At 57.4% G+C, this 44,254-nt stretch carries 52 protein-coding genes; 51 read left to right on the top strand and 1 reads right to left on the bottom strand.

From position 1 onward, the window contains the following. Window positions 1-331: 331 nt before the first annotated feature. The 48 genes from M4I36_RS07575 to M4I36_RS07340 all read left to right on the top strand — a co-directional run bounded on the left by M4I36_RS07575 (window position 332) and on the right by M4I36_RS07340 (window position 42,210). Window positions 332-589: an HU family DNA-binding protein gene (locus M4I36_RS07575; protein ID WP_258111131.1), complete on the top strand. Its 258-nt coding sequence runs from the start codon at window positions 332-334 to the stop codon at window positions 587-589. A gap of 56 nt (window positions 590-645) precedes the next feature. Then, window positions 646-1,317, top strand: coding sequence for a hypothetical protein (locus M4I36_RS07570; RefSeq protein ID WP_258111130.1), 672 nt, complete (start codon window positions 646-648; stop codon window positions 1,315-1,317). 73 nt (window positions 1,318-1,390) lie between these two features. Then, window positions 1,391-3,178, top strand: a complete 1,788-nt coding sequence (locus M4I36_RS07565) for an ATP-dependent helicase (RefSeq protein WP_258111129.1) — start codon at window positions 1,391-1,393, stop codon at window positions 3,176-3,178. Continuing rightward, window positions 3,175-3,627: a hypothetical protein gene (locus M4I36_RS07560; protein WP_258111128.1), complete on the top strand. Its 453-nt coding sequence runs from the start codon at window positions 3,175-3,177 to the stop codon at window positions 3,625-3,627. The genes M4I36_RS07565 and M4I36_RS07560 overlap by 4 nt, the downstream gene beginning before the upstream one ends. Then, window positions 3,624-6,182, top strand: a complete 2,559-nt coding sequence (locus M4I36_RS07555; RefSeq protein ID WP_258111127.1) for a type IV secretory system conjugative DNA transfer family protein — start codon at window positions 3,624-3,626, stop codon at window positions 6,180-6,182. The genes M4I36_RS07560 and M4I36_RS07555 overlap by 4 nt, the downstream gene beginning before the upstream one ends. A 76-nt stretch (window positions 6,183-6,258) precedes the next feature. Further along, entirely contained in the window at window positions 6,259-6,930 is a 672-nt protein-coding gene (locus tag M4I36_RS07550; RefSeq protein WP_258111126.1) for a hypothetical protein, read from the top strand. After that, window positions 6,927-8,012, top strand: a complete 1,086-nt coding sequence (locus M4I36_RS07545) for a hypothetical protein (protein WP_258111125.1) — start codon at window positions 6,927-6,929, stop codon at window positions 8,010-8,012. The genes M4I36_RS07550 and M4I36_RS07545 overlap by 4 nt, the downstream gene beginning before the upstream one ends. Continuing rightward, window positions 7,981-9,222 carry a MinD/ParA family ATP-binding protein gene (locus tag M4I36_RS07540; protein ID WP_258111124.1) on the top strand — a complete coding sequence of 414 codons (1,242 nt, stop codon included), beginning with the start codon at window positions 7,981-7,983 and terminating at the stop codon, window positions 9,220-9,222. The genes M4I36_RS07545 and M4I36_RS07540 overlap by 32 nt, the downstream gene beginning before the upstream one ends. Then, complete coding sequence (locus M4I36_RS07535) at window positions 9,219-10,034, top strand: SAF domain-containing protein (protein WP_258111123.1); 816 nt, start codon at window positions 9,219-9,221, stop codon at window positions 10,032-10,034. Before M4I36_RS07540 ends, M4I36_RS07535 begins: the two co-directional genes overlap by 4 nt. Further along, the gene (locus M4I36_RS07530) at window positions 9,994-11,385 is read left to right on the top strand and encodes an ATPase, T2SS/T4P/T4SS family (RefSeq protein WP_258111122.1); all 1,392 of its coding nucleotides are present in this window, start codon (window positions 9,994-9,996) and stop codon (window positions 11,383-11,385) included. Before M4I36_RS07535 ends, M4I36_RS07530 begins: the two co-directional genes overlap by 41 nt. After that, window positions 11,382-12,275, top strand: coding sequence for a hypothetical protein (locus M4I36_RS07525; protein WP_258111121.1), 894 nt, complete (start codon window positions 11,382-11,384; stop codon window positions 12,273-12,275). Before M4I36_RS07530 ends, M4I36_RS07525 begins: the two co-directional genes overlap by 4 nt. A 62-nt stretch (window positions 12,276-12,337) precedes the next feature. Next, window positions 12,338-13,153 (top strand): hypothetical protein, encoded by an 816-nt coding sequence (locus tag M4I36_RS07520; protein ID WP_258111120.1) that lies wholly within the window; start codon window positions 12,338-12,340, stop codon window positions 13,151-13,153. A gap of 14 nt (window positions 13,154-13,167) precedes the next feature. Beyond that, complete coding sequence (locus M4I36_RS07515) at window positions 13,168-13,419, top strand: hypothetical protein (protein WP_258111119.1); 252 nt, start codon at window positions 13,168-13,170, stop codon at window positions 13,417-13,419. 153 nt (window positions 13,420-13,572) lie between these two features. Beyond that, on the top strand, window positions 13,573-13,998 hold the full coding sequence (locus M4I36_RS07510; protein WP_258111118.1) for a hypothetical protein: 426 nt from the start codon (window positions 13,573-13,575) through the stop codon (window positions 13,996-13,998). Further along, complete coding sequence (locus tag M4I36_RS07505) at window positions 13,995-15,257, top strand: hypothetical protein (protein WP_258111117.1); 1,263 nt, start codon at window positions 13,995-13,997, stop codon at window positions 15,255-15,257. Before M4I36_RS07510 ends, M4I36_RS07505 begins: the two co-directional genes overlap by 4 nt. Then, complete coding sequence (locus tag M4I36_RS07500; RefSeq protein WP_258111116.1) at window positions 15,220-15,759, top strand: hypothetical protein; 540 nt, start codon at window positions 15,220-15,222, stop codon at window positions 15,757-15,759. The genes M4I36_RS07505 and M4I36_RS07500 overlap by 38 nt, the downstream gene beginning before the upstream one ends. A gap of 2 nt (window positions 15,760-15,761) precedes the next feature. Further along, window positions 15,762-16,397 carry a hypothetical protein gene (locus tag M4I36_RS07495; protein ID WP_258111115.1) on the top strand — a complete coding sequence of 212 codons (636 nt, stop codon included), beginning with the start codon at window positions 15,762-15,764 and terminating at the stop codon, window positions 16,395-16,397. 73 nt (window positions 16,398-16,470) lie between these two features. After that, on the top strand, window positions 16,471-17,034 hold the full coding sequence (locus M4I36_RS07490) for a hypothetical protein (RefSeq protein ID WP_258111114.1): 564 nt from the start codon (window positions 16,471-16,473) through the stop codon (window positions 17,032-17,034). Further along, a complete protein-coding gene (locus M4I36_RS07485) occupies window positions 17,034-18,332 on the top strand; it encodes a ParM/StbA family protein (RefSeq protein WP_258111113.1) in 1,299 nt (432 codons plus the stop codon). The genes M4I36_RS07490 and M4I36_RS07485 overlap by 1 nt, the downstream gene beginning before the upstream one ends. Beyond that, the gene (locus M4I36_RS07480) at window positions 18,326-19,762 is read left to right on the top strand and encodes a hypothetical protein (RefSeq protein ID WP_258111112.1); all 1,437 of its coding nucleotides are present in this window, start codon (window positions 18,326-18,328) and stop codon (window positions 19,760-19,762) included. The genes M4I36_RS07485 and M4I36_RS07480 overlap by 7 nt, the downstream gene beginning before the upstream one ends. Continuing rightward, window positions 19,759-20,175, top strand: coding sequence for a hypothetical protein (locus M4I36_RS07475; protein ID WP_258111111.1), 417 nt, complete (start codon window positions 19,759-19,761; stop codon window positions 20,173-20,175). The genes M4I36_RS07480 and M4I36_RS07475 overlap by 4 nt, the downstream gene beginning before the upstream one ends. 79 nt (window positions 20,176-20,254) lie before the next feature. After that, a complete protein-coding gene (locus M4I36_RS07470) occupies window positions 20,255-20,572 on the top strand; it encodes a hypothetical protein (protein WP_258111110.1) in 318 nt (105 codons plus the stop codon). 18 nt (window positions 20,573-20,590) lie between these two features. Beyond that, entirely contained in the window at window positions 20,591-21,448 is an 858-nt protein-coding gene (locus tag M4I36_RS07465; RefSeq protein ID WP_258111109.1) for a S1 RNA-binding domain-containing protein, read from the top strand. Window positions 21,449-21,460: 12 nt separating this feature from the next. Next, window positions 21,461-22,219, top strand: coding sequence for a metal-dependent hydrolase (locus tag M4I36_RS07460; protein ID WP_258111108.1), 759 nt, complete (start codon window positions 21,461-21,463; stop codon window positions 22,217-22,219). A gap of 764 nt (window positions 22,220-22,983) precedes the next feature. After that, window positions 22,984-24,015, top strand: a complete 1,032-nt coding sequence (locus M4I36_RS07455; protein WP_258111107.1) for a recombination directionality factor — start codon at window positions 22,984-22,986, stop codon at window positions 24,013-24,015. A gap of 24 nt (window positions 24,016-24,039) precedes the next feature. Next, window positions 24,040-24,507, top strand: coding sequence for a single-stranded DNA-binding protein (locus M4I36_RS07450; protein ID WP_258111106.1), 468 nt, complete (start codon window positions 24,040-24,042; stop codon window positions 24,505-24,507). 21 nt (window positions 24,508-24,528) lie between these two features. After that, window positions 24,529-24,711, top strand: coding sequence for a hypothetical protein (locus tag M4I36_RS07445; RefSeq protein WP_258111105.1), 183 nt, complete (start codon window positions 24,529-24,531; stop codon window positions 24,709-24,711). 56 nt (window positions 24,712-24,767) lie between these two features. After that, window positions 24,768-25,250, top strand: coding sequence for a hypothetical protein (locus M4I36_RS07440; protein ID WP_258111104.1), 483 nt, complete (start codon window positions 24,768-24,770; stop codon window positions 25,248-25,250). A gap of 35 nt (window positions 25,251-25,285) precedes the next feature. Next, window positions 25,286-25,645 (top strand): YgiT-type zinc finger protein, encoded by a 360-nt coding sequence (locus M4I36_RS07435; RefSeq protein ID WP_258111103.1) that lies wholly within the window; start codon window positions 25,286-25,288, stop codon window positions 25,643-25,645. Between the two features lie 186 nt (window positions 25,646-25,831). Next, entirely contained in the window at window positions 25,832-27,400 is a 1,569-nt protein-coding gene (locus M4I36_RS07430; protein WP_258111102.1) for an AAA family ATPase, read from the top strand. A gap of 3 nt (window positions 27,401-27,403) precedes the next feature. Then, a complete protein-coding gene (locus M4I36_RS07425; protein WP_258111101.1) occupies window positions 27,404-27,553 on the top strand; it encodes a hypothetical protein in 150 nt (49 codons plus the stop codon). Beyond that, window positions 27,537-27,845, top strand: a complete 309-nt coding sequence (locus M4I36_RS07420; RefSeq protein ID WP_258111100.1) for a DUF4258 domain-containing protein — start codon at window positions 27,537-27,539, stop codon at window positions 27,843-27,845. Before M4I36_RS07425 ends, M4I36_RS07420 begins: the two co-directional genes overlap by 17 nt. Beyond that, window positions 27,845-28,006, top strand: a complete 162-nt coding sequence (locus M4I36_RS07415) for a hypothetical protein (protein WP_258111099.1) — start codon at window positions 27,845-27,847, stop codon at window positions 28,004-28,006. Before M4I36_RS07420 ends, M4I36_RS07415 begins: the two co-directional genes overlap by 1 nt. A 76-nt stretch (window positions 28,007-28,082) precedes the next feature. After that, on the top strand, window positions 28,083-28,880 hold the full coding sequence (locus M4I36_RS07410) for an ArdC family protein (protein WP_258111098.1): 798 nt from the start codon (window positions 28,083-28,085) through the stop codon (window positions 28,878-28,880). A gap of 55 nt (window positions 28,881-28,935) precedes the next feature. Next, window positions 28,936-29,469 (top strand): apolipoprotein A1/A4/E family protein, encoded by a 534-nt coding sequence (locus M4I36_RS07405; RefSeq protein ID WP_258111097.1) that lies wholly within the window; start codon window positions 28,936-28,938, stop codon window positions 29,467-29,469. A gap of 112 nt (window positions 29,470-29,581) precedes the next feature. After that, window positions 29,582-30,637, top strand: coding sequence for a DUF6094 domain-containing protein (locus tag M4I36_RS07400; protein WP_258111096.1), 1,056 nt, complete (start codon window positions 29,582-29,584; stop codon window positions 30,635-30,637). Between the two features lie 90 nt (window positions 30,638-30,727). Further along, the gene (locus tag M4I36_RS07395; RefSeq protein WP_258111095.1) at window positions 30,728-33,865 is read left to right on the top strand and encodes a DEAD/DEAH box helicase; all 3,138 of its coding nucleotides are present in this window, start codon (window positions 30,728-30,730) and stop codon (window positions 33,863-33,865) included. Between the two features lie 778 nt (window positions 33,866-34,643). Then, window positions 34,644-34,793: a hypothetical protein gene (locus tag M4I36_RS07390; protein WP_258111094.1), complete on the top strand. Its 150-nt coding sequence runs from the start codon at window positions 34,644-34,646 to the stop codon at window positions 34,791-34,793. 35 nt (window positions 34,794-34,828) lie between these two features. Then, window positions 34,829-35,338 (top strand): CHC2 zinc finger domain-containing protein, encoded by a 510-nt coding sequence (locus tag M4I36_RS07385; protein WP_258111093.1) that lies wholly within the window; start codon window positions 34,829-34,831, stop codon window positions 35,336-35,338. An 80-nt stretch (window positions 35,339-35,418) separates the two neighbouring features. Then, complete coding sequence (gene dnaN / locus M4I36_RS07380; protein WP_258111092.1) at window positions 35,419-36,576, top strand: DNA polymerase III subunit beta; 1,158 nt, start codon at window positions 35,419-35,421, stop codon at window positions 36,574-36,576. Window positions 36,577-36,589: 13 nt separating this feature from the next. Then, entirely contained in the window at window positions 36,590-36,952 is a 363-nt protein-coding gene (locus M4I36_RS07375) for a DUF6573 family protein (protein ID WP_258111091.1), read from the top strand. Between the two features lie 108 nt (window positions 36,953-37,060). Further along, window positions 37,061-37,849 carry a phage antirepressor KilAC domain-containing protein gene (locus M4I36_RS07370; RefSeq protein WP_258111090.1) on the top strand — a complete coding sequence of 263 codons (789 nt, stop codon included), beginning with the start codon at window positions 37,061-37,063 and terminating at the stop codon, window positions 37,847-37,849. Between the two features lie 64 nt (window positions 37,850-37,913). Beyond that, entirely contained in the window at window positions 37,914-38,243 is a 330-nt protein-coding gene (locus tag M4I36_RS07365; RefSeq protein ID WP_258111089.1) for a hypothetical protein, read from the top strand. Next, window positions 38,243-38,860: a hypothetical protein gene (locus M4I36_RS07360; RefSeq protein WP_258111088.1), complete on the top strand. Its 618-nt coding sequence runs from the start codon at window positions 38,243-38,245 to the stop codon at window positions 38,858-38,860. The genes M4I36_RS07365 and M4I36_RS07360 overlap by 1 nt, the downstream gene beginning before the upstream one ends. Further along, window positions 38,742-39,476 (top strand): hypothetical protein, encoded by a 735-nt coding sequence (locus M4I36_RS07355; RefSeq protein ID WP_258111087.1) that lies wholly within the window; start codon window positions 38,742-38,744, stop codon window positions 39,474-39,476. The genes M4I36_RS07360 and M4I36_RS07355 overlap by 119 nt, the downstream gene beginning before the upstream one ends. Window positions 39,477-39,519: 43 nt before the next feature. Next, window positions 39,520-40,470 carry a Mov34/MPN/PAD-1 family protein gene (locus M4I36_RS07350; RefSeq protein ID WP_258111086.1) on the top strand — a complete coding sequence of 317 codons (951 nt, stop codon included), beginning with the start codon at window positions 39,520-39,522 and terminating at the stop codon, window positions 40,468-40,470. Then, a complete protein-coding gene (locus M4I36_RS07345) occupies window positions 40,467-41,285 on the top strand; it encodes a ThiF family adenylyltransferase (RefSeq protein WP_258111085.1) in 819 nt (272 codons plus the stop codon). The genes M4I36_RS07350 and M4I36_RS07345 overlap by 4 nt, the downstream gene beginning before the upstream one ends. A gap of 55 nt (window positions 41,286-41,340) precedes the next feature. Next, the gene (locus M4I36_RS07340; protein ID WP_258111084.1) at window positions 41,341-42,210 is read left to right on the top strand and encodes an RpnC/YadD family protein; all 870 of its coding nucleotides are present in this window, start codon (window positions 41,341-41,343) and stop codon (window positions 42,208-42,210) included. 56 nt (window positions 42,211-42,266) lie between these two features. Here the strand turns inward: M4I36_RS07340 and M4I36_RS07335 are convergent, their stop codons facing one another. Further along, window positions 42,267-42,554, bottom strand: a complete 288-nt coding sequence (locus tag M4I36_RS07335; protein WP_258111083.1) for an AbrB/MazE/SpoVT family DNA-binding domain-containing protein — start codon at window positions 42,552-42,554, stop codon at window positions 42,267-42,269. A 579-nt stretch (window positions 42,555-43,133) separates the two neighbouring features. Here M4I36_RS07335 and M4I36_RS07330 point away from each other — a divergent pair. The 3 genes from M4I36_RS07330 to M4I36_RS07320 all read left to right on the top strand — a co-directional run bounded on the left by M4I36_RS07330 (window position 43,134) and on the right by M4I36_RS07320 (window position 44,251). Next, window positions 43,134-43,406 (top strand): AbrB/MazE/SpoVT family DNA-binding domain-containing protein, encoded by a 273-nt coding sequence (locus tag M4I36_RS07330; RefSeq protein ID WP_258111082.1) that lies wholly within the window; start codon window positions 43,134-43,136, stop codon window positions 43,404-43,406. Next, window positions 43,403-43,795 (top strand): hypothetical protein, encoded by a 393-nt coding sequence (locus tag M4I36_RS07325; RefSeq protein ID WP_258111081.1) that lies wholly within the window; start codon window positions 43,403-43,405, stop codon window positions 43,793-43,795. The genes M4I36_RS07330 and M4I36_RS07325 overlap by 4 nt, the downstream gene beginning before the upstream one ends. Window positions 43,796-43,954: 159 nt before the next feature. Beyond that, a complete protein-coding gene (locus M4I36_RS07320; protein ID WP_258111080.1) occupies window positions 43,955-44,251 on the top strand; it encodes a transposase in 297 nt (98 codons plus the stop codon). Window positions 44,252-44,254: the final 3 nt, after the last annotated feature.

The following is a 44,254-nucleotide window of genomic DNA, read 5'->3' as shown; positions in this document are numbered from 1 at the left end:
GACAAAAGATTCGCCTAGCGGCGAGCGCCTTATATCCCCAGCGCTAAAGCGCGGGGCTTTACGGCGCATTCGGTAAAACATCCATCCTTCGGAACTCGCTTTCGCTTGGCCCGGATAAGCCGCAGCGGCCGTCCGGTGCTTTGGGAGCAGGCTGTGTAGACCCTCAAAGCCTCTGTCTGTTCGACCGAGAGCGAGCAGGTGCTCTCCATTGTCGCGTTTGGAGCGGGAGACGCCGTGGATATTCGCTCAATATTGGGCGAAAAGTGGCCCGAATCGGGCGCAACTCCCAGTTATACTGGAGACATCTTGAAGCTAAAGGAGCCAAAGTCGTATGAGCAAAGAAAGTCTATTCGCACACGTATCGTCAGAGCTCCCCAAAAAACAGGTAGAGGCGCTCTGGTCCGAGTTTCAAAAAGCGATCGTCGCCGAACTGAAAGCCGGGCAAGAAGTCACCCTCCAAGGCGTCGGGAAGCTTAAACCCACCGTACGACCGGCGCATACCGCTCGCAACCCGCAAACGGGTGAGAGCATCGATGTACCGGAGAAGCAGACCGTCAAACTCTCCGTCAGCAAAACCTACGCCAGCTAACGACCGCGCGGTCCTACGGGGCCGCTTTCTCAACCCACACCGAAGGAGCGATGCCTATGTACGAAGCTGCCGTGCTTGCTCAAGGATTCGTGTCGGTGCCGGTCTACTATCTCCGCGAATACCGTCGTCGGATCGGCGATGGCGATGCGTTCGTCCTCTTGGTGGCCCTGCTGACCTTCCCGGACAAGGAGGTGGCGCTTGCAAGACTCTCTGCCATGACGGGTTGGGAGACGTCACACCTCATCGAACGTTTGGAGAAGCTGCAAGCGAAAGGCATCCTTCACTTGGCCTACGTCGGTCCCGAACGGATCCGAGTCTCGTTGTGTCTGGAAGAACCGGAGGAGCGGTCCGTCCGTCCCGTATCGCCGCCGAAGGCACCGAACGAGACGCGCGACCCGTATGCGGAAGTGGACCGAGCGATGCAAGTGGCCATGGACAACTACGCCTATCGTACGCAGCGTCACGACTACGTGGTGCTCAAGCAACTGCTCGAGGGCGGCATGCCGCTGGACGTCATCTTATCCGGCATCCAGGACGTCTTTCGTACCCACAAAGAGCCTAAGCGCATTCGCAGTTTCGCGTATGTGGCGGAAATCCTCAAAGACGTCTACGCCAAAGAGCGGATTAAAACCATGCCCTCCCCCCCAACGCCGCTTCTGGCCACGGCTTCGTCCAGTGTACGCGATGCCCGATACGCCAACTTCTACAAACTTTTCCCCAACGACTAAAACTTGTCCTAAAAATGTCCGAACGCCCTCCTTCGATGCCATGACAATAAAGAGGCAAAGGAGGGCGTTTGATTTGCCGAGTCTGGAAGGATTGAATCCTGCGCAGCGCGAGGCGGCACAGCACAAAGACGGTCCCTGTGTGGTTGTCGCAGGTGCAGGAAGTGGAAAAACGACCATGCTGGTGCTGCGCATCCTCGGGTTAGTCGAAAGTGGGGTGCCACCCCAACGCATCTTGAGTTGCACGTTCACGAAAAAAGCGACGGAAGACATGCGAACGCGTCTGGAGCAAGCGATGGGACCGAGGGCGAAAAACGTGGTGGTCACGACGATCCACGGATTGGCCCACCGGATGGTGGTTCCGACGCTCGGTCCCGGCTGGCAGTTGGTGCCTAATAACACCTGGATGATCGAAGTGGTTTTAGCCCCAAAAACCTCGGTCAATCCCTATGGCACCGGACTTGGCGAGCGCTTCTCGCCCGAAGAGGTACAGCAATGTCTGTCGGTCGCCAAAAATTCCGGATGGACGCCTGGTCAACTGTCCGACCCAGACCAAAATCGCGTTTTCGACGCGTATGAACGCTGGAAGACGGTGCACAAAAAGCTCGATTTCGACGATCTGCTCGTGCGGGCTCATCGGCTCTTGTACAACGATCCAGCGTTTTTCCGCACCGTGTCCTCTCGCTTTCAGTACGTGCTGGTGGATGAGTTTCAAGACACGAATTGGGTACAGTGGCTTATCTTGCAAAAGCTTGTGGAACCGCATCGGAATCTCTTCGTGGTCGGGGACGATTATCAGTCGATCTATGGGTTTCGTGGTGCGAGACCAGAGCTCATTCTAGAGTTTTCTAAGTACTATCCGGACGCCAAGATCGTCTTGCTGGAGCGGAATTATCGGTCGACGGAAACCGTGGTGCAAGCGTCGAATCGCGTGATTCGTCTGAGCAAAACGCAACGCGTCAAGCGCGTAGTGGCCCATCGGCAGGGCGGAGACGCTGTCCGAATCTTGGCTTGTGAGACTCCGGAACAGCAAGCGCTGCGCGTGGTGGAAACGATTCAAGGACTGAAAACGGCGTTTCCGGAGCTGGGTTGGTCCGATTTTGCGGTCTTGTATCGGACCAACACGGAGTCGCGGGATATGGAAGAAGCCTTCACCGAGGCAAAAATGCCGTTTTCCATCGTCGGAGATCAACACTTTTACGAGATGCCTGCCGTCGTGTCCGTGCTCTCGTATCTGCGCGTGGTCGAAGCCATCCAGCGCAAGGCCCCGATTCCTCCCGAAGCGGTGTTTCGCAGCGTCGAATTCCCTAAAAAATTGCTCTCGTCCGTTGCGAAAGAGTCCCTGCGGGCGAATGGCATCGACGTCGTGTACCGAGAGCCGGAGCGGTTCGAACCTTATTTGGAGCTCTTGGAGCGGCTGCTTCCCATCGAACAACCGAGTGCGTTTCTGGAGACCTTGAAACAGGGGGTGCCGGGTTGGCATGACAGCCAAGAGCTTCCTGCCTGGTGGTCCTCACTCCAAGTAGCCTCGAAGCGACATGCGACGCTACGCGCCTTTTTGAAACACGTCGACTGGGTTCTGGACCAAGCCAAAGAACCGAAACCGGAGGCCATTCCTTGCATGACGATTCACCGCAGCAAAGGTCTCGAATGGAAAACGGTGTTTGTGCTGAACGTGGTCGAGGGATCCATCCCGTACGCGAAGGCGCAAGGCGAAGCCTCCGCGCTCGACGAAGAAACACGCTTGTTTTACGTGGCCATGACGCGGGCCAAAGACCGATTGTACGTCCTGTATCCAAACACCCTCGGCAACGCATCCACGGTGCCGTCGCGGTTTTTAAGAGAATTGGAGGGAATGTCGTGACGTTCGTGCTCGAAGATCTGTACGAAGCGCTGGTCCGGGAGGTGGATGAGCGACTGGACCAAAACCGTATCCAGGAACGCTTGCAGGCGGCCTTTCCATCGGCGGTCGAGCGCATGTTCGACGAATGGGATCGGCTGCTCCTACCCCTTCAAGAACGGTTTGCAGCGTATCCCTCCGACATCATGGCTGATGTGTGGCGCGTGGAGCGGACGGACAACAGCTATGTGATTTCTCTCTGGGATCGGCAACTGCGTTTGCAAGCTGGGGATTTACAAGTGGTCGCGAAAGATGCGACGGGTCAAATCTGGATGCGCTTTTTTCTCGTCGAGGAAGGGGCGGAGACGGCCTTTTATACGGTGACGGAGCATCGCGAGGAACGCCAGGATCGCACCCACTGGGTGCACTTGCTGGCAACGTGTCTGCTGCCGAAAGGAGTGAGCGCCCGATGAAGACACTCGCGCTTCCCCAACTCATGTTGCCCCAACACGTCGGTGTCCTAGAACGGGTAGGCGTCCTCTTACTCGCCGTGCTGGCACTGTGGATTCTGTCGGCTTTTTTTCGCATCGCAAGGGGGTTGCTCACGGTACTGTTGGTCGGGATCGCGGGATACGGACTGATGCGCTTGGCCAAGTGGGGCAATAAGGTCGGGCGAACAGCGTTGTCTTGGCGGCATCAGGCGTCCGGGATGCGTTTGCCGGTTCTGCGCGGCGCTTTGGGCCTACAAACGCCGCTCATACAACTGGGAGACCTCTGGGTCCTGCTGCTCGTGCTGGGGATGGTTACGGTCGCTTGGATTGGGATGATGCGGCGCGGGTACGGCCTAGGCTACGCTGTGCGCCGTGTGGTGAGTGTGTATCGGCGTCCGATTCGACGTGGCAAAGCCCCCTTGTATGAGACACCGGACGTCGTGATCGGCCTCAGCCTCGGAGAAGCCGAACCAGGACTTCCGGGGGATCGGGAAAAGTCGGGGAAAAAAGTCATCCTGCGGGGCAGCGACCGATGTTTGAACATGGGTATTGTCGGTCCCATCGGATCGGGGAAAACGTATCGGACGATGAAGCCGATGATCCATCAAGACCTAGAGGCCATCGCCAAGGGCACCCTGGCGAACGTCCTTTGGATGTCCCCACAACCGGAGCCTTCCATCGAGACCTACGCAGAGTCTCTTGGCATCACCGTGCGCCGGATCCATGTGATCGACGGTCAAGTCGGAGGGAAAGGCACCAACGTGCGGTTTAATCCCTTGGCGGGCGCCACGATGGACGACATTGTGGCGAACATGAACATCCTGTTGAACGAACAGACGGGGGACAAGGCAAGAGGTGCCGCTTTTTTTGACGATATGGCGGCTCAGGCCACGACCGACTCGTTGCAACTGTACCGTTATCTGTACGGCTTTGACACGCTGGGGAACCCCGTAGAGATAGACGTCATCGGTTGGTATGACCGCTATCTGGTGCAGATGGACGACCTTTTTATGGATGCCGCACGCGTGCGTGCAATGGCCCATGGCGACGCGTCCACCAGGGCGCATTCGAAGGATGCACGCCTCGATCACTTTCAAGCCACGCTCTGGCCAAGACTGTCGCAGGCAGAACACAAGATGCTGGAGCGAGCGGCCAATAGCATTTACAGCGAATTTGGCGGCAGCGTCGACGGAAAGAACGCCGAGGCGTACAAGAACATTTTGCGTGGGTTGCGTGGGAAAGTGCGCGTGCTGATCTCCAGTCCCTTGGTTCAAGCGTTGTTTGGGCATCCGGGGGAGCAGTCGGAGGGGGAAGAGCGGCCGAATTTTTCCTTTGAATCCTGGATCGACCCTCCCGAATGGATGCCGACGAAAGACGCGACATCCTTCGGCAATGGGCCAGACGCGGCACGTGCCCACCCTGGGGAACTCCTCTCCGTGATCACAGGGCAAACGGAGACCGGGAAATTGGTGGGGCGCATGATCCTGGTCTTTTTGCAGCAAGCCGTGCTGCATCGCCCTGGGAAAGACAACGACAAACCGCCGGTCTATACCTATGTGGACGAGTACCCACTGTATGCGACGCGAAGCATCCAAGAGATTCGCACACAAGGGCGTAAGCATGGCCATCAGATGGTCATGGCGATGCAGTCTCGTGCGCAGATGGAAGAAGTGGGACGCGGGTATCTGCACACGATGGAAGGATCGACGCGACATTGGATCTACCTCTCCAATCTGGGATACGAAGACGCACGGTTTGTGTCCCAAGTGTCCGGTTCGGTATCCCGTGTCAAGACGACTCGGTCTGCTCGACAAATACGCGCTGGAGGACTGGGGAAAGACGATGGGCATCCGCTCGTCACGAAAAGTCACAGCGAGGAGAAGGTGCCGAGGTTCTCTATCGAGTACCTCCGATACGGCCTCACCGAACACGAAGCGTTGTACGTCGGGGTGTCCGAACAACGGGGCCAACTGCCGCAACGCATCCGGATGATCGAACCGACCATAAAAGCGTCGTTGCAACGGAAAGTAGCCCGAGCTTCGAAGACGTCTCACACGGCCGAGAAACGTCGCCCCATCTCGGTCTATCCTTCGAAAGCGGCGGTGGCAAGAGCCAAGCGTCCCCTGTTCACATGGGGGTCTAAAACCCTCTACGTCTATCGATATGGCGTGTCTTTTGAGGCAGACCCGTCCGACGACGTTTCGAAAGCAGAGCAGTATGCGACGGACCCACCTGAGACACCGACGCCGAAAGGGAGCGTAGTTGCAGAACCTCGGGCGCGTCTTCGGATCATCGCTACGGGGGACGAAGTCCCTGCGAAGAACGTCTCTTCTTCGATGGAGACACCCATCGAGGCCGAACCTCCCATGCGTCAAAAAATTCGCATGGCGTTCCAAGACAGGGGAAAAGCGGAAGTAGCGTCGAGTCAGGAGGAGCTTGGAACCTGTCCAAAAGACGGGCATGCGTACGGCTGGAGAACCACCCAAAGCGGGGAGACCTACGTGGCGTGCTCGTTTTGCGGCAATAAGAAACCGTGAAAGATGTCCTAAAAATGTCCGGTCGAGTCCCTCGATGTCTGTCACGATGGACGTATCTCAAAGAAAGAGGTGCTACGTGTTGGAAAGCCTATCGTTTGTACACTACCCATCGCTCGAAACCGTTCAGATCCCATCCGATAGGAAGTTGCTCGTCCTCGGCCAGCAAGAGTGCCTGTCAACGCACGCATGGCTCGGTCGCACATGGCTTCGGTGGACCGAAGAAGGGGCTTCGGTCCTTTGCGTGGACGGAGTACACGATCCCCTTTGGTTTCCGGAGCGAATCCTAAAGGATCCGATACGACTCTCCGGAGTCCCACTTTCGGAGAGCGTCGTCATCCGTGCCGACACGTTCTCGCGATTCATCCACGCCTTGGAAGAGGTGTATGCGGTCCTGCGGACACGCGCGGTTCAACCGACGGTGCTGCTTCGTCTGGGAGGCATGCGAGAGTTGCTCGATGCTGAAATCGATGTGTTGCGCCGGTGTCTCTATCCGTTGTTGGGACTTTGCTCGAAATTGGTGCTGGCACTCGAAATTGCGGATGACATCCTAGATGCACGCGATTTTGCCAGGTTACCTGAGATGTTCCCGCTTCAAGTGTGGACGGACAGTGCGATGGGGTATGGGTATACGCACTATATGCAACACACGCTGAATCTGGATTTACCGAAGCTAGAGACCTCTGAAGCCTTGCTGTGCGGATTTCAAACCGCACTGGATGTGGACGTTCGAAGGGGGGCATGGGGATGATTGTGTACGATGGGACGAATTTTCCGGACATCCATCCTTTTGTAGAGTCGATGGCGAACCGAAGGGGCCTTATGCTCGAAGAGGGTACAGCGCTTGCGAACCTCTCCTCGGAGGCGCTTTCTGGAAACGTTTTGTTCCTTTCGGACGAACGCTTTGACGGCATGAGCGATGCGGCGATACTCCAAGCACTCAAAGGATTGGCACAAACGGGGGCGATCCTGTGGTATCTGGGCACCGTGCGAGACGATGTGGCGTTTGAAACCGAGCTGCGATCTTTAGGATGTTCCGTCCTGCTCGTCGAGTCTCTCGAACCGGACGAACTGGTTCACTGGCTGGAAGAGAGTTTGCAAAAAGCACACACGGCGCAAACGGGTCGAGAGAGAAGGGAGACATCGCCCCCTCTGCCCTCGCCATCGGCTTCTTCCAAAGCCCACGATGCGATGGGTCTGTTGGTATCGGGCTTGCCTGGGGCAGGCACGAGCTTTGTCGCGCTGTCTTTGGCGAGTACGTGGGCAGAACAGGCCCCCTGTACGCTCGTCGAGGCGGGATTTCGACCGACGCTCTCCACGTGGCTGGGAGAGGAATCGGGAGAAGCCTTGCTCCACTTTACCCATCCCATTCGACGCGGCCCTTTAACGATTCGCACCCGCAATCCGTTTGACGAAGGACCGGAACCGTCGTTGCGTGCTTGTCTCGACACGATGGACGAGGCTCGGTGGGTCCTGGATGTGGCCTTGCAGGATTATCTGACGTGGGAACACCCTGCCGCGCAGGTGTTTCGGGTGTTGGTCTTGACGGCGGACATGCATCATCTTCGGATGACGGAAGGATTGACAGCCGATGCGGTGGTCATCAATCGCTGTCCCTCGCACCTTCCGCTCGACCGCGAGGAATATACGCGGTATTTTCCGGACGCAACGATGGTGTTTTGGGCGTGGGAGGAACGGCAGGCGGAGGCCATCGTTCGAGGGGAACCGCTGGTCACGCATGGAGAAGCCTTGAAAGGACAATGCCGAGCTTTGTTACAAAGCCTGGAGGAGGGGAAACGTCGTGTATTTGCTGGATCGCTCGGAACGTCGTGAACTGCGAAGACAAGCTCTGGCACCTTGGGCGGTGCAGGTCGTCTCTGATCTCACGGAACTCGTCGGCGTCGAGCCCGATGGGGTGGTTGTGGATGCCGTCGGGTATTCTCCTCAGACGATGGCAGAGCTACAAGCCTGGGGGTGGGAGGTCTATGCCGTCGCAGAGAAAGTGACCTGGACGCTTCGCCGTCAACTCAAAGAGATTCCAGAGGTCTTAGGCGATGCCGAGTTGGTCGAGTACCTAGCCAAGACCTATCCCGTGGCATCGGTGGCTCAAGCATCGGTGGCTCAAGCCAACCCTGACGTGGCCGTGGCCGCTCTGGAGACTGGGCCAACCCAGGTCGAGTCGGTGCATCGCAAAGCGCGACTGTTCGTGCTCGCCCCGCTTCGCACGACGGGCACCGGAGGCGGCAAGACCGGATTGACGTTTAACCTGGCGGCCTATGCGGTGCAAGCGGGACTGCGTGTGCTTTGCATCGATCTCGATCCGAGCGGGACGCTTGGCAACTTGGCCAACACGCACGGACACCTGTCCATGACGACGGAACATTGGATGCATCTGTACAAACAGCGCTCCTCAGAACGCTTGACGGAGCGTACGGTGTCCGAACATGTGGAGCGCGACGAGCGATACGGTTTTGCCTTCGTGGCCGCTCCAGGCCGCCAAGATGTCGTCCCTCCTCAAGGACTGGCCTGGATGATCGATCAAGTCTCGCCGTATTTTGATTGGATCTTGATGGACACGCACGCCTCGTTTACAGAGACCCTGCGCGAAGCGCTGCTCTGTGCCGACGAGCTGATTCTTTGCGGCGTGCACGATCCCGTCCAATACCCGATGTACAAGGATACGATCGATCTCATGACGCATCCCTTGCTGGTCGGCAAATCGCCAGAGCATCTGCACATTGTGCTCAATCGGGCCTATCTCGGCAAGCAAAAACAACTGGAGCTCTCGGAGATGGAACGCCAGTTGACCGTGCCTGTTGAAATTGCAATCCCAGAGGATCCGGCTTATTTTATGGCACGTTCCAAGCATCAAGCCATCGCCATCGAGCAACCCAAGGCGGAGAGCGCGAAAGCAATGAAACCGCTCTTGGACGCTTTGGTGGCTACGAGTCTGTCTTTGCAGCTGCCCGCTTTGGTGTCGCCGAACCCACGGCGTTCTGTGTGGGGCAGAATCTTACGGAAAAAGGCGGTGTCGACCCATTGAAAGCCTCTCGGCTGTATCGTTACGGCGGCATCGTGGTGGGGATCGCCGCTGCGGTGCTCGGCGGATGGGCGGTCTATCAGGCGCGCAAAACAGAGCCCGTCTTGGTAGCCGCGAAGTCGATTGCCCCCTACACGTTTGTCACGCCCAACGATTTTGTGATCCGGGATTTGCCCGTCGCTGCTGTAGCCAGCGATGCTTTGCACAGTGCGCTGTGGGTGGAGCATCGGATGACCACCATGGCCCTCTTGCCGGGGGAACAAGTACGCAGCGCGATCTTCGATGACAACACCAATGTGCAATCGCTCGTCAACGCCACGACAGGGGAAGGGGACGTGGTCGCCCCGGTGCGCTACAAAGTCGGTGCGCTGGAAGAGTACATCCCTGCGGGTACGACCGTCGACTTATCCGGCGTCGTCGGCCAGGCCGTGGTCAGCTGCCAAGTCTTCGTGCTACAAAATACGGGCTACGAATCGGTGCTCGGCGTACCGACGAAAAATGCGTCTCCCATGCTGCTTGTGCGGATGCCACGGACGACTTATGTGCAACTGTTCAGCGATCTCAACGGACACAACGTCAGTGTGGCCCTCATCGAACAAGGGGAGGGCCACGCATCCTCCCCGATACCAAGCCAAGGAAGCCAAGGAAGCCAAGGAAGCCAAGGAAGCCAAGGAAGCCAAGGAAGCCAAGGAAGCCAAGGAAGCCAAGGAAACGTAGCGTCGAAAGCCCAAAGGACAAAGACGTCGCACTCCACGCCAGAAAGGAAGGTCGATCATGAGCGGACCCACCCTAGCCGATCTTCTCGGGGAAATTGAAAACAATCGCAATGCGTCGATGGATCGGAAAATTGCGAGTGCGTTGGCCCTGCGCGAACCGTCCCTGCACAAAAGCTCGACTCGGCTCGAACAACAAAAAGAGGCGCTCCTCACCAAACTGCGTCAGGATTTGGATTTCATGCGGTCGCATCCGACCGAACAAGAGACGAGGGCCTATCTCGCCAAACTGGTCCAGCGCAAAGAGGTGGAGTGGTACGGGGTGCGGCCGACCGACGCCATCGAAGCGTGTTGTGTGGATTTGTACCACTACGGACGATTGCAACCGTTGTTTCTCGACCCGTTTGTCACCGACGTATGGGTCGTCGGTACGTACGGGGTGCTGTATCAGAAAGCGGGCAAAGTGGCTTGGTACGTTGGAGACGATGGCGGCAAAGTGCACTTTCAAAGTCTCGAAGAGGTGCGAGAGTGGGTCGAGCGAAAGCTCGGGAAAGACTTTCACTTGGATTTGTCGCTTCCGAGTCTCGATGCGATCTTCTTGGATGGGACAAGGCTCATGTATCGCAGTCAAGCGGCTGGATTCAGTCACTTTGCAGACGGGACTGAATATCGCCTCGAACGAAATCAGCCGCTGCTGGCCATCCGCAGGTTTGGCCGAGAGTGGACGTTGGAAGAGCTCGTCGCCAGTGGGATGCTCACTCAGCCCATGGCAGAGTACTTGGTCTTGCTCCCGAAGACTCGGTCCAGTGTGATTTTGGGGGGACCGACCGGAGCGGGCAAAAGCACGTTGCAAAACGTCCTGCTGGGTTATCTGCCCCAGGACGAATTGACCGGGATCCTCGAAGATACGCCGGACGCCCGGCCGCAGGGAGGTTTTTTTGTCCGTTACTGGACGCAACATCCCAACGGAGAAGATGTGGGAGAAATCACGATTGCACAAAATCTCTTGGATGCGAAACGCTCGAACTTCCGCAACATCGTCGTGGCAGAGATGCGCGATGGACCGACCGCCCTACGTGCCGTCGATGTCGCCATGATGACCAGCGGATTTTTCTCCACCACAACGCATGCGGTGACCCCGAAAAAAGTCATCGAAGCCTTCGTGAACTTGCTGCAATCCGCGCCCGAGCGACCGAGCGAACGACGGTGTTACGAGTTGTTTGCTACGGTATTTCACCACATCGTCTGCCTGGAGTGGTTGCCCGAACGCCCGCCGCAAGTGACGGCCATCGCAGAGGTGTTGGAGACGACGGAGACGAGCGTGTCGTATCGGACGGTCTTTGAACGGGTGGGCGACGAGGTGCGCTATCACGGGCTATCGGAGCGCATGCACCGCTTGCTACAGAAGCATCATCTGTCCGTGCCGGATGCGCTCGAAGGAGGGATCGCATGAGCATCGCGCTGATTGTGACCGTGTTGGGAGGACTTGCGGTCTTGCTCGTCCACCAGTCTCGACAAGCGTCCCAAAGAGAGTATCTTGCTCAACTGCGCGCGTTTTTCGGCGAAACCCGCTGGATGCGTCGTCCGGATACGTGGTGGCGTCGGTATGGGCGCACACTCGATACCGATCTGCAACGGATCGGCATCCGCATCCCGATTCGAACCCTTGAGCGAGGCTATGGACCTTTGGCTGTGCTGTTTGTCCTCGGTGCGACGATGGTGCTGCATCTCTCCATACTGCTGACGCTCACGGTGCTCGTGCTCTGCACGCTGCTGCCAAGGCAGGTGGTCTCCGAACTTTCGGCACGCTATCTCGTCCGCTTGCGCCGTGCTTTGCTCCGAGATGTGCTCGACACGGGGATTGTGACGCTGCATTCCGGCACGCTCGAAGAGGCTTGCTCTGAGATCGAGAAAAGTGCTGTCTCTCCCGTCATCCGGCGTGAATTTCGCATCATCAACGAACTGGGACAGGCACCGGGGATGCGCTTGGTCGATGCCTTCGTCCTTCGCGCCGAAAAACTCGGGGTCGACGATGTCACGTTGTTGGCTCGTCTGACGAAAGAAGCGGAGCAGCGCAACGCTTCCCTATCGGCGCTCTGGAGCGAGACTCGGCACGTCATGGCGCTGCAAATCCGGACGCACGAACAGATAGCACAGCAGAATTCGCTCTTTCGAACCGTGGCGATGGGCCTGTTTGTCGCGCTCGTCTTGTTTGTCCTGTTCGGTTCGGCCTCGCTGCATCTGTCGCCCTTGTTGCAGTTGGGTGAATGGGTGACGCTGATCGTGTTTTTCATCGGCGTATCCCAGATGGCCAAAACCATCCGCACTGAAAAGTTGTCCTAAAAATGTCCGAACGAAAGCTTGAAGGTCTGTCAGCATGAAGGGGAGAGGAGGTGTAAGAGGCGTTGGTCGCATGGATCGTCGGAGGCATGCTGTGCTTTGCGGGGATGCTCTTCGTGGCTTCCTTCGCAGCGGCGCGAAAAGAGGTGGTAGCCCGCGTTCGTGCGGATTTCTACGGAGGGTCGCAACGCGTGTACCGCGTGCATAAGTCACCGCTCGAACCGTGGCATCCCGTGTACGAACGCTGGATTCGTAAGGCAGGGTCGAAACAAAGTGCCGCTTCGGTGGAACGCAAGCAATGGATCTTGGCCTTGTTGAGCTTTGCTCTGACGCACGTGCTGACGCACGGTTGGATGCTGGCCACAGCGCTCGCGGTGTTGGGATGGTGTCTGCCGTTGCTCCAACTGCGGGGAGCTGTGAAGAAACGTCATCGAGACATCTCTCGCCAGATGAAGACGTTCTTGCTGTTCTTGCGGCTGTACGTAGAACGCGGGGATAGCCCTCAACAGGCGTTGGAACACACACTGGTGCAAGTCGACGGGGTGTTTCGCGACCTCCTGCTCGATGTGCTGGCCTTGATGCGGGCGATGACGTTTGCACAGGCTATGTCGTACCTCGCGGAGCAAGTCGACCATCCGGAACTGTCCACGGTGGCCAAACTGCTGCGCCAGTCCAGTCAATACGGAGCACCGATGGTCGACAAAATCTCGCAAGCCTTGCAAGAATTGAGCGACAACGAGCACGATCGCATGGAATCTCTTAAAACCAATGCTCGACAAGTCGTCTACTTCAAGTTTCTGTTGTTTTTTGTGAGCCCCATCGTCCTCGACGTCATGCTGTTTCTGTGGGGGATGTTGGGAGGCGTATTTCATCAATTTTAAAGGGGAGAGCCTTTGTGAAAACGTTCGAACGTGTGAAAGAAGGCATTTTGAGAGGACAACGTCGTCTGCACGCCTATTGGGCCACCTTTCGGATGGCCGCTTTGCCGGGCAGCTTCGAAGAAATGACGGGTCGAGCCTGGATGTTTGTGGCGGTCATTGTCGCCGTGCTGCTCATCTTTGGCCCCAAGGTGCTCAGTTTTGTCGAAAACGCCCTAGGAACCAGTATTAACACCACGAGCAATGCGTTCAATTTCCCGGTCGCTTAAAGCAGACTGTTTGAGAGCAAAGGAGGCTAGTGAAACCATGGATGAGTGGATCACAAAAGTATGGCCTTGGATACTCTTTCTCGTCCTCCCCTCGGCTCTCGTACCCACCGTAGGTCATGTGTGGTCGATGGTCGGCGGAAAGTAGGCCCAAACATGGAAGAAGGACTGCTCACGAAAGTATGGACCTTGTTACCGTGGGTCCTCGTGCTCACCGTCTCGCTGACGTTGGCGATGCCCTTGGTTCACGTGTGGTCAACGGTCAGTACGGCATCGTTTCAAGGCTCCAAGATGGCCGAAGCAGGCGAAGCGCCGTCGTTGGTGGACGCGTGGATGACGTCGGTCATCGACCAACGTCTCCCCACCACCGAAGGGGGCACGTCCCTGTTTAACGCCGACAGGGACGTGCAATGGTTGCCCACGGGTCCCTCGGAAGAAGCCGTTCGAGTCACCTACCATTGGCCCGTGTTTTGGCCCGTGGCTCACTTGATCCACGAGGTCGGACCCACGGTCCCCATCACATCCGTCCGAGTCTTTGCCCTCTCATCCGAGGCCAATCAGGGGGTGGTGTATCAAGTATGACGACGCTGCTCACGCGCGTTTGGTGGATGTTCGTGGCGTTGTTGATGCTCTTTGGCACGCTGTTCTTCGCACTCTATGGACACATGGCCAATCAGTTGGCAGCAGCAGCGAAACGAGCGGCCAGTGTTGCGGCCATCACCGCCGATACCTCAGCCATCGACGATGCGGCCGAAGCGGGACTGCCTTGGTTTGAACCGTCCACGGATATTCGGGTACAGACCGTCCATCAAGACGACATGGTGCAGGTCTCGGTCACGCATAACCTGTCCGTCTTTCCTGTGCTCACCCACGTGCTAGGGATCCCGGATACGATACCTGTCACGAGAGTGGCCACAGAGGCACTGGACTATCCGCACAATGGACTGCATGCCCTGGTGACGCAGGCTTCACCCTCCCCGGTCGCCATCCATGCCGTACAGTTGGATGAGATCGGATCGCAAGTGCATCTCTACGTCGAGGGGTACGGATTCGGCCCGGCCCCTCAAGGGGTACCTGGCACCACGATGCAAGCCCACTTTGTGTTTCGAGACCTCACCGAAGGGTGGTTTGCTGGGAGTCCGTCCAGTGGTCTCGCTATCACGTATGCCGCATGGACGCCAAACGAGATCGAGGTGACCGGCATCGAAGATCTGAATCGAGGTACCGAACGTCTAAACCCCGGCGATGTGTGTCAGATACAGTTGCGCACCGCATCCGGACAAGCCGTCTATGACTTTGTCGCCGACCCTGCCGGTTCGACAAAGGATGCGGTCTCCATCGAAGCGAGCGGAACGCGCGTGCCAACGACCGATCCGGTCACGCTCACCGCGACCAGTTCCGTATCCGGCAACGGTGTCGACGGGGTGGGTCTCTACAATGCCACAACAGGACAGACCGTAGCCTGGTCAGGCGCAGGGGACAGGGTCGCTGCTCTCGTGAGCCGAGGGGTTGGGGCGACTGAAGATTACTACGCGTATTACGGGCCAAAATCGCAGGTTGCAACGGCGCTCGCGACCAGTCAAAACGTGGCTGTGACTTGGGTTCCACCTGGCCCATCCGTGACGGCCGTGATGTATCTCGATCCTACAAGTCGTGGGGCTGTAGTGGACGTCTATGGCCCGGACATCCAGAGCGCCACGGTCGAGGGAGTGGGCTTATCGAATCCTACGGTCATCACGAACGACGACCTAGCGTTGACCGCTGCCAGTGCATCGGACGATGTGGGGGAGGTGCTGTGGCCCAATGGTACGGAGAGCTCGTTTACGGCGCTGGAAAATTAGTTGGACCGTCCGTGGCGATCTGGAAGACACTCTGGTCTTCGTTGCGGTCGCGTTCCCGCTCTCTTTGATCGTGCTTTGGTTTGCCATCTCTACGGTCAAAGTACTGCAAGCGCATGAAATCCTCTACAATACGGCCCAGTCGGCCGTCGTCAGCGGCGTGACGCAAGCCGAATACGACACACAATCCGGTGTCGATGGCACCACGTTTGCCTCCGGCATTCAAGCCTCCGTGGCCCAAGCGGTGACGGCAAGAACGTGGCAGACGGAGATGGCGTCGACCGGCATCGAGCACCTCATGCAGGTGTCTCAGGTAGCGGTGACGTTCCCCAGTCCTCAGACGGAGCAATTGACGGTGCACGTGCAATACCAGCCGCACGGAGTGTATGCCGCGCTGAGCGTGTTGAGCGGCCTACTCCACTCGGGCACCGTGCAGCCTCAGCCGTTTGTCTGGACGGTGGCTCCTACGGCTTCCTTCGATGCTCCTTCGGAAAGTGGGTTATGACGATGGAACGATGCTTGCGATGGGGAAGTTTGCTGTTCAGTACGTGGAGTCCTCTGTATCCAGGGATCGTGCCCTTTCAACTGATCGCGGAAAACAAAAGGCGAAGCTTTGTTTGTGCGATCATCGTTGTGATTGCTGCAATGATCGTGTGCATCGCTCACGGTGGGGTCCGATGGCTGGTGGCGGCGTGGCTCGCCTATATCATCATGGGCATGATTGTGTCCGGGCTCTATGGCCGGTTTCTTCAAGCTTACAATCAAAACCAGAGTGTATCGTTCATTCCGCTTCATCCTTGGCTAGAGCGACGCATGGTGCACGTGACGGGGGCGTGGCAACCGTCCACGCGCGTGTACGAAGTGCACTTTCAAGCATGGCAGGGGAAAGAACAGGTCCATGCCTCCATCCAACAGGCGCTAGACCGATTGCCCAAGGACGCTTCGATGATCGTGGTCGGAGCCACGTATAACCGACTGCTTGGGAGGATATCGGAACGCGCGCTTGGCGGGCTGGGATGGGCACATCAGGTCGTCTCGGCGCCGCTGCCTCGGGGTATCCGGATGCAACAACGCTGGAGTGCCCTCCAAGCCAAGCGTAGGCCATGGGAAGTCCACCTATGGCAGCGGATTCTGGACCGCTAAAGATGTCCTAAAAATGTCCGAACACCGGCACTCCCTTCGTGGACAATGAAGCCATGAAGGGAGTGTTTTTAGGTTGATGCAACGTTGGATGCGCAAAGGCAGTGTACTCGGTCTGGGCGTGCTGGTACTGGCGGGTGTATCGCTGGCGGCGGAGAACTTGCCCAGTCGAACACGTCCACCCTCTTCTTCGATCCACGCCAACACGCGCGCACCTCGGCTGAACGCACGCCTCGAAACGACGATTCCAGAACGTCAGGCGGCGCGTTATGAGGACATACCGGTCGTTGGCATGGATGGCAAGAGTACGAGGTTGTCCGCCCGTCAACGAACGTGTGTCTTTCTCTCCAGTTGGCGTGCTGCAGCCCTGCTCAAAGCCATTCCCTCCGACGCCAAGAACGTGGTCTTGGTGGTCGTCTTGCCGCGTCTTTCTCCGGAGGAGGAAATGGCCCAGATACGCTTGGCGGAACATCAAGAAGGGAAGTCGTTCCCGGTCTATCGTCTGCTCCATGAGTCCCCTTGGCGTTACATCGAGGGTGTTCCGCAAGTCGTCTTTTTTGCTCAGGGCCACCTGCGCGAAACATCCTATCTTCCGAGTTCCAACAGTCTTGCATGGCAATCAAAGGAGGCACACACCTGATGAACATCGCCATCGACCTAGGCAATCGATACGTCAAAGCGGTCGCCGACACCGGAGAACGCGTCCTGTTCCGCTCCGTCTATGCGCCCGGCAAACCGCGTCCCGTGCATAGCCTCAAGGGATCCGTACTGCCCTCTTCGGACACGATGCAGATGTCGTTCGTCGCTGAGGATGGAGAGAAGCATGTCTACCTTGGGAAAATGGCCGAACGATTTGGTCTACTCCCCGAATACGTCTTTGGCAACACACGATTTGAGAGCGGTTCGGCCACACTGCTCATTTGGGCGGCCATCGCGATGCTCGGCCAAGACGAGCCGATCCATCTCAGTCTGGATTTTCCGTACCGGGATGTCGAGAAGGGACGGTTGTTCGCACAGACACTCAAAGGACAGACGCCCGAGCTTCGGGTACCGGGGAGAGCAGCACGTTCCTACCACATCGAGAGCGTGGAGACGTTTGCTCAGGGCCTTGTGAGTGCGTATCTCTTGATGGGGACGCCCCTGCTCGCCTTCGACGATGGATATTTGGCCCTCATCGACGTCGGTGGAGAGACGACCGAAGTCGTCGTCTTGGAGCGTCTCGGAGAGGACTGGTTCGTGCATGACGCCTTGTCGGCTACGTTGGATCACGGAACCAGAGACTTGACGGCGGTGGTCCGTCAGAGTTTTGAAGCACAAACAGGGACGAGACTGGAGACCGAGCTCGCCGAACGTGTCGTCGAGCGGGGCACTATGTTTTATGCCGGGCAGGATTGGCGTTTCCCCGCCGAGGTCGACCGGGCCAAACAACGGCTTCTGACGACGCTACGGACACAGGTCCTCGAGTTGTGGGGACCGCAAAAGGCACGCATCCGCACGGTACTTTGGGGAGGGGGAGGCGCTGAAGTGTTGGATCCGCCCAGCGCATCGATTCGGTTGCACGCGTCGGAAGAAGTGCTCCAGAATGCCCAGTGGGCCAACGCATTAGGTTGCTTAGCTGCCATGCAAGGACAGGATCGCGGTGTCACATCGCACCCAACACCGTCGCATACTCCGGAGTCTCGACCGGAGTCTCGACCGGAGTCTCGACCGGAGTCTCGACCGGAGTCTCGACCGGAGTCTCGACCGGAGCCTCGACCGGAGTCTCGACCGGAGTCTCGACCGGAGCCTCGACCGGAGCCTCGACCGGAGTCTCGACCGGAGTCTCGACCGGAGCCTCGACCGGAGCCTCGACCGGAGCCTCGACCGGAGCCTCGACCAGAGCCTCGACCAGAGCCAGCCATCCCCAAACGCTTCCGAGAAGGGCGTTCCTTATGGTGAATCGTCGGGTCTCCTGGAGCCTGTGGACACTTTGCATCGCGCTGCTCTTTTTGACACTCTATAAAACGCCGTTTCAAACGTCCGATACGATCTGGAGTGCGTATTTCGGGCATTGGATGATCGTGCATCGGCATGTCCCCATGCACGATCATTGGACCTGGACGGCGTTCGGCCATCCCTGGGTCGCGCAAGAGTGGGGGTTCGACGTGGTGCTGTCGTGGGTCTCCAAAGCGTTTTTGTTCCGAGGCGTGGTCTTGCTCATGACCTTGGTGTCCACCGCCACGTGGACCCTGCTCGCCCTGCTGTTGCAAGCACGCGGACAAGCGTATCCAAAAGCCGTGACGGCCGCTATGGCGGTGCTCTCGCTCCCTTGGGATCAAATTCGCGCGGAGACCTGGTCGTATCTCTTTGTGGTCTGCACCTTGTGGTTGCTGTACTTAGCGAAACGGTATCGGTGGCAAGCCACGCTCTCGCTCCTGCTTCTGGACGTCGTATGGGTGAACGTCCATGGCAGTTTTGTGCTCGGTATCGCACTCGTCCTCGGGGCAGGCATGGTGGCGTATCTCCCGACGTTTCGCCTGCATTGGCTGGAGCACGAGCAAGACCGTGCGTGGGGCAAACAGGCCCTGTGGACGGGTGTGGGTATGACCGCACTGACCGGTCTGAATCCTCGGGGATATGCCTTGTGGAAGTTTGTGGTCTGGCTGTCGTTGGGGGCACACATCGGCCGATACATCCTCGAATGGCAGCCGCCTGTAGCCACCGAACTGTATACAGCAGGTCTTTTGATCGCTGGACTGGGATGGACGATATGGCGATTGATCGTGAAGGCTCCGATGTCGTTGTGGGACACGTTGCTACTGCTCGTAGCCCTCGTGCTCTTTGCCAAAGCCGTGCGATTTGGGTCGTATGTGTGTCTGTTGTTGCCGCTTTGGGGGACACCGCTGGCCTCTCTCCGTGCGCCTCGGAAGGCGTTGCGATGGCCTGCAGGTGCTGCCCTCGGGTGCGCGCTCGGACTGGCCGGTCTTAGTCTCTTCGAAGTCTTGCCCATCCGTGGCACACTGACAGACCATGCTGTGCCAAAACTCGAACCGAAGGTCGTATCCGTCGTCGAACGTATCCATCGTGAACATCCCCACTGGCGGCTATGGAATGGGTACGATCTCGGCGGCACGTTGGAGACGGTCGGCATTCCCGTATCCATCGACGGCCGCACAGGGCTGTACTTGTCCGACGGCATGATGCGTACCTACATGCAAACCACTCTGGCGGGGCCGTCCGCGATGCACGTGCTGAGAAGCGAGCGCATTCGCTACGCAGCCCTTGCGCGCACGGCACCGCTCGCTACGCTCCTAGACCACTCCCGACATTGGCAAGCGACGTATCACGGTCGTTACTACGACGTCTTTGTGCGGAGGATGGAATCGTGATGATGCTGCTTGGAAATGCGCTGCTCTGGATGATGCCTGCGGCGTGGGAAGACTATCAACATCGGCGGTTTCGGGTGCTTTGGCTGATCGGACTGTTCGCGATGGGCATCACCTTGCGATTTTGGGAATTTGGTAGTCTCTTGACGCTCGTATCGTCTGGGCTGGGTCTTTGGCTCATGGCGATGATGTGGGGCGTGTTGCATCGGTTCGCCCATATGGCCAGTGGCGATGGATGGATGCTGCTGGCGCTTGGAGCCACGCTCGGCCCTATGCTATCGCTCGAAGGGATCGCGGCCAGCCTTGGCCTCCTCTTAGCGCACGCTGTGGTGCGCAGAAGGCACGGCAAACTGGCGTTGGTCCCGTTTTTATGGGGCGGATACGCACTCGTCTTGTTGAGTCATAGCCTGCTGTGAAAGTTGTCCTAAAAATGTCCGAACCAAGCCGCGAAAGTTTGGTGCAATAAGAACAACTCAACGGAAAGGAGGAAACGGGATGGAGCCAGCGGAGGAACTGCGCATTTTGCGAAGGGTGGTCAGCAAAAAACAAGAAAAACAAAACAAAGGTCCATCGATTCGCATTCGGAGCTTCCAAAAAGGTCGGGCACAGCCGTTTGTGCTCACGCTACCGTTGTTTGAAGTCCCACCGCCTGACAGCAATTTTGAAGAAGACGTCGCCCGTTTAGTGGACATCGCCTATCGACACGCCGAAGAACGGTGTCGGAACCTAGGCTATGATCGCATCCTCAGTATTGCCTTCAACGGCAAGGTGTGGGAAGCCCAACTGGAGTCGACGCGTAGCATGCCGTTTTAACCGAAAGGGGAGAGAGCGATGCAAGACATTTATATCAACATCACCGCAGAAGGAGCCTTACTTGGCAAAGAGACGCTCCAGACCGAAGACGAAGCCCAAAACGCGTATTTCCAATTTCGGAGCAACAACACCATCGTGCAGGCGCGCGTGGTAGGTTACGAAACCATCCGTCACTACCACAAGACGGCTGAGGGTCAGCAGTGGCATGAGGAACCCGCGCTCATTGTGGCATTCGGACAGCTCCTCGGACATATCCCGTTGTCGGAAAGCGGCATGCGCCATACGGCTTCGTGGCCGCGGATCGTGGGGCAATACCTGGCCTGCATGCCGGATCGTTTTCATACGGCGGAAGGACGCACGCTGTACTTGTTTTCGCGGGGTCGTGCCCTGGAAGCGATGCAAAAAGCGAATCTGGACAAAGTGCGTCCGGGCGTCACCTGGACGGGCGTCATTCGACGACGCAACAACTATGGATACCTGGTGGATGTAGGAGGATTTGAAGCGTTTTTACCGCTGTCCCACGTGTCATACGACGTCAATGCGCCGCACGTGCTTCAACGGGGCGATATGATCGATGTGAAGATACTCCAACAGGACGAGCGAAGGAAGCGAACCCGGCTCATCGTCTCCCGTCGAGAAGCACAGGCCAATCCGTACGATGTGCGCAAACATCAGTATACAGCGGGCTCGATATGGTCGGGGACCGTCCGTGGCATGCGAGGGAATGTGTTGTACGCGTACTTGCACGATGGGGTGCTGTGTCGGTCGGTCGTCGCGGCAGAGCGTACCGTATTTCGCATGGGCGATAAAGTGCTCATCCGAGTCCATCGTTGCGACGACGATCAAAAACTCATCGTAGGCTCGTTGGTTGGATAGGAGGTGTAGCGGATGATGGGGCGCAGTCACATGGCGATGGGCGCAGTAGGGGCCGTTCTCACCGCTCCCATCCTGTTGCGGACACCGGAGCAACCGCTGTTTCGATGGATGCTGGTGGCCCATGCCGCCCCCTCGATAGCGTGGTTTTTCGGATACCTTGTCGCCTGTCTGTTCGGTTCTCTGTTGCCAGACCTGGATGAGTTCCATAGCCTTGCTTCTCGCAAGCTCGAACAGGTTGTCGTGTTCACGACCCTGCTCGGAGCGGCTGGGCTGGTGTTTCTCTTACATCTCGCGTCGCTGTGGGTTGCGTGGGCCGGTGTGTTGGCCCTGACCCTTGCCTCTCGAACCGCGCACAATGGGTCGCGCCGCATCGGGTTAGGACTTCTTTCACTGGGGATAGGGTATCTGGCGTTCAGGCACGTCGTGCCGATCCTCGCGGCGGCTGGGCTTGTGCTGTGGTGTGTGGGAGCGATGTGGAGCAAGCACCGGACCTTCACGCATAGTCTGTTGGCCGTCGCCCTGCTGGCCACAGCTGCGTTGGCCAGTCCCATGCCCGCAGCTTGGGCCTCGCTGCATTGGCCCCTGCTCTCCATTGGAGTGCTGCTGGGCTACCTCTTGCACCTCCTCGCCGATGCCGTGGCAGGGGGGGTGCCGCTCCTTTGGCCCTGGCCAAAGCGGTTGGGTGTTCGCCTTGTGCAAACCGGCAGTTGGCAAGATCGAGGCATTGGTCTGATCGCGTTCGCCTCGTTCCTCTGCATGCTCGTGTTCTAAGGCTGGGACAACGCCTGATACGAAGGACAACACGCCAACTCATGGCAGTTGGCTTTTTTCTTTCGAACGCAGATGGGAACGGGGGGCGTTTCGTGGGAAGTACCTGCGTTCTGTGCGCTTTGGATGCACCTTCAGGACTTTTGAGGTTTCGCACAATCCGCCTTGGAGCCCCTTTCTCCGCCGGGTCGAGCGTTCTCAAGAACGCCATCCGCTTTGTTCCATGAATGGGAGAGAGTAGGCTTGTTTTCTAGGTTTGAAGGGGGTATGATGAGGTTGTACAACACTTTTTCCATCCCAGCGCCTGAGTCACTCCGTGACGAGTTGTGGATGCATCAAGGGCTACTCCGTAGCGACACCTTGATAGACGTCGTAGGTCGCCTCTCACCGTCGTTGTCCCTGGGTTCCCAAGCACCACCTGTACCCTGACGTGCCAGCTTCGGGTTAAAGCAGTACCCAGGCACGGAGCAGACGTAAAACTGCTTACACTATGGCCTTCTGCGCAGCAGTCTGGTAAATTAAAGTGTCCAGGCGCAGATGTGATACACTTCGCGCAGTGACCCGCTGTGCTCATGCTGGCAGGCTTTTCGAACTGCCGAAAGACCCAAGCCGAGTAGGCTGGAAAACACGATACCGCAGGTTCTTTTTGGCCTGCTCATAAAAAGCGAACGCAAAAGCGTCTCGAGGATTTCCCGTGGGGGAGTCGAGGGGCGTTTTGGTGTTCGCTTTTTTGTGTTTTCTGGCCTCTTACCAAGGAGGAGGAACGCATGATCAAAGGCTTCAGTGAGCCCAAACGCTTGCCGAGGGTAGGCAAAATCTATCTCGGTCTCAAGCAAGAACACCCAAGTGGGAAGACCTACCCTACGGCGACCGACCATTTTGTGGTGCGCGCCGATGGGGTCAACACGACCACGGAAGCGGCGAACGCCTTCCACGCCGTGTACGGAGACCAGCCGAAAGACATCACCATCGCCTTCCCTTCGGACGACCCGGAAGTGTTTATGCCGCAGTATCTGTCGGCGTATCGGGGAGCCCTTGGGAAAAGCGAACTGTGGTGCAAAGGAGACGGCGAAACGGCACGACGTGCCGACGATCAGGGCGGATATGTGGACGTCCCGTGTTTGTATAAGGACTGCCCGATCTTCAAAGAGAAGAAGTGCAAACCGTTGACACGACTGTTGTTCTTGTTACCCGATGTCCCAGGGATTGGAATTTGGGAGATCGACACGACGTCGTACTTCGGATCGCAAAACCTCACAGCTTGCGTTCAGATGATCCGTCAACTCACGCGCGGCCGCATTGCGATGATCCCGCTCAAGTTGCGGGTCGTGCCGCAGACGGTGAGTCCCGATGGGAAGACCAAGACGGTGTACGTGCTGGACTTGAAGCTGGAGGACGTGAAGATCCGAGAACTCATTCACCGGATCCCGACGATGGTCCTCGATGCCCCGGTGGTCGACGTCTCGGATGAGATGCCCGATGACTTGTACATCGAAGACAACTTGGTCCGGGATGTGGACATTCAAGCGGCCAAGGCTCCCAAAGAGCCGCTGGTCGTGGTCGATGTCGCCATCAAGACGTACGACCGTGTTCGTTGGGGTTTTCTCAAGCTCCTGGACGCCGACGGTCAGACGACGACGTACTGCACGCACGACACGACGCATCTGTCCCTGCTGAAACGACTGGAAGTCGGCAGTAGGGTCGAGGCGGTGCAAGGCGTCCCCAGTACGCTTCGTCCCGAATTCATCGAGATGACCCAACTAAAGCCGTGGACGGCAACGCAGTCTTCGGCGAGCTAACCCCATTCAAAGGAGCGAAAACGCATGATGAATCGTATTGTCCTCATTGGACGCCTGACCCAGGACCCGGAACTGCGCTATACGAACAGCGGTACGGCGGTTGCGAGCTTCACGCTCGCCGTCGACCGTGCCCGTCCGAATGCGGCCGGAGAACGGGAGACCGACTTTGTGAACGTCGTCGTGTGGCAAAAGCAAGCCGAGACGGTGGCGCAGTATTTGCAAAAAGGCCGCTTGGCCGCCGTCGATGGAAGGCTTCAGATTCGGTCGTACGAGAACCGCGAGGGACACAAAGTCCGCGTCGCAGAAGTCGTCGCCGAGTCGGTGCGTTTCCTGGACAAGGCGAACAACGGTACCAGTAGCCCTTCGGCTACACCGCCGCGACCGGTGACAGGTTCGATCCCGGTGCAGCCCGCTCCTCGGGGGCCTGCGGGGTATGAGGACGACCCGTTTGCCGACGATATGGACCTCTCCGACGACGATTTACCATTTTAAGAACCAAGGAGACGAGAAACGATGGCTTCCAAACGCGTGATCGCGATGACGAAAGATCAGAAAGCCGCGAAGAAAGTTGAGCGGTTTTACACGAAAAAAGGCGTGCTCTGCTGGACGAAACACAATCCAGACGGCACGTACGTGCTGCTTGCCGGAGTTCCGGAAGCGGTGCGCCTCGCCAAAGATGTTGTAGCACACCACTAAACCACGAAAGGGGGCAGCCCTCTCGGTCACCACGACGAGAGGGGGAACCTCTCTTCGTGGCAGAGCCGATGGGCATGTTCATGGGTCATCCATCTCAATCCTTGACCGTTTGTTCGGACACGTCCTGCCTCCGACGCCGACAGGCGTGGCAGAAAGGGACTGTAGCCTCTGAGCAGCAAACCGAAAGGGTCCTTCAACGACTGGAACACAACGTAGACGTCCTTTGGACCAAGCATCTCGATGAGCGAGAGGTCTCTCGCAAGATTTCGTCTTTGCAAACCACAGAGGCACTCAAAAACGGCAGTTGCATTTGGCATCGGCGTTTCTTGGACGCGACCGGGCGTTGGGTCGACAAATGGATTTGGCTTGGATACGCCAAAACAGGTCACAAAACGTATCGGCCACTCCATCTGGTGCTCTGCCAGAAGCAAGGGGAGGCTTGGATCACGGTTCTGACGGTCTACGATCCGTCGGATTCGAATGGGTTGTGGGATAAAACCTTTACGCAACGGATGTGTTGGCATACCGACCCTCTATAATAGGAGTAGGACATGTCCGCAGGAGGTTGAAAACCATGCTTCGAGAACCCGATATTCGTGAAGAGAGGGTGCGCGCGATGTTGCGTTTAAAAGCGGCCCTTTGGGCCCATGGCGACGAGTCTTTGCTGTTGGAACGTTCGATCACGGCCTACCAGGAACCGATATACGATCTGCCGGAAACGGTGACGTGTTCCGAGTGTGGACACACCTTATCCGTGCGCGGAACCGATTATCCGGTTCCAGAGCGAAACGTCGTGATTCGCGACGTCCCTTTTGGATACTGTGAGCACTGCAACACGCTCACGGGCAGCCTGTTTTTGATGGCGGCCCTCGATGCGTATGCAGAACAGATGGAACCGAATGCTTCGATGACCTTAGAAGAAGCGCTTCGATAAACCAAGAACCAAGGATCGTTCACGCCTGAAGACTCGGCGAATCTTGAAGACCAGTACTGACCGGGGATACCCCTTGGTTTGTGCTGGTCTTTTGCATACACCCCTCCGTGCGGGGTTTTTCCAAGCCCCGCACGGCTGCGTGGGGCTTGGCGTTTGTCCAAAACCACTCAGAGAGGGTCGATGACCATGAAACTCATGGCGATGCAGGTTGAGAACTTTCGCTGCTTTGCACAAGAAAGTTTCCGATTTCACGATGGAGAGAATCTTTTATTAGCCCACAACGCCCAAGGGAAGTCGTCGACGTTCGAAGCGATCGTCTGGTGTCTCTTTGGCACGGACGGGGCCGGCAAAAAGAACGCCGATACGCGCCTTCTGCGCCATGGCACCAAGACGATGCGCGTGGAGACGTCCTGGCAGACGGAGAGCGGACAAACCCTCACCTTTCTTCGCATCAAACCGGAGCAGGGTGCGGTCCAACTCCTGATGAACGGCAACAAGGCGAAACCAGGAGCCGTGGAACGATGGTTTGGCGACGTCTCGACGTTCCTCTCCATCTTTGCTCCGGGATATTTCAGCGGTCTGGAGCCGAAAGAAGCCAAAGCGGTGCTGGCTCGCGTCGGTCAAGTGGACGTGGCCACAGTGCTGATGTACCTGGACGACGCCGACCGCGACTATCTCTCGACGCTGACCTTGGGTATGGGTATGGACTCGGCTGACGTGCTTCTGAAACAGCTGCGACAGGAGCAAAGAGAACGAGAGGCCGAGTTGCTAAGGCTGGAAGGCAGCCTGAACGCCTGGAAAGCCGAACTCTCCGCCTCGAAGCCGGAGCCTTACGTGCCGTCTCTCGATGCCGCGAAACTGGCTATGGTGGAGGCCACGAAAAAGGACATGGTGCGCCTGGAGATGCTCTTGGAGAAAGTGCCCCAAGAGAGACTTGAGTGCGAGAAGCGTCTGAACGAGGCGCGCGCACGCTACGTGGAGATGAAACAAGGGATCGTACCGGACATCGAGGACCGTTGTCCGACGTGTCACCAGGTGCTGCCCAAAGAACAACAAGCGATCGCCCACAACAAGCGTCTGGCGAAGAACGGCAAAATCCAAGTCTTGCTGCGCGAGATCCAACAAGAGGGAGAGCGCTTGAAACGTCAGTTGGAGCAGATGTCGAGTCCCGACTACACGCGCGCCTGGCAAGAGAAGCTCGCGTCGCATCGAGCGAGCCTCGCTTCGTACGCGGACCTTGCACAACAGGAACAAGCCGCGATGGTCGAGTACCAGGCGAAAAAAATACGGTGGGAGCATGCGAAGCAAAGCTACGACACCGCGAGAACCGACCACGCGCGATGCACGGCCCAACTGGAACACGTCACGTCGCGCATCGAGGTGCTGAAACGGTTCCAGTGGCGGTATGTACAAGTCCAAAATCGGCAGTTGAATGCGCCGCTGGTGCACGCGAAGCTGGAACTCTTTCGCGTCTCGGAAGACGGCGAAATCAAAGAGGCGTTTGGCGTGACGTGGCAGGACAAGCCGTACCGCACGCTGTCGACGTCCGAACGCGTCCGGTGCGACCTCGAAATCTCGAGACTGCTCATGGCGCTGGCGGTACCGGAAGTGTTGCCGGTGTTCATCGACAACGCGGAGAGTGTGGAGCGCCTGTATGAGGAGACGTTCGCAGGCCAAGCCATCGCCGCACGCGTCGCCGACTGCGACCTGACCGTGACCCAACCGTCGTCGAGCGTCCTATCGAAGGGAGCCTAAAGCATGGGCATCTCAGACAGGTTGTTCGCAGACGACGAGACGGTGCTCTCGGAAATGTTACAAAACGACCTCGAAGGCACGTTAGCCTCGGTGCTGACGGTCCGTCGCGGTCCACTCGAAGAGGAGGGTGAACGGAATGACCGTCACGCTTAATCCAACCTACACCGAACATGCTGTCCGTCGCATCCTGGAACGACACGTGCCGATTGACGTGGTGACCAACGTCGCCAAACACGGTGTGACCGTCCAGCGCAACCGACACCGGATCATGAAACGCGGCGAATGGGGCGAGCAACCGATTCATGTCGTCGTCGACCCACGCCACAACAGCATCGTCACGTTGTACGTGGCGAACGAATGGGAGTCAGGCGTATGGGTGCGTCATGTCCGACGCCACCGCGATCCGTTGAGATGTGAGAACGCCTCGCTAGGAGGTAATTGCTGATGAAACGGCCGATCACCGTGGTGTGCTGTGCGCTGTGTGGCAAACACTTGGCACGAAGGCACGCATGGAACGACCAGAATGGGCACCTCTACTGCTCGGCGACGTGTCTGAACCATCGGCTGTGGTTCACGCCAGAAGCGTTGGAAGCATTACGGAAATAAGAGCTTCTTCACGCCCGGCCACGCGGGACATCTTCACCGTCCCTCGTGGCAAGGGGCGGGATGGGAGCGAATCCATATGCACGACAAAGTCCAAGAAGCCATGTCACGGTTGGAACAGGGATTGGAGCAGTTGCTCTCGGAAGACGCGTGGAAACGTTATCTGCGCTGTCAGGCGCGGTTCCACACGTACAGCTTTCAAAACACTCTGCTCATCTCGTTGCAACGCCCTGAAGCGACGCGCATCGCAGGATTTCAAACGTGGAAAACGATGGGTCGGCACGTTCGCAAGGGAGAGCAAGGGATCATGATCCTAGCGCCCCTCCTCGCGAAAACGTCCGAAACCACACCAGAACGGTCTCTCGTGGGTTTTCGCACCGTGTACGTCTTCGACGTATCGCAAACGGAAGGCAAGCCGTTGCCGGAAGTCTCCGTTCCTCGTCTCGAAGGCGATGCGGCGATTTGGCCGAGGTTACGGGATGCCTGTCCCTATCCCATCACAGAGACACCCGACTTACACGGGGCCAACGGCTGTTTTCATGGGGTTCAGCAGAGCATCTCCTTGCTCCAGAGCCTAGAGGAGCAACACAAAGCGAAGACCCTGATCCACGAATGGGCGCATGGACTCCTTCACGCCGCGCCGGATAGCGAGCGCGTCGAGGCGTCGGAGATACAAGAGTTGGAAGCAGAATCGGTAGCGTTTGTGGTCTCCGATGCCCTGGGGTTGGATACGTCGTCGTACTCGTTCGGGTACATTGCGCATTGGGCCGGGAAAGACACCAACGAACACCTGAAAAGGAGTGGGGGTCGAATTCAAAAGGCGGCCCACCGTATTTTGCAATCGCTCCAACCGATGTCATCGTCTCAGGCCAGTTAAACAGACCCATGGGAGGTGACGCGATCTTAGCCGCATGTGCTATGATCGGAGACAAATGAACTCACGGAACGGCGGTGTCCTTATGGACGATGAACCCAAAAACGAACAAAACAATCTACGCATTGTCTCGTGGCAAGCGCTCAATTATGAACTCACCCGCATGGATCAAGACATTCGAGAAGTGAAGGCCGAAGTCCGTGAAGTCAAATCGGATATTCGCGCACTCGACCAAAAAATCGACCGTCTCGATCAAAAAATTGACCAACAAGGGAACGAACTGCGCCAAGAGATTCGACATCTCGATACGAAGTTAGAGTCTCTTACATCCAAGATGGATACGAAGGTTGAGTCTCTTGCATCCAAGATGGATACGAAGGTTGAGTCTCTTGAATCCAAGATGGATGCGAAGTTAGAGTCTCTTGAATCTAAGATGGATGCCAAGTTTGAGTCTCTTGAATCCACGATGGATGCGAAGTTTTTGTCCATTGAAATGAAACTGTCCGGGCGAACGAGTGTCTGGACTGCGGTTCTGGTCGGCTTATTGACCGCGGGCATTGGCGTCATGGCGACGTTATTGGCCGTTCGTTAAATTGACACAAAACCGACGAAGGTGAGGTGAAACCCACCGTCTTGCTTGACTTGGAGACGGTGGGGGATGCCCTTGCCGTTTCCAAGGAGGAGCAAGGTCGGCTGGGACGCAGATGCGATTTGAAGGCGTGGCCAAAGCAGGGTACTATCCAACTCCAGCATCTCAAGTGGCGCGGATTTTGCACCATTTGGACTTCGAGGGTCCAACGCGGTTGTTCGACCCGTGTGCGGGTGAAGGCTTGGCTTTGAGACAACTCCAAGACTCGGCTGCGCCAGGCAGCGTATCGTACGGCATCGAGTTGGACAAAGCACGCGCAGAAAAAGCACAGGCGTGTCTCGATCACGTGGTCGCCTGTGGCTACGAATCGGCGAGGGTCACACCCGCCAGCATGCAGTGCTTGTTTCTCAATCCGCCCTACGACCAGCGCTACGGGCAAGGCGGCCTAGAGTCGCGTAGCGAACTGTATTTTCTTCGGGACTTGTCGAAGTACGTCGCGCCAAACGGTATCTTGGTCTTTCTGGTGCCGCGATACATCCTTGGCAAAGACCTGGTCCAGTCCCTCGTCAACCGATATACGGATCTCTCGTTCTATCGGTTCGAAGACGACGCCTACGACGTGTTTTCCCAAGGGGTCGTGTTCGGACGCCGTCGCGAGAAACTGTTGCAGACGAACCGAGACCTCACGGATACAGAACGTCAAGTGGCTAACGCTATGGTCGCGGTCCACAAGGATGCCTCGCTGCCCATCCCGGTCTTAGGCACCGGAGATACACGGTGGCGCGTCCCTGCGGCTTGGAGCCTCGACGAGCCGATTCTGTTTCGTGGCGCCTTGCTCGATGAGGCAGAACTCCTTCAGGATCTCGCGACGAGCGATGTGTTTCGCATCGCGGAAAACCTCTTGGATGCGTCCGCAGATAGGGCCGAATTGAAGCGACCGCTGTTGCCGTTTCGACGGACCCATCTCGCCACGCTGATTGCGGCTGGGGCTTTGGACGGTGCGATAGGCGTGGGTGAGACGCGGCATTGGGTCGTCGGCATCACGCGCAAACACGTTTCGCGAGACATCACCGAAGACGAACGCGGCAACGCCGTCGTGTTGGATACCGAACAGTACGTCACGGTCGTTCGAACCGTGGAACCGAACGGACGCATTCTCGACCTGCAATAAACCCATATCCCAAAGGAGGCGAATCGCCCCGGCACAAGAAAACCGCCGGGGCACACGCCTCGGTGGATCGTGTGTGCGGGTCGAACCCACATGTTCCTACTGCGATATCGAGACGACAAGAATGATATGGAAGCCAGAACCCACCTGTTGGTCTGGCGCAACGCCACAGAAGGCAGCGTCCACGAACTGGTGGCTGTGGGTCTCTTGGATTTGGACCAAAGTACCAGAGCCCTCTCGGCGCGCATCCTCAAAGGACAGCGTACGGACGTCTTTGCCTCGACCCGAGACTACGAGCCGTTCGTACGTCTCCAAGCGAAAAAGCAGCACCACCGTTTCGTGGCGCGGCCGCTGAGTAAGAAACTGACGCATCTGTTGATGCTGCCGAAAGCCGCCGTCGACGACGTCTTGGAAGACGACACGCCTCGGATTCTTTTGCACCCGCAGGGCGGTGCCATCGAAGCGCTGTTTTTGCGGCGATTCGCGAACGACTTCCATCTACCCTACCTGGCCGAGTGGTCGAAACCGATCTGGGACACCTGCCGAGAACGAGGCTTGGTCTCGGAACTGTCGGTCTGGACGGACCCACGGGTTGAGGCTTGGCGAGGGTGTCAGGCGTATGACCTGCGGATGACCGAAACGGAAGCCGTATCGCTCGTCTCGGAACTCCTTGCAACGGGTGTTCTCGTGCTGCCGGAAGGCATCACCGAGGCTCCGAGCCTTCGTGACACGCTGCAGGCGGACGACCACGGAGACTACCGAGTCCTCGACTACTTGCAGACGTATGCGCCGCACCTGGCGACGACGGTCGAAGCCTTGGCCAAGCCCTCGCACGATCTCGACCGACCCATCGACCCAGCCATGGCTACGATGGCGCGCACGCCGTTCCCTGCCCAAGCGCATACCGCTCAAGCCATTTTGACCGGTTTGTCGCAGCAAAAGGGCGTGTTCTGCAGTTCCGATATGGGCACCGGTAAGAGCATCCTTTCTCTCGCCGTCGCCCACGCGCTGTCCCAACGGACGAAACGTGGGTGTGCGGTCCTGCTGTTAGTACCGGGGATTACGGTGCCGAAGTGGGTGCGGGATGAGATCGGACGGACCTTACCGGAGGCGCCTACGCGCGTGTTGGATTCTTGGCGAGACTTGGTACGCTACCGCAACACGTCGGTACGCTACGGCCAAAAGGCTCCACTGGAGTTTCATCTTCTGTCTCGGGATACGGCGAAACTTGGCATGCCCAAAGCGCCTGCATTGGTCTACCGAGCACGGATGGCGGTTTCGAATCCCGCCTCGTACGAGTCCGCTCCGACGAAAGGCCGCATCCTCTCCGACGTCTTTGTGTGTCCGGATTGCGGAGGCATTCAGCGCAAAGTCGAGAAACACGAGACGCTACCCAGTCGCGCAATGGATTTCGAGACCTTGCAGGAAGCGAAGCTCGGATTTGCCGATCTGGCGAGTGGATGGGTTGACGTCACGCATCCGAAGGCGGGCAGTACCGTCTTTTTGAATCACCATCAGCCGACCACCCAGCGTCCGAAGTTTTTGAAGTCGGTCACGGAGTATCACTGCTCGGAATGTGGGCACAACCTCATGCGTTTCCTCGTGCCCGAACGGGAGAACGTGTCCGGACTGCGAACGAGACGACTCGCTCCGGCGACCTTCATCCAACAGCATCTCAAGGGTTGGTACGACTTGGTCATCGTCGATGAGTTGCATCAGTTTAAGAACGCCAGCGGACAAGGAGAAGCCATGGGGGCCATCGTCGGAGCCGCGAAAAAAGTGCTTGGGCTCACCGGCACCCTCTCCGACGGCAAAGCCTCCAGCCTCTATCACCTGCTCTGGCGGATCGCACCGGGTAAGATGCTCGAAGATGGGTTCCATCCTCGTTCTCTGAACGCCTTTGTGCGTCGGTACGGAACGATGGAACAAAGAGGTCGGTTCGACCAAGACGACGTCAAAGTGGGTGGATCGATGACGGAACGTCGGGTGATTTTGAATCCACCCAAAGAAGTCCCTGGTCTCTCGCCAAGGTTGTTTGTTCAGCATCTGGCCGACCAATGCGTCTTTTTGGAACTGGGCGATCTCGGTCTGCCGCTCGTCGAACTCGAAGAGCGTCCCGTCTTCGTTGCGATGGATCCGGAACAGGAAGCGGCCTATAACGCGTTCCACATCGATTTGGAGGCCGAGATGAAACGCCAGTATGCGCTTGGGAACTCCAGAGCGTTTGCGTCCTTCATCCCAGCCGTCGTGAATGCGGCCAACCAGCCGTATCAATCGCAGACGGTGTGGCTCTCGGACGACGCATGCGTTTCGTTTCAAGCGACGTCATCCGAAACCGAGTGGACGCCCAAAGAACGCCAGCTCGTCTCCGACGTTCAGGCCGAACTGGCACAGGGGCGACGCTGCGTCGTCTACGTGCGCTACAGTGGCGAAGCCAAGCAGGACAAGCGTTTGACGCAGGTGTTGCAACAGGCCGGGATTCGAGCCGAAACGCTCTCAGCGAGCGTTGCGCCCGAAGAGCGCGTCGCTTGGCTCGAACGGTCGTTGGAACGCGGTGTGGACGTGGTCGTCTGCAACGCCAAACTGGTCGAAGTCGGCCTCGATCTGCTCTCGCATCCGTCGCTGTTCTTCTACCAGTTCACGGACGAGATTGCGACGATGCGTCAAGCGGCACGACGCGCCTGGCGCATTGGCCAACATCGCCAGTGCAAGGTGTTCTACTACGTGTACCAAGGCACCTACGAGATGGCTCAGTTGTCTCGGATGCTCGCCAAGCGCTCCCATGCGATGCTGCTCGAAGGTCGCCTGGATCGCTCGGAAGTGGCCGCCTTCACGGCGACGGATGGCCAATCGGCTTCAACTTACGCCATTGCCCATTGTCTTTGCGACGTCGCAGACTTATCGAGTCAGTGGATGGCCATGGCCGACAAAGACATTCCGCAGGGCGTCACGATGCTCGCGGAAGCAGAGTTTCAAGTCGAGATCGGACGAGCCATGCAGCGCTTGGGTCAGGAGACGAAGCGACTGGCGGGCGTGGTCGATGCCGTGATGCTGGCAGAGCCCGTGCCGCAAGCGCCAGCGGTGCTGGTTGAAGCGGTCCTACCTCAAGACACGAGGGTGACCGAAGCGGTGACGCTCGGCGAGTGGAAGAAACGCTTGCCAAGTCAAGCCAAGAAAGTGCTCAAAAAACAAGGCGTCAGCGACGATCAACTGCTGCTGTTTGCGCTTTGAACCTCGGTGCCCATCATCGTGTCTCACCGAGCCATACTGAAGACCACTCCTCTAGGGGGTGGTCTTTTTTCGTTTCGAACGCGGATGGGAACGGGGGGCGTTTCGTGGGAAGTACCTGCGTTCTGTGCGCTCTGGATGCGCCTTCAGGACTTTTGGGGTTTCGCACAATCCGCTTTGGAGCCCCTTTCTCCGCCGGGTCGAGCGTTCTCAAGAACGCCCACCGCTTTGTTCCATGGATGGGAGAGAGTAGGCTTGTTTTCTAGGTTTGAAGGGAGTATGATGACGTTGTACAACACTTTTTCCATCCCAGCGCCTGAGTCACTCCGTGACGAGTTGTGGATGCATCAAGGGCTACTCCGTAGCGACACCTTGATAGACGTCGTAGGTCGCCTCTCACCGTCGTTGTCCCTGGGTTCCCAAGCACCACCTGTACCCTGACGTGCCAGCTTCGGGTTAAAGCAGTACCCAGGCACGGAGCAGACGTAAAACTGCTTACACTATGGCCTTCTGCGCAGCAGTCTGGTAAATTAAAGTGTCCAGGCGCAGATGTGATACACTTCGCGCAGTGACCCGCTGTGCTCATGCTGGCAGGCTTTTCGAACTGCCGAAAGACCCAAGCCGAGTAGGCTGGAAAACACCATACCGCAGGTTCTTTTTGGCCTGCTCATGAAAAGCGAACGCAAAAGCGTCTCGAGGATTTCCCATGGGGAAGTCGAGGGGCATTTTGGTGTTCGCTTTTTTGTGTTTTCTGGCCTCTTACCAAGGAGGAGGAAACGACATGACCAACCTGCAAGAATTCGATGAAGCCATGACTTGGATGCTTTTCGCACTCTGCGATGGCGACGGTCGGTGGCGGACAGAATTTCAAGATGTTCGTGTTGGTGACGTGCTTCCGGAACTCTCGGAAAACCATCCTTCGACGGCCTGAAAACGGCGTCGATGGGAAAGGAGATGTGACGTGGGATGAGGACGTTGGCTCATATTTTGGACGTTGCACAAGCCGCACAGCTGCCGCTCCGTCGCACGTCACGTGCCTCGGAATATCGCAGTCACTGTCCTTTTTGCCATGACGATGCTAGGCATTGGCACCTTTATTTGAGTGCCAGCAAAGATGCGTACTATTGTCACCGCTGTGGTGCGCATGGCGGAGTGATTCAATTCTACGCGACGTTGCACGAACTTTCGTTTGCACAAGCGAAAGAACGCTTGTATCCAGCGGGCAAAACAAGAAAAAGACATCCTGCCGAATCGCTTTCTCCAGAAGACTTGAAGCGACTCGGGTTTTTGTCGAAGCCTTGGGTGCGACCGCCGCATCTCTCCGAAAGGGAATGGCAAACCTACCGCCAACATTGTCTCGATTGGATTTGGTCAGCTTGGAAAGACCATGAGACGTGGGAGCGAGCGTTCACGGAACGTATGGAACGTCACTTCCGGGCGTGTGATGAACGTGCCTCCTTAAAACACGTGGAATGAGATCGCTCTCCCTGCCGCCGCAGGTTCTGTACTCAACAGACCTGCACGGCGGTGTGGGTCCAAAAAGGAGCGAATGCCAAATGAAACTCACCGTGCAACGGGATGCCTTGATGAAAGCGCTGCGTGAGATTGGACCGAACGTCGTGCCAAACTCCACGAGAGGCCACCAAAACGTCCGCCTTGTGGTCGACCAAGCGCAAGCACGCGTCGATCTCTTGGCCACGAATCCGGATGCCACGACCCGCGTCACCTTATGGGAACGCGTGATGGAATCCGACGTCCACATCGTGGAGGACGGTGAGGTGTGTGTCCCCTACCGCATGCTGCACGACGTCGTCGGGCGGAGCTTGGCGTCGCTGACGCTGGCATCGGAACACTGGGACCTCTTGGTCACCACGGGGAAACGCGAACTTCGTCTCTCCGGCTGCGATCCAACGCTCTTTGTCGCGTTCGGCAATCAAGCAGCGATGCAGACGACGGTCTCTATGGATGCTCGACGTTTAAAGCGGCTCATCAGCATGGTCGCCTATGCGGCATCCGACCAGGAGACGCGTCCCATTCTGACGGGCGTTCGGTTTCAACTCGATGGCTCTGTGCTCTTTGCGACGGCAACCGATGGCATGCGGTTATCGACCGTATCGTTGCCCGTAGACACCGATGCCGACAGAGTGGACCGGGTCCTGCCTGCCAAACTGCTCGACACGTTGGCCAAACACCTACCGGACGATGCGGAAGAAAGGGTCTCACTGGAATTCGGCCCGTCCGCCCTCACCGTATCCTGGGACGACGACGCGCATCGGTCTGTGATGCGTGCGCTTGATGGTACGTATCCCGACACGTCGCGGATTCTGCCACAAGGAGCTTCGCACGAACTGCGCCTGAATCGGGTCGAGTTGTTGCAAGCCGTCGAGGGCGTCGCCGTCTTTTCCGACGAGACGTACACCAAAGTCGAATTCGACTTTGAAGCGGACGGCGTGCGCATCTCTTCTCGCTCCCAACAGTTTGGCAGCGGCGTCGACAAGGTATCGTATGCGGAGTGCACCGAACCTCCAACATACCGGCTGTTGCTCAATGCAAAGCTCTTAACGCAGTTCCTGAAACAATGCCCCGGCGAGACGGTCTCGTGGAAACTGAACGGACCGAATCAACCGATCGTCCTGCAACCTGGGACTCAGGAAGAGGGAACCGTGCTTGGGCTGTTATCGCCCATGCGTCAAGCCGAACAGCAATCGGCGTGAAGGAGTGAACAACATGGAGTATCTCTCGGTGTATACCCGAGCCCAAGCCTTGGACGATGGCGTCTTGGTGGACGTCACGGAGCTTTCCAAAGAAGCGAGGATACGCTATCCGGTGGCGCTCACGAAAGCCCTCTACGAGGAGGTCTTCGTCCCAAGCGAAGCCGACGAACGGCTCGGTCAGTCCGTGACCGGACGGTTGTGGGACGCGTTGACGCTCTTTGCGTGGTATGCAAGGCGCATCAACGGCCACACGTTCCAGTATCCGCTGCGCGTACAGCGCGGTCATCGAGCGGTGGACGTGCTACTCAAAGCCGTGATCGGACCGGGCGATGACCTCGAACCGGTCATCACGCTTTTGCTGCCGCACGAAGACTAACCCAAAAAACAACAGGTCCTATCGATACCCGTCACGCCGGGTCCGAAACACTCCCCGGCGTGGTCCGTGGGGGAGTGTACGTCACACCAAACCACGGGAGGGTGCCTCATGGACAAGAAACTCGTGTTCGTAGCCAACGACCGACCGGTCACAGACAGTCTGACGGTCGCCGACGTGTTTGGGAAACGTCACGACAGAGTCTTACAAGACCTTCGAGATCTTGGATGCAGTGTCGAATTTCGACTCCACCATTTCGTGGAGTCCTCCTACACCAACCTACAACACCGGGTTATGCCTAAGTTTCTCATGACGGAGCAAGGATTCACCTTATTGGTCATGGGCTACACCGGTCAAGATGCGATGAGATTCAAAGAGGCTTATATTGCGGAATTCGACCGAATGCGACAAGAACTTCTACCTACGAACGGGAACGGTTCCGCACTCTTGCCGAAAACGTATCTGGAAGCGCTGAAAGCTTTGGTTATGCAAGTCGAGAGAAACGAGCAACTCGAAGCGGACAAGCTCGCTTTGGAGCAGTGTCTGGCCGAAGCAGCGCCTAAGTTGACTTATGTGGATCAGATTCTGGCGTCCCAAGACACCGTCTGCATCACGCAGATCGCGAAGGACTATGGACTCTCCGGCAAACGGCTCAATCTCATTCTGCACGATGCGGGCGTCCAGTACAAAATCAACGGTCAGTGGGTACTCTATGCCCGCTATCAACATCTGGGCTACACGCACTCCCACACCGTCCAGTACACTCGTTCCAGCGGAGAACGCGGCATACAACTGCAAACGGAGTGGACGCAAAAAGGACGCTTGTTCGTGCATGATGTGCTCACCCGGCGAAACATCGTCGCTTGCATAGACCGCAGGGAATCCTTTGAATCGGTTTAACCCGAGCACGGCGGGAATGTTTTCCTTCCTCCGTGCTGCAGGGAAGGAACAAGGAGCGACAGCGATGGAACGTCTTCTTCACCTTCACTGGGATCGACTCGTGCAGGCGTTACGCGCGATGCCGGACCCGGACCCTACCTACCTCGAATTCCTCCAAGCAGGGAAAACCCTCCTAGAGCACGTACGTTCTCAAGAGTTCACCAACGACGACTTATGGAACCTATCCACCGATGCCTTTCGTGCGGCCTGGCGTCTGCTGTCCGATGAGGAAGAGGATGCGGCCACCGTACAAACCCAGTTTCAGGCGGACGAGGAGGCATGGTCTGAGTTTTTAGCGGCCGTGTCTCGACTGCCTGCTCGCTGTGATCCCAGCCTCGGAGAGGAGTTTCTGTAATGGACGACGAGGAACGATATCACCTGGAAGCCTCCTTACTGCACCTGCTGTGCTTGCGCGATGTGTTGTGGCGCACCGGAGCGAAACATGCCCTCGACACCTGCGGTTGGCCGTACGGCGTGGATTGGAACGGGGGCGATGGAGCGTCGATTTATGCCGGGCAACTGGAGACGCTGCTGGAACTCATCGGCGTCGATTTGCAGGCAGAGCTGCATTTTGATCACACCGAAAACGTGGAGATGTGGGAGGATCTCAGACGCCTTCGCGGAGACTGGACCAAGGCAGAAACGTGGTGTTTTGTCTGGTTCTCGAGTTCCGATCCAAAGACGCTCGACACGTGGCAACACTTTCTGTTTTGGATCCGTCAGTCCACGGACGACGCATGGTACACACAGGACGATGCCTCAGGCTTTGGGTGGGCCATTGCGGAACCCACCGACGACGTTCTGATGGATGCCTGGATGTCGCTTATCGCGATTTGGGAGGTTGAAAACTACTATGAACACGTTGCAGATGCACGTGCATGGCGACGCTTGCGGGGATTCTCTGACGTTGCGGATGACGCCGAAAGCGATGCCTCAACTGGAGATTGTGGAGAACGGCGTCCATCACTATAAGACGGTGGGAATCCAGGAACTGCTCAAACTGCTGGACCGATCGCTCATCCTCGAACAACTCAAGCAGGTGGATCTGCGCCGTACGCGTCTGACCAGTCTACCGGAACGCGTCCTGGCGCTCGACACGCTGGAGTCGTCGTCGAGCCTCCGACATGCGGTGACAGCGTATGTGCCGTCCTTCGACTATCCCACGCTGTATCAAGAGCGCGTCTACTGCCTTCGCTATCCCACGCTCGTCTACCAAGTGGTGTGGGAAGAAACGACGCAACGGGTGCTCCAGGGTCGACTCGCCGTTGCCCTTGACGATACCGTGCGAGGAACGACCGCGCTCTATCGCTATCCGTTCTCCAATGTGTATCCGTCGGGGGCGGTGTGTTGGAGTGGGTTGCACGAGACGACGTGCGCTCTCGACGACGTTCAAGAAAAGATGTTGTTTGGGTTTTTGCAAACCCCGAACAACCGGGACTTGTTTGGCGTAGGGCATTCTCAAAACTCGCCTTACCGAGACTACCCAGCGTTTCTAGAAGCCGTCGAAGCAGAGCACGGGGTCCGATCAGAGTGGCTCATCCCACTCTCCTCGACGGTGGTGGAATGGCACGGGCAATACCGTGTTTAAGGTCACACGCTGCACAGAAAACACGCCAAGGAGCGATGAAACGATGACACTCGAACACCAAGACCAGATGTCCATCTTTGACCTTTTGCCTGAGGAAGAAGCGAAAGCTTTCAAGAGCGACGAACCAACGGCATCGAAGAAAAAAACGAAAACCACGGCACCCGCTGCATCGAAAGAAGAACCCGAACCGGACGTCTACGAGATCGACCGTGTCGTCTACTATGCGGGGCATCGCCTGGACGTACCGAGTCGTACCATGAAGCTTGAAGCGGTGCGTGCCTGGTTGGCAGAGCAGTTTCCCGAGCTGACGAAAGAACGGTGCGAACTGGTGTATGACGCAGAGAACGGCCACATCGTGCCGGTTCTCAAAGCGCACAAAAAAGGAACGGATCGTCCGCTCACGGTCTTTCGGACCCCACCGAGCGATCCTGTGCCACCGGTGTACCACTATCTCGACGCACACGGTACGACGTGGGAAATTCGGCAGACGCAGACGGGACGCTTTCAAGTCCCGCTGCGCGGTCAGGGAACGCTTGAACCCGACTCAGCGTTTCAAGCGAACCTCCCGAAGATGCCTTACGCGTGCTTAAGAGACATCGTCGCGCGCTGTCACGCAGAACCGGACGTCGAGCATCTTGCGTACGTGGTCTATGATCGGCGAAGCGGATTTGCCGTTCTCTGGCCCGAGCAGCATGCCAACGCAGTCTCCGTCGTCGGTCGCGGGGTGTTGGAACACGAAGACTTCTTTGTCGTCGCGCACATCCACAGTCACGGCCGATTGCCTGCGTTCTTCAGCAGCACGGACGATGCGGACGAGGTGCGAACGGGGCTCTACGGTGTGCTCGGCCGCTGTGACAAGGACCGTCCGGATCTGCTGTTTCGGATGTCCTGCGGTGGTCACTTCCGGCCGCTCGCTCCCGAGGTCCTCTTCGACGGCGACTTATCGACGCTGGTTGACACAGACTTCCTCAAGAAGACGGAGGAGGCCCGATGAGCAAACCCGTGCACGTCCTCGACCGAAGACAGTTGCAGAACGTCGTCTTGATCGGCGTCGGAGGCACCGGAGGCTACGTGTTGCAGCAGATGGCACGTCTTCTCTATAGCCTGAAAGAGCAAGGGGCGTCCGTTCCGGACGTCCTGCTCGTGGACGGCGATACGGTGGAAGAGAAGAATCTCTTGCGCCAGTACTTCTTGCCGCACGACGTGGGGAAAAAGAAAGCGACGGTCCTCGCGGAACGCTACGCCCGAGCCTACGGCTTGTCGATTGCGGCGTATCCGCACTATGTGACCAACGAAACCCCCGTCTCAGAGGTAGGCTTGTTCGAACCGGAGAGCGTCGTCGTCGCGTGCGTCGACAACGGCAGCACACGGCGCATCTTGCACGAGCAGTTGAACCGACAATCCGACGTCGTCTACATCGACAGCGGGAACAGTGCGGTCGCGATGCCGGAGCATCCGGAGCACCTGGACCGATACCAACTGGCGCACCTGAAAAACAGCGGTTGGGAAGGTCAAGTCGTCGTCGGTGTGCGTCGTCACGGTCAGACCGTGTTGCCGTTCCCCGGCGAAGTCTTCCCCGACCTCATCGAGGAAGACCAGCTGCCGACCGACGTCCGTTGCGGCGAGGTCTCGGTATCCAACCCACAGCGCCTGATGACCAACCTCATGGCAGCCACCACCGTCATGATGCTGCTGCACACGCTGCTGGCGGATGGGACGATTTTGCATCACCGCACGTTCTTTGAAGCGAGGCGCGGTTGGATGCGTAGCGACGCGGCCGTCGATGCGTTGCTCGAGGTGTCGGTGTGATGGGGATGGTCGAAGTTGACGCAATGGCTTATACTACTCTCAAAGGAGTGTACGAATGGCTGGACAAGATACGCTCATGAAAGCTTTAACGCACGCGTTGTCAGGCGGCGCTTTGGAAGTGCTTGGCGTCTATGACGTGGAGCTAGCAGAGTTCCTGCCAACCGAGTTGCCAGCGAATACGCTTCGCATGGACCGCTCGTGGCGAAGAACGGATGGGTCCATCTTTCACTTAGAGTTTCAAAGCAACCGAGAATCGACGCTGTATCGGTTCTTAGAATACGATGTTCGGTTAGCGCGGCAGTATGAGACCACTATCCGAACGGTGGTGCTGTATCACTCGAACGTGACGGATGCACCGTCAGAATTGGACATCGGCACCGCTTTGTACCGCGTAGAAAATGTGTATCTGTCGACCCTACAAGGCGACGTGGCCCTTGACGAGGTGGAACAACACCTCACCATGGGGCAATGGGAGCCGGGTGACCGAATGCGATTGGCTCTGGCGCTGTCTATGCACGTCGGGAACCAGCCTCAGGCATTGGAGCGCGTACTGCGGCTCACCCCGCAGGTGCCCGACGAGACGGAGCGCGAGCTCGTCGTCGGAACCATGCTGGCGCTAGGTGAACACTCTTTGAGTGCTGAACAAAGAATCCGGTTGCAAAAGGAGTTGAGACGCGTGTCGAGAATTGCGGAAGAACTGTATCAAGAGGGGCGTCAAGAAGGGCGTCAAGAAGGGCGTCAAGAAGGACGTCAAGAAGGACGTCAAGAAGGACGTCAAGAGGGGCGTCAAGAAGGACGTCTGGAGGGGTTGGCCACGGTTGCCGAGCGGATGTTTCGCAAAGGAGCCAGCCTCGCCGAAGTGGTTGACATGACGGGCCTTAGTGAAAAAGAGGCCAAAGCGATTCAAAACAAGCTCGTGCACTGAGCCGAGCCCATCCGCCGACGGCCGCAAGGCTTTCGGCGGTTTTTTTGTGGCATGGGTCATGCCTTCGCAGACGATGGATGCGCCTCGGCCAGTGCTTTCAACGCTTCCCGGCAATGGGGGCAAAGGTACGCGCCTTTGTACCACCGAGCCCCTTCGGTGTCCAGGTGGTACGTTTCGCAAAACAGACAACCCACGGTGTATCTGCGCAGCACAAGATGGTCCTGGTCGGTGAAAAATTCAATCGAATCCCCGTTTTCGATCTGCAACGTCCGTCGCAACTCGATGGGTAGTACGAGTCTTCCTAAACTATCCAACTTTCGAGACATTCCCGTAGACAACACCATGCAGCATCCTCCTCTTGTCCTGAAGACGGACGTATTCCGGTCTTGAACCTTCCTCCATCCCAGAGCCTTGCCACCCCCATGAAGGGTAGTGTACTGGGTCAGGGTGAAAGAAGTAAAGGAACCTTGCGTACTCTTTGAATGAACACGTCCACGCCACCAGAAGACATCCACGCTCAACGCTTCTTCTCATTCTGCGATCCGCAGACACGTAGTACTTCTGCGTATCTCATCGCATTTGCTGACACAGGGACGTTTAGCTGCATCATGGCAGAAGGCAGCATCGTTTCGAAGGTGCAACCCAAGGTCGTTCGTAAGCATCTTTGAGACATGCGGTCAACCGCCGATGAGTACGCCTCCGAAAGAAGGTAAGTGCTCTTGAATATACTCAAAACTTGACCAAAAGAACCCTCCATTCCGCCCATAAAAAGGTTCTCATTAAGTAGCGATAATGTATGCGTATCGCTAGTAATGTTGACTGTTCAAACTTTTCTGACATCATGCTTTGGACCGTCTCTCGTTTCATCTTGTGTATGTTATACTTCCTCGTGACATGCATTTTAACGTTTGGAGGCGAAGTCTATGTTGTCGATCGCGCGTGTTTCTCCTCGATATCAGCTGACCCTACCGCAAGACGTGCGTCAGGCGCTCGGATGCGAACCGAACGACCGGATCGCGTTTCGCTCCGACGCGTCCGGTCGCATCTATATTGAGAATATGAAAGCGATTGAAGTGTCCTCGGTGCGTGGGATGCTTCGTCCGGCAGACGACGATGCAGCAGAAACCGAAGTCGCCTATCGGACATATCGCGATGCGTCTGTCGATGGGTTCACGGATGGGGGCGACTTCGAATGAGCGACAAAGTTCTCACCGCAGACCTCATCGTCGACTTTCTGCTGGATGGACCGCACGCCGACGACCTGGCCCGAGAGCTTCAAGCCTCGGAAGTCGATGCTCGAAAACTGTGGGTGGATGCTGTGGCCGTCGCGGAAGCTTGTCGCCTGCTAGCGTTGGTCGATCCCCCTCTCCCTCCCCGGACGATAGCAGACGCCCTCGCCCGCTTCCTCGTCCTCTCCGGCATCCGAAGCACCGAACGCGAGGCGCTCCTGAATGCGCTCGACGAGTACGGCCGAACGGATCGCTCGTTTCCGGAAGCTTGGTGGACCCAACAGGCCGTTCTCTTTGGCGCGTCGATTCTTCCTGCGACGGTGCACGTCGGAGATGCGTTGGAGAAAACGGAGTAAAGCGAGAGGCGGAGGCTCCGCCGCTCTCGCCCTGCGACAGAGAACGTGGGCGATTCGAAGGCTTGACCTTGGGGGATTGGCATGTCGTACCCATCGGCAGTATAGTGGATCCAGGAATTCAGACAAGTTGAAAGGGGTCATGTAAGCTATAATCGGCATATGAGAAAACATTACACGGCAGCATTCAAAGCACAGGTCGTTGTGGAACTTTTGAAAGAGGAAAAAACGGTCAGCCAGATTTCATCAGAGTACGGCATTCATTTTACCATGCTCCATAAATGGAAAAAGACTGCTCTTGAAAATCTTGCCTCGGTATTTGAGGATGAGGAGAAGAAGAGCACGACCGTCTTGAAAAAGCAGCATGAAAAGGAAACCGAAGAACTCTATTCGAAGATTGGGAAACTCTCGACCCAACTCGAATGGCTCAAAAAAAAAAGTGGGCTTGATGTGGAGTAGAGC

This window comes from Alicyclobacillus sp. SP_1, assembly GCF_024706985.1.
Taxonomy (GTDB): Bacteria; Bacillota; Bacilli; order Alicyclobacillales; family Alicyclobacillaceae; genus Alicyclobacillus_I.
The sequence above is the reverse complement of the archived record's forward strand: the minus strand, read 5'-3'. Positions and strand labels throughout refer to the sequence as shown.

Coding starts and splice junctions, on each gene's coding strand:
- M4I36_RS07575 (WP_258111131.1), top strand. CDS start 332: ATGAGCAAAGAAAGTCTATTCGCACACGTATCGTCAGAGCTCCCCAAA.
- M4I36_RS07570 (WP_258111130.1), top strand. CDS start 646: ATGTACGAAGCTGCCGTGCTTGCTCAAGGATTCGTGTCGGTGCCGGTC.
- M4I36_RS07555 (WP_258111127.1), top strand. CDS start 3,624: ATGAAGACACTCGCGCTTCCCCAACTCATGTTGCCCCAACACGTCGGT.
- M4I36_RS07545 (WP_258111125.1), top strand. CDS start 6,927: ATGATTGTGTACGATGGGACGAATTTTCCGGACATCCATCCTTTTGTA.
- M4I36_RS07530 (WP_258111122.1), top strand. CDS start 9,994: ATGAGCGGACCCACCCTAGCCGATCTTCTCGGGGAAATTGAAAACAAT.
- M4I36_RS07525 (WP_258111121.1), top strand. CDS start 11,382: ATGAGCATCGCGCTGATTGTGACCGTGTTGGGAGGACTTGCGGTCTTG.
- M4I36_RS07510 (WP_258111118.1), top strand. CDS start 13,573: ATGGAAGAAGGACTGCTCACGAAAGTATGGACCTTGTTACCGTGGGTC.
- M4I36_RS07505 (WP_258111117.1), top strand. CDS start 13,995: ATGACGACGCTGCTCACGCGCGTTTGGTGGATGTTCGTGGCGTTGTTG.
- M4I36_RS07500 (WP_258111116.1), top strand. CDS start 15,220: ATGGTACGGAGAGCTCGTTTACGGCGCTGGAAAATTAGTTGGACCGTC.
- M4I36_RS07495 (WP_258111115.1), top strand. CDS start 15,762: ATGGAACGATGCTTGCGATGGGGAAGTTTGCTGTTCAGTACGTGGAGT.
- M4I36_RS07485 (WP_258111113.1), top strand. CDS start 17,034: ATGAACATCGCCATCGACCTAGGCAATCGATACGTCAAAGCGGTCGCC.
- M4I36_RS07480 (WP_258111112.1), top strand. CDS start 18,326: ATGGTGAATCGTCGGGTCTCCTGGAGCCTGTGGACACTTTGCATCGCG.
- M4I36_RS07470 (WP_258111110.1), top strand. CDS start 20,255: ATGGAGCCAGCGGAGGAACTGCGCATTTTGCGAAGGGTGGTCAGCAAA.
- M4I36_RS07465 (WP_258111109.1), top strand. CDS start 20,591: ATGCAAGACATTTATATCAACATCACCGCAGAAGGAGCCTTACTTGGC.
- M4I36_RS07460 (WP_258111108.1), top strand. CDS start 21,461: ATGATGGGGCGCAGTCACATGGCGATGGGCGCAGTAGGGGCCGTTCTC.
- M4I36_RS07455 (WP_258111107.1), top strand. CDS start 22,984: ATGATCAAAGGCTTCAGTGAGCCCAAACGCTTGCCGAGGGTAGGCAAA.
- M4I36_RS07450 (WP_258111106.1), top strand. CDS start 24,040: ATGATGAATCGTATTGTCCTCATTGGACGCCTGACCCAGGACCCGGAA.
- M4I36_RS07445 (WP_258111105.1), top strand. CDS start 24,529: ATGGCTTCCAAACGCGTGATCGCGATGACGAAAGATCAGAAAGCCGCG.
- M4I36_RS07435 (WP_258111103.1), top strand. CDS start 25,286: ATGCTTCGAGAACCCGATATTCGTGAAGAGAGGGTGCGCGCGATGTTG.
- M4I36_RS07430 (WP_258111102.1), top strand. CDS start 25,832: ATGAAACTCATGGCGATGCAGGTTGAGAACTTTCGCTGCTTTGCACAA.
- M4I36_RS07425 (WP_258111101.1), top strand. CDS start 27,404: ATGGGCATCTCAGACAGGTTGTTCGCAGACGACGAGACGGTGCTCTCG.
- M4I36_RS07420 (WP_258111100.1), top strand. CDS start 27,537: ATGACCGTCACGCTTAATCCAACCTACACCGAACATGCTGTCCGTCGC.
- M4I36_RS07415 (WP_258111099.1), top strand. CDS start 27,845: ATGAAACGGCCGATCACCGTGGTGTGCTGTGCGCTGTGTGGCAAACAC.
- M4I36_RS07410 (WP_258111098.1), top strand. CDS start 28,083: ATGCACGACAAAGTCCAAGAAGCCATGTCACGGTTGGAACAGGGATTG.
- M4I36_RS07405 (WP_258111097.1), top strand. CDS start 28,936: ATGAACTCACGGAACGGCGGTGTCCTTATGGACGATGAACCCAAAAAC.
- M4I36_RS07400 (WP_258111096.1), top strand. CDS start 29,582: ATGCGATTTGAAGGCGTGGCCAAAGCAGGGTACTATCCAACTCCAGCA.
- M4I36_RS07395 (WP_258111095.1), top strand. CDS start 30,728: ATGTTCCTACTGCGATATCGAGACGACAAGAATGATATGGAAGCCAGA.
- M4I36_RS07390 (WP_258111094.1), top strand. CDS start 34,644: ATGACCAACCTGCAAGAATTCGATGAAGCCATGACTTGGATGCTTTTC.
- M4I36_RS07385 (WP_258111093.1), top strand. CDS start 34,829: ATGAGGACGTTGGCTCATATTTTGGACGTTGCACAAGCCGCACAGCTG.
- dnaN (WP_258111092.1), top strand. CDS start 35,419: ATGAAACTCACCGTGCAACGGGATGCCTTGATGAAAGCGCTGCGTGAG.
- M4I36_RS07375 (WP_258111091.1), top strand. CDS start 36,590: ATGGAGTATCTCTCGGTGTATACCCGAGCCCAAGCCTTGGACGATGGC.
- M4I36_RS07370 (WP_258111090.1), top strand. CDS start 37,061: ATGGACAAGAAACTCGTGTTCGTAGCCAACGACCGACCGGTCACAGAC.
- M4I36_RS07365 (WP_258111089.1), top strand. CDS start 37,914: ATGGAACGTCTTCTTCACCTTCACTGGGATCGACTCGTGCAGGCGTTA.
- M4I36_RS07360 (WP_258111088.1), top strand. CDS start 38,243: ATGGACGACGAGGAACGATATCACCTGGAAGCCTCCTTACTGCACCTG.
- M4I36_RS07355 (WP_258111087.1), top strand. CDS start 38,742: ATGAACACGTTGCAGATGCACGTGCATGGCGACGCTTGCGGGGATTCT.
- M4I36_RS07350 (WP_258111086.1), top strand. CDS start 39,520: ATGACACTCGAACACCAAGACCAGATGTCCATCTTTGACCTTTTGCCT.
- M4I36_RS07345 (WP_258111085.1), top strand. CDS start 40,467: ATGAGCAAACCCGTGCACGTCCTCGACCGAAGACAGTTGCAGAACGTC.
- M4I36_RS07340 (WP_258111084.1), top strand. CDS start 41,341: ATGGCTGGACAAGATACGCTCATGAAAGCTTTAACGCACGCGTTGTCA.
- M4I36_RS07335 (WP_258111083.1), bottom strand. CDS start 42,554: ATGGTGTTGTCTACGGGAATGTCTCGAAAGTTGGATAGTTTAGGAAGA.
- M4I36_RS07330 (WP_258111082.1), top strand. CDS start 43,134: ATGTTGTCGATCGCGCGTGTTTCTCCTCGATATCAGCTGACCCTACCG.
- M4I36_RS07325 (WP_258111081.1), top strand. CDS start 43,403: ATGAGCGACAAAGTTCTCACCGCAGACCTCATCGTCGACTTTCTGCTG.
- M4I36_RS07320 (WP_258111080.1), top strand. CDS start 43,955: ATGAGAAAACATTACACGGCAGCATTCAAAGCACAGGTCGTTGTGGAA.